This is a genomic window from Malikia sp., assembly GCF_028687635.1.
Classification (GTDB): Bacteria; Pseudomonadota; Gammaproteobacteria; order Burkholderiales; family Burkholderiaceae_C; genus Malikia.
Genome location: NZ_JAQTZS010000003.1, coordinates 1 through 56,982, shown reverse-complemented (window position 1 = coordinate 56,982; position 56,982 = coordinate 1). Strand labels below are relative to the sequence as shown.

The following is a 56,982-nucleotide window of genomic DNA, read 5'->3' as shown; positions in this document are numbered from 1 at the left end:
ACTTCTTCGCCGCCAAGGGCCATACCGTGGTGGCGTCGAGCCCGCTGGTGCCGGGCAACGACCCGACGCTGATGTTCACCAATTCGGGCATGGTCCAGTTCAAGGACGTGTTCCTCGGCAGCGACAAGCGCAGCTATGTGCGCGCGGCCTCGGTGCAGGCCTGCCTGCGCGCCGGCGGCAAGCACAACGACCTGGAAAACGTCGGCTACACGGCGCGCCACCACACCTTCTTCGAGATGCTGGGCAACTGGTCCTTCGGCGACTACTTCAAGCGCGAGTCGCTCAAGTGGGCCTGGGAGCTGCTGACCGAGGTCTACGGCCTGCCCAAGGAGCGCCTGCTCGCGACCGTCTACGCCGAGGACGACGAGGCCTACGACATCTGGACCAAGGAAATCGGCCTGCCAGCCGACCGCGTGATCCGCATCGGTGACAACAAGGGCGGTCGCTACAAGTCCGACAACTTCTGGATGATGGCCGACACCGGCCCCTGCGGCCCCTGCTCCGAGATCTTCTACGACCACGGCGACCATATCCCCGGCGGCCCCCCGGGCAGCCCGGACGAGGACGGCGACCGCTTCATCGAGATCTGGAACAACGTGTTCATGCAGTTCGAGATGGCCGAGGACGGCTCCATCACGCCGCTGCCGGCGCCCTGCGTCGACACCGGCATGGGCCTGGAGCGCCTGGCCGCCATCCTGCAGGGCGTGCACAGCAACTACGAGATCGACATTTTCGACGCGCTGATCAAGGCCGCCGCGCGCGAGACCGGCTGCGCCGACCTGCATAACCCGTCGCTGCGCGTGATCGCCGACCATGTGCGCGCGACTTCCTTCCTGGTCAGCGACGGCGTGCTGCCGTCCAACGAGGGCCGCGGCTATGTGCAGCGCCGCATCGTGCGCCGCGCGATCCGCCACGGCTACAAGTTGGGCCAGAAGACCCCGTTCTTCCACAAGCTGGTGCCGGATCTGGTCGCGCTGATGGGCGAGGCCTACCCGAGCCTGGCCGCGCAGGCGCAGCGCATCACCGAGGTGCTGAAAGCCGAGGAGGAGCGCTTCTACGAGACGCTGGAAAACGGCATGCAGATCCTCGACGCCGCGCTGGCCGATGGTGCCCAGGTGCTGCCGGGCGAGGTCGCGTTCAAGCTGCACGACACCTTCGGCTTCCCGCTCGACCTGAGCAACGATGTCTGCCGCGAGCGTGGCCTGGGCGTCGACGAGGCCGGCTTTGCCGCCGCGATGGAGCGCCAGAAGGCGCAGGCGCGCGCCGCCGGCAAGTTCAAGATGGACAAGGCGCTCGACTATTCCGGCGCCGGCAATGAGTTCGTCGGCTACGAGCAGCTGCAGCAGCAGTCCAAGGTGGTCGGGCTCTATCTGGATGGCGTGGCCGTGGCCGAGCTCAAATCCGGCCAGGCCGGCGTGGTCGTGCTCGACAGCACCCCGTTCTACGCCGAGTCGGGCGGCCAGGTCGGCGACCAGGGCACGCTGACCAGCGGCTCGGCGCGCTTCGCTGTGGCCGACACGCTCAAGATCAAGGCCGACGTGTTCGGTCATCACGGCCTGCTCGAAACCGGCACGCTGGCGGTTGGCGACCATGTCGAGGCCCAGGTCGATGCCGACCTGCGCTTCGCCACCGTGCGCAACCACAGCGCCACCCACCTGATGCACAAGGCGCTGCGCGAGGTGCTGGGCGCCCATGTGCAGCAGAAGGGTTCGCTGGTCACCCCCGAGCGCACCCGCTTCGACTTCGCGCACAACGCGCCGGTGACCGATGACGAGATCCGCCAGATCGAGGCCATCGTCAACGCCGAGATCCTGGCCAACGCCGCCGCCCAGGCGCGCGTGATGGACATCGAGAGCGCGCAGCAGACCGGCGCCATGATGCTGTTCGGCGAGAAGTACGGCGAGACCGTGCGCGTGCTCGACATCGGCTCCAGCCGTGAACTCTGCGGCGGCACCCATGTCCAGCGCACCGGCGACATCGGCCTGTTCAAGGTCGTGGCCGAGTCGGGCGTGGCCGCCGGCGTGCGCCGCATCGAGGCGGTGACCGGCGCGGGCGCGCTGGCCTACCTGCAGTCGCTCGAAAGCACCGTCAGCTCGGCCGCCGCCGCCTTCAAGGCACCGGCGGCCGAACTGACGAACCGCATCGCGCAGTCGCAGGACCAGATCAAGGCGCTCGAAAAGGAGATCGCCGCGCTCAAGGGCAAGCTGGCCTCGGCCCAGGGCGATGAGCTGGTGGGCCAGGCGGTCGAGGTCAGGGGCCTGAAAGTGCTGGCCGCGCGCCTGCCAGGCGCCGACGCCAAGACCCTGCGCGACACCATGGACAAGCTCAAGGACAAGCTCAAGACCGCCGTCATCGTGCTGGCCGCAGTCGATGGCGCCAAGGTCCAGCTGGCCGCCGGCGTGACCGCCGACAGCGTGGCCAAGGTCAAGGCCGGCGAGCTGGTCAACTTCGTCGCCCAACAGGTCGGCGGCAAGGGCGGTGGCAAGCCCGACCTGGCGATGGCCGGCGGTACCGACGCCAGCCAGCTCGACCAGGCGCTGGCCAGCGTGCAGGGCTGGGTGGCCGAGCGCGCCTGAGCGCTGACCCGCCAGTGCCGCTGATCCGACCCGTCGAGGGGCGCCGCAGGCGCCTCTCTTTACTGGTGCTTACGATTTTTCGTGCACGATGAACTTTTCCTTGCTATCCTGTTCAAATCGCTGACAAATGGTCGAGGCCCAACAAGCGTACCGAAATCCAGCCCGATCTGTCCAGGAGGAGTGACCATCATGAGTTTTCAACATTTTCTTAGCCTCGTCGAGGCCTTGCGCCAGACGCCGGAATTCCCCGTCATGGACGCCGTCGAGGAGCGCATGCTCAACACCATGGCCGCGGCCTGGCATGACGGCAAGCGCATCACCGTGATGGAGGCCATGCACATGTTCCCGAGCATCTCGCCCAGCACCGTGCATCGGCGCCTCAAGACGCTGCGCGTCAAGGGCCTGATCGAGCTCGACCCGGACCTGGTGGACAGCCGGGTCAAGTATGTCCAGGCCACGCGCCAGACCGAGGATTACTTCAGCCGCATGAGTCGCTGCATGCTGCAGGCCCAGCCTTGAGGCGGCTCAGGGCCAGGCGAGTTCGAGCCGGCTCTCGAACTGCCGGCGCTGGCCCGTGACGGGATCGTCGAACGCCATCGCCCGCGCCAGCAGGCGCAGCGGCTCGGTGTAGTCTTCCAGTTCGCCCGGACGGCGCAACACCCGCGGGTAGAACTGGTCGCCCAGCAGCGGCAGCCCGAGCGCGTTCATGTGCACGCGCAGCTGATGCCGCTTGCCGGTCACGGGTGACAGCCGGTAGCGCGCCCAGCCGTCGCGGTGTTCGATTTCCGCGATTTCGGTCTCGCTGTTGTCGGTCAGGCCCTCGTGCGGCAGCGCCTCGCGCATCTTGTAGAAAGCGTCTTCCTGCTCCAGGATATGGCTCTTGCGCGTCAGCGGCCACGCCAGCCGGTCGCAGGCGGGCGCGATCGCCTCGTAGGTCTTGTCGATCAGGCGCTCGCGGAACAGGCGCTGGTAGGCGTCGCGGTCCTGCGGCCGCGCGCTGAAGACCACCAGGCCGGCGGTCTCGCGGTCGATCCGGTGCAGCGGGCTCAGGTTGGGCAGGCCGAGTGCCTTCTTCAGTCGCACCAGCAGCGTCTGCTGCACATAGCGTCCGCCCGGCGTCACCGGCAGGAAATGCGGCTTGTCGGCCACGACCAGGTAGTCGTCCTGGAACACGACCGATTCGTAGTAGGGGATCTCGGGTTCGTCGGGCAGGCTGCGCCAGTAGTAGGCGCGCGCGCCGTTCTGGTACGGGTGGGAGGGCGCCAGCGGCTGGCCGTCCTCGCCGACCACCTCGCCGGCTTCCATGCGCTGCCGCCATTCGGCCCGGCTGACCGCCGCCAGCCGCTCGGCCAGATAGTCGAGCAGGGTTGGCCAGGGCGGCGCCTTCATGCGCGGCAGCGCGACGCAGCTCGGCGAGACGCCGTCGCGCATCGCGATCGCGGGGTTCTTCGGGACATGCGCCATGGGTGTACGTCAGAGGGAGTTGCAGGCGGTGGGCAGGCTTTCAGTCCTGCCCATCGAAGCGACCCGGCACGCGGGCGCGCAGGCGCAGGTCGCGCCCGACCGGCGTCGCCTCGACGAATTCGAGCTCGATCCCTTGCGCCAGCTCGGTCAGCGGGCCGATATGCGCCAGCCCCAGGCCGGGGCCGAGCAGCTTGGGCGCCAGATACAGCAGCAGTTCGTCGACCAGGCCCTCGCGCAGCAGGCTGCCGTTGAGCTTGTGGCCGGCCTCGACATGCAGCTCGTTGACGCCGCGTCTGGCCAGGTCCCGCAGCAGACCGGGCAGGTCGACCTTGGCATGTGATCCCGTTCGGGCGGGGCCGGGACAGTCGATGACGGTCACGCCCCGGTCGGCCAGCGCGGCGCGTTTGTCTCGGGTCGATTCCGGGTCGCAGGCGGTGTAGACCAGCAGTTCGCCGGGTGGCGCGATGATCCTGGCGTCCAGCGCGATCTCGAGCCTTGAATCGACCACCACGCGCAGCGGCTGATGCGCGGTCTCGACCAGCCGCACGTCCAGGCGCGGGTCGTCCTCCAGCACGGTGCCGATGCCGGTCAGGATCGCGCCGGCACGCTTGCGCCAGGCGTGACCATCGGTGCGCGCGGCCTCGGCGGTGATCCACTGGCTGGCGCCGTTGGCCAGCGCGGTGGTGCCGTCGAGCGAGGCCGCCATCTTCATGCGGACCCAGGGCAGGCCGCGCACCATCCGGCTCAGGAAACCGATGTTGCGCTCGCGGCTGGCGATGGCCAGCGGGTGCTCGGTCGGCAGCGGCTCGACCTCGATGCCGGCCGCGCGCAGCCGCGCCAGCCCCAAGCCGCCGACCAGCGGATTCGGGTCCGCCAGCGCGACGATCACCCGTGCCACGCCGGCCGCGATCAGCGCATCGCAGCAGGGCGGGGTGCGGCCGTGGTGGCTGCAGGGCTCCAGCGTGACGATGGCGGTCGCGCCTCGCGTGTCGGCGCCGGCCGCCTGCGCCGCGCGCAGCGCCATCACCTCGGCATGCGGGCCGCCGGCCTGCTGGGTATGGCCCTCGAAGATGCGGCCATCGGCCAGCAGCAGGCGGCAGGCGACGCGCGGGTTTGGCTCGGACAGGCCGGTGGCCTGCGCGGCCAGCGCGTCGAGCGCGAGCAGGTCACCCAGCCCGTCCAGCCCGCCCAGGGTGGGGGTGTCGTTCATCGCGCGGGCTCCGGGCGCGTCAGACGGCGACGCGACGGAACACCAGGTCCCAGACGCCGTGGCCCAGGCGCAGGCCACGGTTCTCGAACTTGGTCAGCGGGCGGTAGTCGGGCTTGGGCGCGTAGCCTTGCAGGCCGGCTTCCAGCGCGCTGTTGGCCAGTCGCGGCTCGGCGCTCAGCACCTCGAGCATCTGCTCGGCGTAGGGCTGCCAGTCGGTCGCGCAGTGCAGGTAGCCGCCGGGCTTCAGTCGTCCCACCAGCTTGGCGACCAGGGGCGACTGGATCAGGCGGCGCTTGTTGTGCTTCTTCTTGTGCCAGGGGTCGGGGAAGAAGATGTGGATGCCGTCGAGGCAGCCTTCGGTCAGCATGTGGTCGATCACCTCGACCGCGTCATGCTGCAGGATGCGGATATTGCCGATCTCCTGCTCGCCGATGCGCTTGAGCAGCGCGCCGACGCCGGGCTCGTGCACCTCGCAGCACAGGAAGTTGTCGTCCGGGCGCACGCGCGCGATATGCGCGGTCGCCTCGCCCATGCCAAAGCCGATCTCAAGGATCAGCTGGCCTGGACGGCCGAAGGCGGCCTGGGCATCGAGCGGCTGCGCGGTGTACTGCAGCAGGAACCTGGGGCCCAGGTCCTCGAAGGCCTTGGCCTGGCCGGTCGTGGTGCGGCCAGCGCGCTTGACGTAGCTCTTGATGGTCTTGGGATGGGCCACATGGGCCGGTGCCTGAGCCTGGCTCTCGGGGGCGGGAGCGTCGGAGGCCGGCAGGTCGGTGGGGGAGGCGTTGTTTTCGGTGTTCACGGAGCGGAATTGTAGAGATTTGCCCATGCACCGGTCCAGCCAGCCAGGGCATCGGCCAGGTTATTGGCCTGGGGCGGCAGGCCGAGCTGCTGCGCTGCTGCGTTCAGCGCGGCCAGCGGATCGGACAGATCGACGGCCGCCGCGCCGTTCTGCTTCGAGAGCTTTTCGCCGTTGGCGCCACGCACCAGCGGCGTGTGCAGGTAGATCGGCGTCGGGTAGCCCAGCGCGCGCTGCAGCAGGAGCTGGCGCGCGCTGTTGTCGGCCAGGTCCTCGCCGCGCACGACATGGGTGATGCCCTGCTCGGCGTCGTCGACCACCACCGCGAGCTGGTAAGCCCACAGCCCGTCGGCGCGCTTGAGCACGAAGTCGCCGACTTGCGCGCCCACATCCTGCTGCTGTGCGCCGAGCCGCCGGTCGGTCCAGTGCAGCGTGGCTGGCAGGCCTAGGTCGGTGTTGACGGCCGCGATGTCGAGCCGCCAGGCGCGCGCTGATTTGCCCTTGAGCCCGCCATTCGATGGCCGGCAGCTGCCGGGGTAGACCAGCTCGCCGTGGCGCGCTCGCTCGCTGCCACGCTCGGCCAGCGCCCGCGCGATGTCCTTGCGCGTGCAGCCGCAGGGGTAGGCACAGCCGCGCTCGATCAGTCGGTCGAGCGCGGCCTGGTAGCGGGCGCCGCGCCGCGACTGCCACAGCGGCGTCTCGTCGCTGACCAGGCCACAGGCGGCCAGCTGGCGCAGGATCTCGTCGGTCGTGCCGGGCGGGCAGCGCGGCAGGTCGACATCCTCGATCCGCACCAGCCAGGCGCCGCCCTGGGCGCGCGCGTCCAGCCAGCTCGCGAGCGCCGCCACCAGCGAGCCCGCGTGCAGCAGGCCAGTCGGCGAGGGCGCGAAGCGTCCCCGGTAGCCGCTCATGCCGCCAGATGCAGGCCCAGCTCCAGCCCGGAGACGAAACCGTCCTCGATCCGATGCCCCAGGCACCAGTCGCCGCACAGCGCCAGGCCCAGCTCGGCATCCGCCAGATAGGGCCGGCCCAGCGGCTGGCGGGTCTGGGCATAGAGCCAGCGGTGCGCCGCCACATGGCTGGGTTCGGCGTGGATGCCGGTGATCTCGGTGAAGCCTTTCAGCAGCTTGGCGCTGACGCGCTCGGCGTCATCGTTCACATGTTCGGCCGACCATTCGGGGCTGGCCTGCACGGTCCAGCGCTCGATCGGGTCGCGGCCGGGCTTGCTGCTTTCGCGCGCCAGCCAGCGCACGCGGTGGTGCTGGCTGCGGGCGGCATTCCACTTGGGGCCGAACTGGTCCAGTCCCGGCTGCATCGCCTGCGGGAAGGCCAGCATCAGCGTCCAGCAGGGCGCGACCTCGACGCCGGCAATCTCCTGCTGGAACGCGGGCGCCAGTTGCGAGGTCTGCAGCAGGTCGAGCGCCTGCGGCTGCGGCACCGCCAGCACGACCCGGTCGAACCCGCCCAGCACCTGCTGCGCGCCCTCGGCTCCAGCGCCAGTTTCGCAGCGCAGCTGCCATTGCTGCGGGTGGATGGCGTCGCGCTCGATGCGGGTCACGCGCGTGCCCAGCCGCACCTCGGCGCCCAGGCTGCCGTCGGCCAGTGGCTTGCCCAGTCCCCGCGCCAGCGCGCTCATGCCCGGGGTGGCGACCCAGTGGGTCTCCAGCGGCGCGGGCGACGGGGCCAGTGCCAGCCCCTCCTGGTCGAGCACGCGCATGGTCTCGGGCGCCCAGGGCTGGACCAGGCCGGGATGCGCCGCCAGCGCGCGCTCGAACCGGGCGTCGCGCACCGTGAAGTACTGCGCGCCATGGTCGAAGCCGCCGAACTCGGTCTTGCGCGTGGCCATGCGGCCGCCCCAGCCACGGCTCTTGTCGAGCAGCGTCACGCGCCAGCCGGCCTGGGCCAGTTGCAGCGCGCAGCTGACGCCGGCGATGCCGGCACCGATCACGGCAACTTGGCGCGGCTGCGGCGCGGCTGCTTCAGGACGGGAAACGATCTTGGCTTCGGTTGCGGTCATCGGAGGTCTCCGGCGCGTTGGCGCCTGTGGGTGGTTGGATCGGAATTTGGCTGCGGCTTCATTGTCGCGCTGTCAGCCGGTGTCAGCCGCTGTCGCCGCGCTTCAATGATGATGGTTTTCCAGTAGCGCGAGCCGGGTGCGGGGCTGGCGCAGCTGCTCCAGCCACCAGGACAGCGCGCGGCCTTCCGGCGCGCCGCTGCCGCTGCGCCAGACATAGCCGACGTTCATGGTGCGGGGCGGCTGGCTCACGGTCTTGGCCACCAGGCGCCCGGCGTCCAGATAGGGCCGCGCCAGCGGCAGCGGCAGCCAGCCGCAGCCCAGGCCGCGCAGCTGCGCTTCGAGCTTGTATTGCATGGTCGGCACGGTCAGCACGTCCTGGCCCGGCAGCAGGTTGACGGTGACGCCGCGTCCGCGCTGCGAGGAGTCGGCCGCCGCGACGGCGCGCTGACTCTGGATGGCTTCGGTGCTCAGCGGTTCATCCGCCAGCGCGAGCGGGTGATGCGGGGCCACCGCGAACACGAAATCGACCGAGCCCATGGCCTCCAGGCTCAGGCCGCCGCTGGGCGCGAGGTCGATCGGCACGCCGAGCGCCAGGTCGGCCTGGCCGTTGAGCAGGGCCTCCCAGGTGCCCGACAGGGTTTCGGCCCGCAGGCGCAGCCGCGTCGGCGCCCCCAGCGCGTAGAAGGCCTCGCAGAGCTCGAACAGGGTGGCGCGCGCGATCAGCGCGTCGGCCGCGATCGTGAGCTCGGGCTCCCAGCCAGTGGCGACCCGGCGCACCCGTTGCGCGACCGCGTCGAGCTCGCGCAGCAGGTGTTCGCCGGCGCGCAGCAGCTCGGCGCCGGCCGGCGTCAGGCGGGCGCGGCGCGAGCTGCGGTCGAACACCAGCACGTCGAGCGCGTCCTCGACCTGGCGCACCCGGTAGGTCAGCGAACTCGGCACCAGGCCGAGCTCGCGCGCCGCCGCCGCCATGCTGCCGCTGTGCGCGACGGTGGCGATCAGGTGCAGGTTCTCGGGCGAGAGGGCAGCCAGTTGTTTCTGCATATCGGGGCTGATGCGTTCAAATTTTTTGCATTGTGCCGGCAAAACGCTGCGCTGCCCAGCCTGGGGTCTGGCCCTAAAGTCATGCCATCACATCCAGACAGCAACAGGACACCCCGGAATCATGATCACGCTACGCCAGTCCCAAGAACGAGGCTATGCCGACCACGGCTGGCTGAAGAGCTTTCACTCCTTTTCCTTCGCTGGCTACTACGATCCCCAGCACATGGGCTGGGGCAATCTGCGCGTCATCAACGAGGACCGCATCGCGCCCGGCACCGGTTTCGGCACCCACGGCCACCGCGACATGGAGATCGTCAGCTACGTGATGTCGGGCCGGCTCGCGCACCAGGACAGCATGGGCAATGTCCAGACCATCTCGCCCGGCGAAGTCCAGCGCATGAGCGCCGGCACCGGGGTGCGCCACAGCGAGTTCAACCACGCGCCCGACCAGGTCACGCATTTCCTGCAGATCTGGGTCGAGCCCGATCAGGCCGGCATCGCGCCCGGCTACGAGCAAAAGGCCTTCGCCGACGCCGACAAGCGCGGCCGGCTCTGCCTGGTCGCCTCGCGCGACGGGGCGCGGGGCTCGGTCACGATCCATGCCGATGCCAGTCTCCATGCCGGCCTGTTCGACGGCGCAGAAACCGCCGAGCTCGTGCTCGACCCGGCGCGCAAGGCCTATGTCTTCCTGGTGCGCGGCAGCCTGATGGTCAACGGCCAGGTGCTCAAGGCCGGCGACGCCGCGCTGCTGGCCGACGAGGCGCTGCTGCGGCTGGCGCAGGGCGCGGACGCCGAGGTGCTGGTGTTTGACCTTGCGCCCTGAGTCGGGCAAGCTGCAAAGATTTCGCACGCCCCGATCAGCAGGGCGGTTTTTTCCCGGCGCCGCTGGCGCCTTTGTTCCAAGGAGTTCAAGAATGGCAAATGTAGTCGTGGTTTATCACTCGGGTTATGGTCACACCCAGCGCGTGGCGCAGCAGGTGGCGCGTGGCGCGGACGCCGAGCTGCTGGCGATCGATGCCGACGGCAACCTGGCCGAAGGCGGCTGGGAGGCTCTGGCCGCTGCTGACGCGATCATCTTCGGCACGCCGACCTACATGGGCGGCCCGAGCTGGCAGTTCAAGAAGTTCGCCGACGCATCGTCCAAGGCCTGGTTCGGCCGCACCTGGCAGGACAAGGTGTTTGGCGGCTTCACCTGCAGCGCCAGCCTCAACGGTGACAAGGGCGCCTGCCTGATCCAGCTCCACACCCTGGCCGCGCAGCATGGCGGCCTCTGGGTCAGCCTCGGCATGCTGCCGGCCAACAGCACGGCCTCCAGCCGTGCCGATGTCAACCACCTGGGCGGCTCGGTCGGCCTGATGGTGCAGTGCGCCTCCGATGCGGGCGCCGACCAGATCCCGTCCGGCGACCTGGAGACCGCCGAGCGCTACGGCGCCCGCGTGGCCGCGGTGGCCGCCAAGTTCAAGGACTAGGGCGATCGCGCTATGTTGTCGTTCCGGATAAATTCATCCTCACGCCAAAGTGAGGCTGTTTGACGACCTGTTGACCAGTTTGGTGACCCGAGCGACAAACTAACTCCATTTCTGGGGCATGCGCGAGGCCAGCACGGCCAGCGGATGGCGCAGGTCGATCATCTGGTCAAGCCGGCTGCGGAAGAAATCGGCCGTGTCACTCATTGCGCAAAACTCCCAGAAAACATGGCTAGGCAGGGTAAAAAATGAGAGAAATATTACCCAGGAAGGCCTACAAAAAAATGACGGATCAAGGGGTTATGGATATTTCTGGGCCGACTACTTGATCGGCTATCGAAATTCTACAGACCCCAACTCGGTCACTATTCCATCGGGGATGCATTTTTTAGACTATGACTCAGATATGAAACTATATAAAAAATCATTTATATTTAATGAGATATTTTTATAAAAAGCACCAAATTCATTTGGATTTAAGTTGTTTTTCAGTATTTTAATTATCTGCCTCCTCTCTGAATTATCAGCTCTTATGAAGCCATTTTTTATTCTAAGGACATCCTCTCTTTCGACATGATGTTGAATTGACTCTAATATTGCCCTGCCAAGATAAATGCCCTCACTCCTTTTTAAGTTTGAGTAGCATTCCATCACCAAGTTCTTTTTCAAAAAATCCTCACTAGAAAAAAATCTTATTAAGTATATTTTCAAATACTCTAATATCGCAGGATTTTTTATTATGTTTTCCATATTTTTGGAAATTAAATCCTTGTCACTCTTTTCGAGATTCCCAGAGTTCTTCTTCACACAATCCAAATAATAAGGAACAAACTGAGGAAATTTCTCCAAAACATTACTTATTTCAGAGAAATCTGTCCAAAGCTCTTTTGCAACAGCAATCCTCACATGCTTTGTAAAATCTTTAGGGTCTATCAATTCATTACTCAATATAGATTTATCAAAATAGAGCTTGCTTTCATCTTCTAATTTATTAATATCATTTTTACCAATACTTCTAAATTTTGTTGGTATTAATCCAGAATACCCACTTATTATTATTGGGGCATCATTCTTTATAGCTTGAACATCGATTTTCTCAATCTCATGATCTACCACAGTAGAATTTATCACCAAGTTCTCATCGGTAGAGGTATTTTCATTTGCATTTCTTGCTTCAATAATTGTCGTCTTGCTTGTATTTAAAAATAACCCTTCATGACTCAATCTCTCAACCAAAATAGAGAGCCATGAGTGCGCCTCGCTTGCATCTCTTGCAAAAAATCTATAATCATCAACATATCGACAAAAATCTATTTTTTTACTAAGTAAAAACTTATCAACATTTATTAAGCTTGCTTCCGCAAGAATTCTACTTGCATTAGACCCAACTGGAATTCCATAAGAATCCCTACCCGACCAATACAACAATAATTCATTAATTAATTTAACAATACTTTTGTTTATGCCTTTTATGGCGTATAACGTATTTTCTAATCTATGCAAATTTAATCTATCATAAAAATTAGAAATGTCGCAAGATGCAACCACCTTGACACTCTCAGATTTCGCCCTGGAAGATACAAAATTTCTGAATTTTGTATAATTAAAATCTGAATCAAATATATGAATCGGAATTTCTTGGTCAACCAAATCTTTTCTGAGTCGATATGAAAAAATCTTGTTCAAGGATTTGTTCAATCTTGCCTTATCTACATTATTTGATACCATTATCGCAAGACTAAGATATATTACTTCATCCAAAGGCTCAATGTAAGCACATCGACGAAAATCAAATAACGTCTTCTTGGGAACTAGGATTGAACCTGCTGGATTAACGGATAAATTCCGCAACGCATCAAACGCTCCATCGCTACTGCCTCCAGCAGAATTAATGCAATTAATTGCTGTTTCTTAATAAATCAATCTCAAAAGGCCTTTCGAAAACATCAACATCCGTCACACCTTCTTTTTGAATATTTAGTAGAGCTATTTTTACAGAAGTAGATAAATCCATAATCTTTATTCACTATGTGCTTTAAAAGTGCAAGTCTAAAATAAATTTCTATCTCGGCTTCGTCTTCCAGTCGAGATGATTCAATTAAATTTTCTTGAATTTCTTTCCAATCCTGTGCCTCATCAAGGTTGCTTGATAGTGACTGCTCAATGCGCTGCGGCTCGCGGGAACTGACTGCTTTGGCCGTCAGCGTCCAATGCGCCTAGATGCCGGTTGATTCAACGTGCTCCATGATGTCGTTGATGCCGACACGGAAGAACTCCTTGCGCGGGTTGACCTTGTTGACCTGGGCGCGCATGAAGTGGCTGTGCTGACTTCTCCAGCTTCGGGATGTCCTCGCTGTAGATCATGGCGTGGACGTCGAACTCAAACGGCACGCTGGCGTCGCCCAGTTCGCCCAGTTCGCGCACGCGGTCCAGCGGCTCCAGGCGGCGCGTCATGCCGATCTTGTATACGTTTTCGCCGAACGAACCGATGTTCGAGATCACGTAGACATGCCCGACGCGGGTCTGCTGCGCCATCGACAGGGCGCACTGCCTTCTTCGCGGCCTTCTGCCATGCGACGACCGCCCAGAGAGGTAAGACGAGAACAGCCCGATAGATACGATTAACTTCATGCTTATGGTTTTCTTTTCTGCATGGAAACATCGTAGCACGTCAGGTTTTCTGGTCTTGGCCCGGCGTCATCCCTGACAGTGTTCACATCGGGCCATGCCCCGGCTGCCAAAGCCCTTTTCTTGAAAATCCCGCTTGACGTATTACGCCAAACGGAATACAGTGAGCCCATGATCCAGTCGTTCCGATGCAAAGACACCCAGGCGCTGTTTGAAGGAGCAAGCCCCCGGCGCTTTCGGTCCATTCAGACGGTGGCCGAGCGCAAGCTGACCCAGCTTGATGCCGCGCAGACGCTGGAATTTTTGCGCTCGCCACCGGGCAACCGGTTGGAAGCCCTCAAGGATGACCGCAAGGGCCAGCACAGCATCCGCATCAACGACCAATGGCGCGTGTGTTTCGTGTGGACCGACAGTGGTCTGACCGAGGTTGAAATTGTTGACTACCACTGAGAAGGAGGCCATGCCATGTCCCGCCCTGTGAACCGTATGCGTGCCGTGCATCCCGGCGAGGTGCTGCGCGAAGATTTCCTGGTCCCGCTGGGGTTGAGCGTCAATGCCCTGGCTCTGGCACTGGGCGTGCCTGCCACGCGCATTCACGAAATCGTCAAGGAGCGCCGTTCCGTGACCGCCGATACCGCCCAGCGCCTGGCGCAGTATTTCGGCGGCGACGCGGGCTCGTGGCTCGTGCTGCAAGCCCAATACGACCTCAAAACGCTGCCTACGCGGGCCGAGATCGCACGCCAAGTACACCCGCGCGAGACGCTGGCGGCAGCCTGACCGCAGGCCAATCACACCCGCGCGATCCGCCGCGTTTCTTGGACAGGTAGGGCTGCCCTCCTCCCAGCCGCATCAGCACCCGCTTGACCAGGGCGGCAGCCGGCGGGCCGGCCACCTACAATCCCGGGATGTTCGTCCACCTGCGCCTGCATTCCGAGTTCTCCGTCGTCGACGGCACCATCCGCCTCGACGAGGTCGTCGAGGCCGCCGCCGCCGACGGCCAGCCCGCCCTGGGCCTGACCGACCTGTCCAACCTGTTCGGCGCGATCAAGTTCTACCAGGCCGCGCGCGGCGCCGGCGTCAAGCCGGTGTTGGGCGCCGAGGTCTTCGTGCAGGGCCTGGGTCCCGAGGCCGCGCCCGGCGCCTCGGTGCAGCAGCAAAGCCTGCCCAGGATGCTGCTGCTGGTGCAGAGCCACCCGGGCTACCTCAACCTGTGCGAGCTGCTGGCGCGCGCCTGGACCCGCAGCGTCTTGCGCGAGCAGGCCGCCGTCCAGTGGGAATGGCTGCGGGAGCTGTCCGAGGGCCTGATCCTGCTGTCGGGCGCGCACAGCGGCCCGGTCGGGCTGGCGCTGCTCGCCGGCGACGAGGCCCGCGCCGCCGATGTCGCGCTGCAGCTGGCCACTGCCTTTCCGCACCGCTTCTACCTGGAGCTGCAACGTGCCGGCCGACCCGACGACGAGCGCCAGGTGGTCGGCGCCGTGCAGCTGGCCGCCCGTCTCAAGCTGCCGGTGGTCGCGACCCATCCGGTGCAGTTCCTGGAGCGCGACGACTACGAGGCGCACGAGGCGCGGGTCTGCATCTCCGAGGGCGAGATCCTCGGCAACCAGCGCCGGGTGCGCAAGTTCACGCGCGAGCAGTATTTCAAGTCGAGCGCCGAGATGGCCGCGCTGTTTCCCGACTTGCCGTCGGCGCTGGCCAACAGCGTCGAGATCGCGCGTCGCTGCAACCTGACGCTGGTGCTGGGCAAGCCGCAGCTGCCCAACTTCCCGATTCCGCCGGTCAACGGCGTGGTCATGTCGGTGGAGGACTACTTCCGCCATGTCTCGCACGAAGGGCTGGAAGCGCGCCTGCGCCACCTGTTTCCCGACCAGGCCAGGCGCCAGACGGAACGTCCGCGCTATGTCGAGCGGCTGGAGTTCGAGCTCAACACCATCCTGAAGATGGGGTTTCCGGGCTACTTCCTGATCGTGGGCGACTTCATCCAGTGGGCCAAGGAGAACGGCTGCCCGGTCGGCCCGGGTCGGGGTTCCGGCGCCGGCTCGCTGGTGGCCTATGCGCTCAAGATCACCGACCTCGACCCGCTGCAGTACAACCTGCTGTTCGAGCGCTTCCTGAACCCGGAGCGGGTATCGATGCCCGACTTCGACATCGACTTCTGCCAGACCAACCGCGACCGCGTCATCGACTACGTCAAGGACAAGTACGGCAAGGACGCGGTCAGCCAGATCGCCACCTTCGGCACCATGGCCGCGCGCGCGGCGATCCGCGACGTGGGTCGGGTGCTCGACTTCGCCTATGGCTTCTGTGACGGCATCTCCAAGCTGATCCCGAACAAGCCCGGCATGTCGGTCACGCTGCAGTACCCACCCGATCCGCCCAAGCCTGGCGACAAGAACAACTACGCGATCGCGATGGAGCCGGTGCTGGCCGACCGGATCCAGCGGGAGGACGAGGTCCGCACCCTGATCGAGCTGGCGCAGAAGCTCGAAGGCATGACGCGCAACATCGGCATGCACGCCGGCGGCGTGCTGATCGCGCCGGGCAAGCTGACCGACTTCTGCCCGCTCTACCAGCAGCCCGGCAGCGAGTCGGCGGTCAGCCAGTACGACAAGGACGACGTCGAGGCGGTCGGCCTGGTCAAGTTCGACTTCCTCGGCCTGGCGACGCTGACCATCCTGGAGCTGGCGCGCGAGTTCATCGTGCGCCGCCACCCTGAGCAGCAGGGGTTCGCCTTCGAGAACATCCCGCTCGACGACCGCAAGACCTACCAGCTGTTCTCCGACGGCAAGACCGAGGCGGTGTTCCAGTTCGAAAGCCGTGGCATGCAGGGCATGCTGCGCGACGCCAAGCCCAGCCGCTTGGAGGACCTGATCGCGCTCAACGCGCTGTATCGTCCGGGCCCGATGGACCTGATCCCGAGCTTCGTCGCGCGCAAGCATGGCCGCGAGGTGGTCGAGTACCCGCACCCGCTGGTCGAGCCGGTGCTGTCCGAGACCTACGGCATCATGGTCTACCAGGAGCAGGTGATGCAGACCGCCCAGGTGCTGGGCGGCTATTCCCTCGGCGGCGCCGACATGCTGCGCCGCGCCATGGGCAAGAAGAAGCCCGAGGAGATGGCCGAGCACCGCGTCATCTTCCGCAAGGGTGCGGCCGAGAAGGGCATCAGCCAGGAGAAGGCCGACGAGGTGTTCGACCTGATGGAGAAGTTCGCGGGCTACGGCTTCAACAAGTCGCACGCCGCCGCCTACTCGCTGCTGGCGTATCACACCGGCTGGCTCAAGGTCCATTTCACGGCGGAGTTCTTCTGCGCCAACCTGACGATCGAAATGGACGACACCGACAAGCTCAAGGTGTTGTACGAGGATGCCAACCGGTTCGGCATCCAGTTCGAGGCGCCCGACGTCAACCGTGGCAGCTACCGCTTCGAGCCGGTCAGCGACAAGGTGATCCGCTACGGCCTGGGCGCGGTCAAGGGCACCGGCCAGCAGGCGATCGAGGCGATCGTGGCCGCGCGCGAGGGCCGCGGCGTCGGTCCCAAGGGCGATACCGTCGGTCCCTTCACCAGCCTGTTCGATTTCTGCGCCCGGGTCGACCGCAGCCGCATGAACAAGCGCACGGTCGAGGCGCTGATCAAGGCCGGCGCCTTCGACGCCATGCAGCTGAATCGCGCTGCGCTGCTGGCCTCGGTCGAGCGGGCCTTTGACTTTGCCAACGCCCAGATCGCCAACGCCAACCAGGGCGGCCTGTTCGACATCTTCGGCGACGACAGCCAGGGCGCCAGCACGCAGGAGCCCGAGCTGGCCGAGCTGCTGCCCTGGGGCATCAAGGAGCGCCTGACCCACGAGAAGACCGCGATCGGCTTCTACCTCTCGGGTCACCTGTTCGACGAGGTCGAGCGCGAGGTGCGCCGCTTCGCGCGCACGCCGATCGAGCGCTTGGTCGACAGCCGCGACCCGATCCTGCTCGCCGGCATCGTGGGCGACCTGCGCATCATCAACGGCCAGCGCGGCAAGGTCGCCATCTTCAAGCTCGATGACAAGACCGGCACGCTCGAAGCCACCGCCGATGAGGCACTGATCAACGCCAACAAGCATCTGCTGAAGGACGACGAGCTCGTGATCGCCCAGGTGCTGGCGCAGCCGGACCGCTTCTCGGGCGGATTGCGGCTCAAGGTGCAGGCGCTGTGGGACCTGGGCGCGGCACGCTGCCGCTTCGGCAAGTTCCTGCGCGTGCGCGTCGGCGAGCAGGCGCCCGACATCGCGGCACTGCTGCGCGAGTTTCCGCCCCAGCGCGAGATGGGCGAGCAAGGCGAGCTGGTGCGCGGCCTGCCGGTGCGGCTCGAAGTGCTGCGCCCGACCGCGCGCTGCGAGGTCCAGCTCGGCGAGCGCGCCATGTTCTTCCCGAGCGACGCTGCGCTGGCGCGCTGGATGGCGCAGGCGCAGGATCGGCGCGCCGAGATTGCCTACGATGGGGAGTCTGGATTCTGATATTATTTAAAACTATAAATGGTAAATTTTATTGTTGATTGATTGGCTGCGAGGGAGTTCAAGGTGCCTAGAATATTTGATAATATCGATAAATTATTGTTGCCCGCACTTGAAGAAACTCTCAAGGTTGCCGAGCGAGCGGACTTTTGCGTTGGGTACTTCAGTCTACGCGGTTGGCGGCACATTTCAGGGCATGTCGATCAATGGGCAGGTGGTGATGGTCAATGCTGCAGGTTGCTGGTTGGTATGCATGTCTCGCCGAGCGAAGAACTTCGGCATGCCCTGCGCACCCGTGAAGATGATGAGATTCTCGATAATCAGACAGCGTTACGTGAGAAGCGCCGCATTGCCGAGGAGTTTCGTCAGCAGCTGACCTTCGGCGCGCCAACCAATGACGACGAAGTAGGGCTACGCCAACTCTCGGCCCAGATTCGCGCCAAGAAGCTGATCGTCAAGGTCTATCTGCGCCACCCGCTGCACGCCAAGCTGTATTTGCTACATCGGCAGGACGCCAACAATCCGGTCACCGGATTTCTGGGAAGCTCAAATCTGACACTCGCGGGCCTCGCCAAACAGGGGGAACTGAACGTCGATGTGTTGGAGCATGACGCCTGCAACAAGCTCGTGGATTGGTTTGAGGATCGCTGGCGTGACCGCTGGTGCATCGACATCTCCAAGGAACTCGCCGATATCATTGATGAGAGCTGGGCCGGTGAGCGGCTGGTGCCGCCCTATCACGTCTACATCAAGATGGCCTTTCACTTGGCGCAGGAAGCACGTGCCGGCCTTTCAGAGTTCCGCATCCCCTCCGTTTTTGGCGATGCGCTGTTCGACTTCCAGGTCGCTGCCGTCAAGATCGCCGCACACCACTTGAACAAGCGTGGCGGCGTGCTGATCGGCGATGTGGTCGGTCTGGGAAAATCGATGATGGCCACTGCCTTGGCCAAGGTGTTCGAGGACGATTACCAGACCGAAACGCTAATCATCTGCCCCAAGAACCTCGTTTCGATGTGGGAAGACTATGCCCATCGGTATCGCCTGCACGCTAAAGTGCTGCCGCTGTCCAAAGTACTGTCCGAACTCCCGGAGAAAACCCGGCGTTACCGGCTGGTCCTGATCGATGAATCGCACAACTTGCGCAACAAGGAAGGCAAGCGCTGGAAAGTCATCCGCGACTACATTGAGCGCAACGACAGCCTGACCGTTCTGCTCTCGGCCACGCCTTACAACAAGACCTACCTTGACCTTTCCGCGCAACTGGCATTGTTCCTGAACGAAGATGCCGACATCGGAATGCGACCTGAAAAGCTGCTGTCCGTGTTGGGCGGCGAGCACGAATTCATCCGCCGACACCAGTGTGGAGTCCGATCGCTGGCTGCGTTCGAAAAAAGCGAGATTCCCGATGACTGGCGCGATCTCATGCGCCTGTACATGGTGCGCCGCACGCGCGGCTTCATCATGCAGCACTACACCCGCGAAGATGAGCGTGGCAAATACCTGTTGTTCTCGGATGGCCGCAAGTCCTATTTTCCAAAGCGTCTGCCCAAGAACCTCAGCTTCAAGATTGATGATGCAAACCCGACCGACCCGTACGCACGCTTCTACAGCGACCCGGTGGTCAATTCGATCAACGAGCTGATCCTGCCACGCTACGGCTTGGGCAACTACATCGAACCCAAGCCCAAGACACCACCCACGCAGCACCAGGCCAAGATCATCGAGGGGCTTTCTCGGGCTGGCACACGCCTGATGGGCTTTTGCAAAACCAATCTATTCAAGCGCTTGGAAAGTGCCGGCCCGGCATTCATCCTGTCCGTCGAGCGCCATATTCTGCGCAACTTCATTGTCTTGCACGCCATCGAGAATGGCCTTGACATTCCGCTAGGTACCCAAAGCGCCGAGCTGTTGGATACACGCCACTACGATGAAGACCCCGATGGCCTGTTGGCTGATGACAATGGTGACGATGACGTTACCGATCCGACCGCCACCAATGGCCTGCGCACCGATGCCGACTACCGTGCTCGCGCCGCCAAGGCCTATGACGCCTACAGTGGCACGCTGAAAGGCCGCTTCAAATGGCTGCCGGCTACCTTGTTCACCAAGGCGCTCGCCAAGGATCTGCTCGCGGATGCCAAATCCCTGCTCCAACTCTTGCGTCTGTGCGGTGAATGGAAGACCGATGGCGATACCAAATTGGCCGCACTAATCGAATTGATCAGTCACCGTCACCCGAAGGAAAAACTCCTGGTCTTCACCCAGTTTGCCGATACCGCCCGTTATCTCAAGGCACAGTTGGTTGCGCGTGGCATCAAACAAGTGGAGGAAGCGACCGGGCAAAGTGCCGATCCGACCGCCTTGGCCTGGCGCTTTTCGCCGGAATCGAACGACAAGCGCGACCAGATCAAAAAGGCCGAAGAACTGCGTGTATTGATTGCCACCGATGTTCTCTCGGAGGGCCAGAACCTGCAGGATGCACACATCATCGTCAACTACGATCTGCCTTGGGCCATCATCCGCCTGATTCAGCGTGCCGGCCGTGTCGACCGTATCGGCCAACAGTCTGACACCATCCTCTGCTACTCCTTTGTACCCGCCGATGGCGTGGAGCGGCTCATCAAACTTCGTGCCCGAGTCAAGCAACGCCTGATCGAAAACGCCGAGGTCGTAGGCTCTGACGAAAGCTTCTTCGACGATGACACGGATGAAGAATTGATCCGTGACCTATACACCGAGAAGAACGGGATCCTTGACGACGATGGCGACACCGAGGTCGATCTGGCTTCCTACGCTTACCAGATTTGGAAAAATGCCACGGATGCCGACCTAGCGCTGGCGGCTAAGATCGAGGCCATACCCAACGTGGTGTATGCCACTAAGGCGCATGCACACAATCCGGCATCGCCTCGGGGCGTGCTGGTCTATATGCGCACTGCGCAGGGTAACGACGCGCTGGCCTGGATGGACGAGGCCGGCAAACCGGTTACCCAGTCCCAGCTCACCATCCTGAAAGCCGCAGCCTGTGCGGCAGACACGCCGGCCCTGCCACGAACCGAGAATCACCACGCGCTCACGCAACAAGGTCTGGCTCACATCGTTGAAGAAGAAAAATCCTTCGGCGGTGCGCTGGGCCGGCCCTCGGGCGCGCGCTTCAAGACCTTCGATCGTCTCAAACGCTTCCGTGAGGGGCAGGGCAATAAGCGTGATCTCTTCATCACCGATGAATACGTCCGTCGCATCGATCGGGTGATGGAAGAAATCTACCGCTATCCCCTCTACCAGTCGGCTACCGACAGCCTCAACCGCCAGCTCAAAGCCGGCATCAGCAACCATCAGTTGCTGGACCTCGTATTCGCGCTGCGCGAAGACGGGCGTCTGTGCGTAATCGATGATCAGGAACAGCAGAAGGAGCCCAAGCTCATTTGCTCCATGGGACTGGCCTGAGCCAACAGAGAAATAACAGAACATGATGATTGACCCTGCCCGCTTCCAGAAGCTGCTCAGCGAATTCAAGCTGGAGACGCTTTTCAATGAATACGGTTGGGATCGTGCCCAGCTCAAGCCACAAACCATCAAGGTCAACGGTGAGTCTTTTACCCTGACTAATGTTGCCCACAAGCGCGGTGTCGCCGTCTTTCGTTGCTCGCCCGACAGCACTGGGAAAGTGCCTGCGCGCCCCGTGCTGCTCAAGATCGAGAAAGAAGCTGCCAAGCTCGCCCATGAGCATTTGCTGGTGTTCGCCGATGCCGACGAAACCATGCTCACCTGGCTGTGGGTGTCACGTGTCCCCGGCCAGCCCACCACGACACGCACGCATACCTGGCACAAGGGGCAGAGCGGCGAATCGCTGCGGCAGAAGCTCTCGCAGATAGTCTGGTCGCTGGAAGAAGAGGAGGCCATCACGCTCACCGACGTGATCACCGGCTTGCGCAACGCCTTCGATCGAGATCGCGTCTCCAAGAGCTTCTACGACAAGTTCAAGGCACAGCACGAAGCCTTCGCCAACTTCATTGAGGGTCTGAGCGAAGTCAGCGACAAGGCGTGGTACGCCTCGCTGATGCTCAACCGGCTCATGTTCGTGTATTTCATCCAGAAGAAGGGCTTCCTGGATGGTGACCACAACTATCTGGCCAACCGGATGCGTCAGGTTCAGGCGGCAGCCGGCAAGGGCAAGTTCCTCAGCTTCTACCGTCAGTTCTTGCGCCACCTCTTTCACGAGGGACTGGGCTTGGCCAAGGGCGAGCGCAATGCCGAAATTTTGCGCCTGATCGGTGACGTGCCGTATCTGAACGGCGGCCTCTTCTCACTGCACGAACTGGAAGAGGGTAACCCTAGCATCGATGTGCCCGACGAGGCCTTTGAACGCCTGTTCGCCTTCTTCGACGCCTGGGATTGGCATCTCGACGACCGGCCGCTTGCCAGCGGCAAGGAGATCAACCCCGACGTGCTCGGCTACATCTTCGAGAAGTATATCAACCAAAAGCAGATGGGGGCGTACTACACCAAGGAAGATATCACCGAATACATCAGCAAGAACACCGTCATCCCGCACCTGATCGAGCAGGCGCGCGAGCGCTGCAAGGTCGCGTTCGAAGGCGAGGCCTCGGTGTGGAACCTGCTCCAGGCCGACCCCGACCGCTATATCTATCCGGCGATGAAAACCGGCGTCATCGATGTGGCTGGCAATGTCGTGCTCGAATCCGCCCTGCCCGATTTCGTGCAAGCTGGCATGAAGGACGCCAAGGCGCGCATGTTCGAGCGCCGCTATAACCTCGGCGAAGCGGTATTCCACACCGCCACCGGCGAGCGCGGTACGCTGCCCACCGAAACCTGGCGCGAATACGTCGAGCGCCGCAGCCGTTGCCTGGCCTTGCGCGACAAGCTGGCCAAGGGCGAGGTGAAGAGTGCTGATGACCTTATCACGCTGAATCTGGACATTCGCCAGTTCATGCAGGATATGATTGACACAGCCACCTCCCCCGACTTGCTGCGCGCAGTGTGGCAAGCCATCGTCGGCCGTGTGCCGGAAAAGTCCAATCAGAAATTCCGCCACGGCATCACCATCCTTGACCCCACCTGCGGTTCCGGAGCCTTCCTTTTCGCTGCGCTGGGCGTGCTTGAACCGCTCTACGAAGCCTGTCTGGAACGCATGGAAGGGTTTGTCGAGGATGCGAAAAAGCTCGGCAAGGCCGGAGAGGCAGATTTCGCCAAAGTGCTGGCCGAAGTGGACAAGCATCTCTCACGCCGCTACTATATCTTCAAAAGTATCATCCTGCACAATCTCTTTGGCGTGGACATCATGGCCGAAGCGGTGGAAATCTGCAAGTTGCGCCTCTTCCTCAAGCTCGTGTCGCAGGTGGATGCTGGGCGCGAACTGGAGCCGCTGCCCGATATCGACTTCAACATCCGCACCGGCAATACCCTGGTCGGCTATGCCACCGAAGCCCAGTTTGACGCTGCCAATACGCTCGCCAGCGATCAGAACCACCGCGATGAAATCAAGGCCAGCACCGCTGATCTGGCTGACCTGTTCGACCGCTTCCGCGAACAGCAGACCGTGCACGGCGGCAAGGTCACGGCAGAAGACAAACGCAGATTGCGGGATAGACTTTCCGCACTGAGTCTGGAACTGGATCGCTACCTGGCCCGTGACTACGGCATCGACCCCGACAAGGCCCAGGCATTCAACGCCTGGCGCGAAAGTCACCAGCCCTTCCATTGGTTCGCCGAGTTCTACGGCGTGATGCGCGAGGGTGGGTTCGATGTGGTGATTGGGAATCCGCCGTATGTCGTTAACTCTGCCAAAAAAGTTTCGTATGAAATTTCGAGATCTGGCCTGAATACACTAGCTGCAGGAAATCTCTACGCCTACGTTTTTGAGAGATCTATTCATGTTGTCAAGAAGCTGGCGCCGATTAGTCTGATTGTGCAGTTGACTGCAATTTCTTCTGGGCGAATGCAGTCACTTCAAGACTTGCTGCTGGAACGTGGGATGTTGCTGGTTCTTCCTTATCCTCGTCGGCCAGAATCGATGTTCGATGGCGTAGAAATGCCAGTTGTCATCCTTTCAAGCTATTCAAACGTAGATCGCCTATTGGTTACAACTCGCGTTGGTCGCATGTACGGACAAGAGCGTGCTCATTGTTTGCAAACACACACCACTGTTTTTCACGACTCACGTCTTCATGGTCATCGAATTGGAAAGCTTCACGCTGAAATTGAGAGATCCATAGTCGGTAAGATCATTGCCGCTAAGCATTCTACTCAGAATTTAGTTGCGCGAGGTGGTGACCATGTGGTCTTCTATCAAGAGGCGTGTCGTTACTGGTTGAAAGCTCAAGCGGGGTTGCCATTCTTCGCAAGAAATGGTGAGGTGATGCAACCACCTCATGGGCGAGTATTTTCGGCTACCGATGGGGAAGCCGCCGCGTTCTTGGGGTGCCTGCTTAACTCGTCACTTTTTTACTGGTACTACTCGCTTTTTTCGGATTGCGAACACGTAAACGACGATCTAGTGAAAACGATTCCGATTCCAGTCAACTGGGATGGGCGAAATTGGCGTGATCTGTCTGACGTTCTAAGAGTGGAGCTAACTAGTCACGCCGTACGAAAAACTATTCGAACTAAGCAAGGCCATGTAATCGAATACGACGAAATGAAAGCATCTCGGGCAAAAGCATCAATTAACGAAATTGATTTAGCATTGGGTGAGCTCTTTGGGATGACCAATGAGGAAACGGACTTCATCATCAACTACGATATCAAATATCGCATGAGCGGTGTCGACGAGGAAGAATGAAGCCCGTCCCCGTCACTTTGCCTCCCATCTGCGCCCAGCGTATCAGACCTGAATGTGCGGCCCGAATCGTCGGCGTCGGTGAGACGGCGTTGCTGGCGGAACCACTGCTCGGTCTCATCGCATCGCGCGAATGCCCTGGTCAGGTTCTGCTCGAAACCCTCGACCGCGTACCAGAATGGGTCAAGGCCGGCCGTGTCATTGTCAGCGGCTTCCACTCACCGCTGGAACAGCAGGTGCTGCGCTCGGTGCTGCGGCGCAAGGGGCGCGTGGTCAAGGTGCTGGCGCGTGGCATGAGCGACTACCGCCCAACGGCGGAAGAGCATGAGCCTCTGGAAGCCGGCCGGATGCTGGTCATCACCGCCTGCCCGTCCCAAGTGCGTCGCACCACTCGCGAAACCGCCTTGGAGCGCAATCGACTGGTGTGGACGCTGGCCAGTGAGCATTATGTTCCCTATCTTTCACCTGACAGCCCCTTGCGAGCCTGGGTTGCCAGTCAAGCGTAATTGTTCACCATGCCTTCAATACTGCCGATCAATCTGGATGACCTGCTGCGTCTGCGGGGTGTCGAGTCGCCACGTGTCGAGTTCAAGGCTTCCTGGGACGAAAAATACACGGGCGCGCAAGTCATCCGTACCATCTGCGCGTTTGCCAACGATTTCCAGAATCTCAACGGGGGCTATGTCGTCATCGGCGTGGCCGAGCAAGACGGCGCTGCGGTACTGCCACCCAAGGGCTTGACCGTCGAGGAGATCGAGCAGGCACAGAACTGGATTCGGGGTCACTGCAACAAGATGGACCCGGTGTACCAGCCAGTGCTGTCTCCCGAGGTCTATGCCGATAGCCGAATCCTGGTCATTTGGGCGCCAGGCAGCCAGATCCGACCGCATCAAGCCCCGGAGTCTTCGGACAAGGGGGCTCACAGGAAGTTCTACATCCGCCTGGGTTCCAGCACGACTGATGCGGATGCTCAGCCCGAACTCAAGATCCAGCTCATGCAGATGACGGCGCGGGTGCCATTTGACGACCGGCGCGCTTTGCATGCCAATGTTCTCGACATTCGAGAAACCAAGGTCCGGGAGTTCTTACACGACATAGGCAGCGGTTTGACGGATGAGCAGGATACGAAGATGCTGTATCGTCACCTTCGTATCGCGGAGCCGGTGAATGGGCACGATGCGCCACGAAATGTGGGGTTGCTTTTTTTCAGCCAGAATCCCGAGCAGTGGTTTCCTGGTGCGCGCATAGAGCTGGTCCATTTTGCGGGGGATGCCGGTGGTGACACCTTGCCTGAAGTGATTTTCAGTAATCGCCCGGTTCACGAGCAGTTGCGCGAATGCCTGGCCTATCTAGAAAATCTGTCGGTTCGCATGATCCAGAAGTTGCCGGGTCGCACTCAGGCTGGGCACTGGGTAAGTTATCCCTCGCTGGCCTTGCGCGAGGCCTTGGTTAACGCTGTTTATCACCGATCCTACGAAGGAGTTCAGGAGCCCATCAAGGTCTATCTATATCCCGACCGTTTGGAGGTGATCAGCTACCCCGGCCCCGTTCCTGGCATTGAAGCCAAGCATCTGGATGGCGGTCTGCCCTTGCCACCCGTTCCAGCACGCAACCGGCGGATTGGTGAACTGTTGAAGGAGCTCAAACTGGCCGAGGGGCGCGGTACCGGCATACCCAAGCTCCGGCGGACGATGCAGCAGAATGGGTCACCTCCGCCACGGTTCGACTTCGACGAGGCACGCAGTTACTTCCGAGTCACGTTGCCAGTGCATCCCGAGTATCAAGCCATACTGGCTCTACAGGATGTCGCGCATCTGAGAGCGGTTGGCGACAGCCAAGGCGCTTTGCGGCGTCTGCGCGAGGCACATGCCGCCAGTCCTGGCGCGCTGGGTATCGCTCTGGAACTGGCGAGGGAACTGGTGTCCAAGGCTGACATGCACGGTGCCGAAGAGGTCTATCGACAGTTTGTCGAGCACAACCCAGTGGGTAATCCGGCGCCACTCATCACGCTCCTGGCATCGGCTTGGTTGGATGTCGGAAGACAGAACGAAGCTGTGGCATGGCTTGATCGTTTACCCATGCTTGATGCGGTTAGCGACACCTTTGATGCTGCCATCCAAGAAAAACGTGCAGGACGATTGGAAAAAGCTCATCGTTACTTTCAATTGGCTGGAGAAGCTATTTTTCAGGATGTCAAGGCTTTGCACGAATTTGCCCAAGTGAAGATGAAGCTGGCTCATAAAATTCGGCCTCATCATCGCCATGCAAGCTCGGTCGCTTATCTAAGACTGTTGTCTGAAGCTCGCGACATGCTGCGTCGTGTAGTGCAGATGGATGCGCCGCGTGCACGTCATGCTTGGGCTTGGTATGATTTGGGACGAGTCTTGCGTTGGAGCAGGGCTCCATTGCCAGATTCTCGTCATGCTTTCGAAAAAGCTATCGAGCTAGATCCAGATGAAAACCGGTTTTCCAAGGCTTTGATTGATTTGGAACGGCGAGACGTTTCCAAGTAAGGTTGCTGTTTGCGATCTACCGATTTGTTGTTTTTGATCGAGATGCGCGTTTATTGGCTGTTTTGTATCAGTCGCTGTGCTGCCTGTTCGAGTTCGGGCAGCAGCCGGCTGGCCAGATCGAGCTGGGCCTGCAGCAGGCTGACAGGCTCGGCAGCCGCTGGCCTGGCCTCGGGCGCTGGCAGCGGCTCTGCAATGGCCTGCCCCGCTTGTTGCTCGGGTGCCATTTCACCTTTCCCGTGGCCCGCTTCGAGCCGCTGGGCCAGCCGCTCCAGTCCTTGCTGCAGTCGCTCGGCCATCCGCCGGCTCGACTCATCCAGCGCGCCAGCTTCCAGCTCGCCCCGGTGCGCGCCCAGCGCCGACAGGTAGTTCTGCAGCATATGCGTCAGCACCAGGAAGCGGGCGCTGGCGGTCATGTTCAGCCGTTTGCGTTCGGGTTCCTTGCGCATCGCGGCGTAGGCGTTGCACAGCGCCGCTTCCGCGTTGTGCGCATGGCGCCGCGCCTGCCGGTAGGCCAGGTGGTCCTGCTTGCCTTGCCGGTACTGCTCCAGGATCGCGTGCAGGTAGCCGGCCTGGGCGCGCAGGGTCTGCGCCGCCAGCCGGGGCCAGTGCCGCGCCTGCCAGTTGGGCAGGATCAGCCAGGCTCCCAGGCCGGCAATCACGCTGCCGATCGCCGTGTCGAGCAGGCGGGCCGGGATCACGCCTTGCGCCATCCCCATCTGGTGAAAGCTCAGCAGCACCAGCGTGGTCATCGCGCCGGTCGCGACCCGGATATCGGTCATGCGCTTGCCGATGAAGAGCGCGCCGGCCAGCACCATGCAGACGGCTTGCAGCAGCGGCCCCGGAAAGAGCCGGATCAGTGCCCAGCCCACCACCAGGCCGAACGCCGTTCCGAGTGCGCGCTGGCCGACCCGGCTCAACGTGGCAGCGTAGTGAGGCTGGCTGGCAAAGACCACGGTCAGCACGATCCAGTAGCCATGTGGGTCATGGGTGGCCTGCATCACGCCGAACGCCACCAGCAGCACCAGGCTCAGGCGCAAGGCGTGGCGCATCAGGGCTGAATTCAGCGTGAGCTGAGCCTTGATGCGGCGCCAGGCCTCGCCCAGGCTGTGTACCTGATGATCGACCAGCGACAGATCGGGCGCCGCGCCGCCGCGCAGGGCGCTGGCGAAGACCCTGGCCAGTCCGGTCAGGTTGTCGCCCAGGGCGTGCAGCGCCTGCAGCGGACGCGGCGCGGGGCAGGGCGAGCGGCTGGCTTCCAGGTAGGCGATGGCGGCCTGCATGTCCTCGATCGCCCGCGCGGTCTGGCCTTCGTGGCGCGGGGGCGTGCGTTCGCGGATCGCCTGCGCGAACTTGAGCGCCTGCTCGCCCAGCACGCTGAGCACGCGCTGGCAGCGGTAGAGCGCATCCGAGCGCGCGAAGGCGTCGGCCAGCAGGGTGTAGCTCTCGTGCGAGCTGCTGGTGCGCTCGTGGATGTCCTGCGCCGCCAGGTACTGGTGCATGGCCTCGCTGAGCCAGGCCGGCGGCTGGCCGCGGCCCAGTCGGTTGAACAGACTGTCCTTGGCGGCGTTGAGCGCATCGACCACGCGGCCGTTGTGCAGCGCGAGTTTCAGCCGACGGCGCTGGCGGTCCGCGCCTTGCACCGGTTCGAGCAGCCGGGCCTTGAGCCGCAGGTATTCGCCCAGCAGGGCGTAGAGCAGCGACAGGCGATAGCGTACCGTGGGCTGGGGCCAGGCCGCTGCCCACAGCAGCGACACCAGGCCGTACCAGACCGCGCCACCGAGCAGATAGGGCGCCAGCTCGAACGCCTGCTCCCGGTGGTTTCCGGCCGACAGGGCCGAGTAGATGAACAGCACCAGCGAGCCGAAGGCGAGCGCGCGGTAGCGCTCGCCCAGCGCACCCAGCATCGTGAGCGTGAAGGCCGACAGCGCCAGCATGGCGGCCAGCAGCGCCGGCCACGGCAAGGTCAGCCAGACGGCGGTCATCATCAGGCTGAAGCTGCTCAGCGCAAACAGCAGGGTCTTGAGGCGCCCGCGCCAGTCGTCATCGGTCTCGGTGAAGGCGCAGGCCATCACGCCCAGCACCACCGGCATCAGCTCGTCTTCCCAGCCGTTGCGCCAGCCCAGCGCGAGCACACAGGCCAGCGCCAGCAGGGCCTGCATGCCGCGCGTGAAGCCTTCGTGGTTGCGTGCCCGCTGCCAGCCGGTTTTCCAGTTGTCGTGCACCATCTTTTTTCAGGCTCAGGGCCGGAACTTGATCACGAAGGTCGTGTCGGGCATGCGGCCGTTCTCGTCCTTGGGCAGCTTGCCAGCGCGGTCGATCGCGCGCAGCACGGTTTCGTCGAAAGTCGGGTTGCCGCTGGACTTGAGCAGGCGCTGGCTCAGGATGGTGCCGTCGGGCAGGGTCCGGATCTCGGCCTCGGCGGTCAGGTTGGCGGGGAACTGCTCGGGCGCGTTGTAGAAGGTCTTGATGCGCGCGGCCACCCTGGCCGCGTAGCCGGCCGACGCGCCGCCGCCACCCGCGCCGGAACCCGAACCGCCGCTGCCATTGCCCGAACCGCCCGCGCTGCCGCCCGACGATCCACCCGATCCGCTGCCCTTGCCGCCGGCGTCGCCGCTGCCGCCGGCCTGGCCCATCATGCGCGCCAGCTGCTTCTTGCGGTCGGCTTCGATCTGCGCGGCGGCGGCCTTGTCCTTGGCGGCTTTTTCCTTCGCCGCCTTGTCCTTGGCGGCCTTGTCCTTTGCCGCCTGCTCGGCCTTGTCCTCGGCTTCGCGCTTCTTGCGCGCCTCGTCCTGCTGGCGCTCCTGCTCCTTCCTGAGCTTGTCCTGCTGCGTCTTGTCGAGCTTGGCCTGCTCGCGCTTCCTGGCTTGCTTTTCCTCGGTCTCGCGCTGCTCGGCTGCGAGCTTCTCCTTCTTCAGCTTGTCCTGCTTGACCTGCTCGGCTTCCTTGCGCTCTGTCTCCTTGCGGGCCTCTTCCTTCTTCCTGAGCTCGTCTTTTTTCTTGAGCTCCTGCTTCTTCTTCAGTTCGAGTTCGCGCTGGCGCTCCAGCTCCTGCTGGTGGCGCTTGTCCTCGTCCTGCTTGCGCCGCAGCGCGATCTGCGCTTCGCTCGGGCCGGCGTCCACTTTCGGTGCCGGCTTGTCGATCGCCTTCGCCACCAGGGGCTTGACCATTGGCGGCGGCGGCAGGGGGAGGGGTTCCGGTTTGGGCGGCTGTGGAGCGACCGGCTCGGGCGCTGGCTCGACGGCGGGCGGCGCGGCAGCGGCCGGCAGGGCGGCCCACAGCTCGGCCGACACGGCCGCGGCCGGCGCGTCCTGCTGCCAGTTCACGCCCCAGGTCAGCGCCAGCACCAGCAGTCCGTGCACGAACAGGGCGAGCAGCAGCGGGCCGCGCCAGCGCGCGTCGCGCGGCGGGCTGAAATCGACGGGATCAGCCGAAAGCGACATGCCGGTCCCGGGCTCAGGGTTGCTGCTGGACCGACAGGCCCACGCGCTGGATGCCGGCGCGCTGCAGCTTGTCCATCACCTGCACCACCGTCTCGTACTTGACGTTCTTGTCGGCACTGATGACGACCGGCGTCGTGCCCTTGCCGGGCTCGGCCGGCCCCTGCAGCTCGCGTACCCGCTCGACCAGCTCGGCCAGCCCGACGCTGGCGGCGCTCTGGTTCGAGCTGCCGTCCTTGACCTTGAGCGCGGCGTCCTTGTCGACGATCACCTGCACGAAACGGTCGGGCTGGCGGTCGGCCTGGCCCACGCTGGGCAGATCGATCTGGCTCGGCGTGAGCATCGGCGCCGTGACCATGAAGATGATCAGCAGCACCAGCATCACGTCGATGAACGGGACCATGTTGATCTCGTTCTTGGTGCGGCGGCCCTTGCGGGCGGAAACTGCGGGCATGGGTGACTCCGGTCCTGTCAGTGCGCCGCCGCCTGGGGCGTGCTGGCCCCGACGCTGCGGTTCAGGATGTTGGAGAACTCCTCCATGAAGGTCTCGAGCTGGTTGGCGGCGCGGTCGATGTCGTGCGCGAAGCGGTTGTAGAAGATCACGGCCGGAATCGCGGCGAACAGGCCGATCGCGGTCGCCACCAGCGCCTCGGCGATGCCCGGCGCGACCGTGGCCAGCGTGACCTGGGTTAGCGCGGCCAGCCCGGTGAAGGCGTGCATGATGCCCCAGACCGTGCCGAACAGGCCGACATAGGGCGAGACCGAGCCGACCGAGCCCAGGAAGGACAGGTTGACCTCCAGCGCGTCGACCTCGCGCTGGTAGCTCGCGCGCATGGCGCGCCGTGCACCGCCCAGCAGCGCGTCGGCCTCGGTGATGCGCCGCTCGCGCAGCTTCTGGAACTCGCGCATGCCGCTGGCGAAGATGCGCTCCATCGGGCTGCCCTGGTGCGCGTTGCGGGTCGCGGCCAGGTAGAGCTCGTTGAGGCTGACGCCGGACCAGAAGTCGCGCTCGAATACCTCGGTCAGCTGCTGCACCCGCTTGAGCGCGAACACCTTGCGAAAGATCGCGGCCCAGCTGATGACCGACACCGTCAGCAGCAGCAGCACCACCGCCTGCACCACCCAACTGGCGTTGAGCAGCAGGGAAACAATCGAGAAATCGTGGGTCATGGCGTCAGGACTTGCAGGATGGAAGCGGGGATGCGCGCGGGTTTCATCTGGGCGGCATCGACCCAGCCGATGCGGATGCGGCCTTCGCACAGCAGCTGGCTGCGGCCACTGCCCTCCAGCAGCCAGGCCTGCTGCTCCAGCACCAGCGAGGCGCGACCGAGCTCGGCGATGCGGGCCGTGACCTCAAGCTGGTCGTCGAGCCGGGCCGGCCGCCGGTAGTCGAGCGACGCGCCACCCACCACGAACATGCCGCCGCTGGACTCGCGCAGCTCGCGCTGGTGGACGCCCAGGCTGCGCAGCCACTCGGTGCGCGCGCGCTCGAAGAACTTGAGGTAGTTGGCGTAAAAGACGATGCCGCCCGCGTCCGTGTCCTCCCAGTAGATTCGGACCGGCCAGCTATACGCCTGTTGCTCGGTCATGCGCTCAGGCCTTGCGGGCCGGATCGCGCGTGACTTCCTCGGGGCGCAGCCGGGCCGCGAGCTGGTTCAGCACGCCGTTGACATACTTGTGGCCGTCGGTGCCGCCGAAGGACTTGGCCAGTTCGACGCATTCGTTGATCACGACGCGCCAGGGCACGTCCACGCAGTGCTTGAACTCGTAGGCGCCGATCCAGAGGATCGCGTGCTCGACCGGCGAGATCTCGGCCAGGCCGCGGTCGAGCAGCGGCGTGATGGCGGCGTCGAGCGCCTCGGCCTCGGCGATGCAGCCGTGCAGCAGCGCATCGTAGTGCGCGCTGTCGGCCTTGCTGAAGCCGGACAGGTCACGCGTGAAGGCGTCGATCGCGGATGAGTCATTGCGGCTGACCAGATGCTGGTACAGCGCCTGCAGCGCGAACTCGCGCGCGCGGCTGCGGCCGGACTTCTCGGTGGCCTTCTTGTGCGGGCGGGGCTTGGTGTCGCTCATGCGGGGTTCAGCTCGCTGACCAGATGCGCCATCTCGACGGCGACCTGCGCCGCGTCGCGGCCTTTTTCGTCCTGGCGGGCGTGCGCTTGGGGCACGTTCTCGGTGGTGATGATCGCATTGGCGATCGGCAGGCCGTAGTCCAGCGCCACGCGCGTGATGCCGGCGGCCGACTCGTTGCAGACCAGCTCGAAGTGGTAGGTCTCGCCGCGGATCACGCAGCCCAGCGCCACCAGCGCATCGAAGCGCTCGCTCTCGGCCATCGCCTGCAGCGCGCAAGGCACCTCCAGCGCGCCCGCCACCGTCACATGCACGATGTTGTCCTCGCTCACGCCCAGCGCCTTGAGCTCGCCCACGCAGGCCTCGGCCAGCGCATTGGTGATGCCCTGGTTGAAGCGCGCCTGCACGATACCGATCCGAAGCTTGCCGCCGTCCAAGTTGACGGCCTTGCCTTTTTCTGCACCCAACATAATCAATTTTCCTCAGTCTTGCTGATAAAGCCAGTCACTTCCAGTCCGTAGCCCGTCATGCTGGGCATGCGGCGCGGCGTGCCGAGCAACTGCATCTTGTTCACGCCACATTCGCGCAGGATCTGGGCGCCGACGCCGTAGGTGCGCAGGTCCATCTGGCCGCGCTCGGGCGCCTGCGCCGAACGCGCGGTGCCTTCGAACTGCGCCAGCAACTGGTCGGCGGTCTCGCCGCAGTTGAGCAGCACCGCGACCCCCTTGCCCTGCTCGGCGATGTGGCGCAGGCTGGTTTCCAGCGTCCAGGAGTGCATCGAGCGTCCCACCTCCAGCGCGTCGAGCACCGACAGCGGCTCGTGCACGCGCACATGAATGTTGTCCTCGGCGGCCCACTCGCCCTTGACCAGCGCCAGGTGCAGCGAGCCACTCGGGCCGTCGCGGAAGGCGTGCGCCGTGAACGCGCCGAAGGCGGTGTTGAGCGGGCGGCTGCTGATCTTGCGCACCAGCGACTCGTTGGCGCTGCGGTAGTGGATCAGGTCGGCGATGGTGCCGATCTTGAGCCCGTGCTCGGCCGCGAACAGCTGCAGGTCGGGCAGGCGCGCCATGGTGCCGTCGTCGTTCATGATCTCGCAGATCACCGACGCCGGCGCGCAGCCGGCCATCGCCGCCAGGTCGCAACCGGCCTCGGTGTGGCCGGCGCGCATCAGCACGCCGCCATCGACCGCCTGCAGCGGGAAGATATGGCCGGGCTGGACCAGGTCGGTTGGCTGGCTGTTGCGATCGACGGCGACCTGCACGGTGCGGGCGCGGTCGGCGGCCGAGATGCCGGTCGTCACGCCCTCGGCGGCCTCGATCGAGACCGTGAAGGCCGTGCTGTAGACGGTGCCGTTGCGCGCGGCCATCGGCGGCAGCTTGAGGTATTCACAGCGCTCGCGCGTCAGCGTCAGGCAGATCAGGCCGCGGCCGAACTTGGCCATGAAGTTGATCGCCTCGGGCGTGACATGGTCGGCCGCCAGCACCAGGTCACCCTCGTTCTCGCGGTCCTCCTCGTCGACCAGGATCACGATCCGGCCGGCCTTCATCTCGGCGACGATTTCCTCGACCGGCGAGATCGCCACGGGCGTGAGGGTCTTGTTCATTAGCAAACTTTCTCGGCGGCACTGCCGCTCAACATGCGCTCGACATAGCGCGCGATCAGATCGATTTCCAGGTTCACCTTCGAGCCTGCCTGCAGGCTGCCCAGCGCGGTGTTCTCCACCGTGTGCGGGATCAGGTTGATGCTGACCTCGCAGCCGTCCGTCAGATCGGCGACCTGGTTGACGGTCAGGCTCACGCCGTTGACGGTGATCGAGCCCTTGTAGGCCAGGTACTTGGCCAGCGCGCGCGGCGCCAGGATGCGCAGCTCCCAGCTTTCGCCGACCTGCTCGAAGCGGGCCACGCTGCCGATGCCGTCCACATGGCCCGAGACGATGTGTCCGCCCAGCCGGTCGTGCGCGCGCAGCGCCTTCTCCAGGTTGATCGGGCCTTCGCGGTCGAGACCGGCGGTCTTGTCCAGCGACTCGGCCGAGATGTCGATCGTGAAGCGGCCCGCTGCCGGCTCGAAGCTGGTCACGGTCATGCAGGCGCCATTGAGCGCGATGCTGTCGCCTAGACCCACGTCGTCCAGATAGCCAGCGGGCGCCTCGACGCTGAGGCGCTTGCCGTGTTGTGAAGAACTGCCGAGCGGCTGGACAGCGACGATGCGCCCCACGCCTGTAATGATGCCGGTAAACATTTCGCCATTTTCGCAGAGAAAGCCGCGCCTATCCGCAACCGGGCGTTCTTGCGCCTGGATGGTGCGTCACGAATCTGTAGTTTTCATATGACAGAGTGCTAATTCTGCATCGTGAAATCTGGTCAGTCATGCAGCTAATTTTTCTTGTCATGGATCGACTTTTGATTTCATATTGTGGTTTAATTTATGCAAGTTATTGAAAATAAAACAATAAAAAAATGTCTTGTATAAGACTTGTCTTCAGTCTTTGGTCTTATAGAAGACTTAAACTGTATCCAACGGCACCGAACTTGCAGCAGCAAAACTGGTCGCCGAACCGACCTGTCACATCAACTCAAGGAGCAAATCCATGACCAACTCCCTCAACCAGCAACTGAGCCGTCAGCAGCAGATCGAAGCCCTCGAAAAGGACTGGGCCAACAACCCGCGTTGGAAGCTGGTCAAGCGCGGCTACAGCGCTGCCGACGTGGTGCGCCTGCGCGGCAGCCTGCAGCCCGAGTACACCCTGGCCCAGCGCGGCGCCAAGGTTCTGTGGGACAAGGTCAACGGCGGCGCCAAGAAGGGTTACGTCAACGCCTTCGGCGCCATCTCCGCCGGCCAGGCCATGCAGCAGGCCAAGGCTGGCCTCGAAGCCGTGTACCTGTCGGGCTGGCAGGTCGCCGCCGACGGCAACACCTCCGAGACCATGTACCCCGACCAGTCGCTCTACGCCTACGACTCGGTCCCGACCATGGTGCGCCGCATCAACAACACCTTCAAGCGCGCTGACGAAATCCAGTGGTCGCGTGGCATCAACCCGGGCGACGAAGGCTTCATCGACTACTTCCTGCCGATCGTGGCTGACGCGGAAGCCGGTTTCGGCGGCGTGCTCAACGCCTTCGAGCTGATGAAGAACATGATCACCTCCGGTGCCGCTGGCGTTCACTTCGAAGACCAGCTGGCCGCCGCCAAGAAGTGCGGTCACATGGGCGGCAAGGTGCTCGTCCCGACCCGCGAAGCCGTCGAGAAGCTGATCTCCGCTCGTTTCGCCGCCGACGTGCTGGGCGTGCCGACGCTGATCCTGGCCCGCACCGACGCCGAGGCCGCCAACCTGATCACCAGCGACTACGACGCCAACGACAAGCCGTTCCTGACTGGCGAGCGTACCCAGGAAGGCTTCTACCGCGTCAAGAATGGTCTGGAGCAGTCCATCAGCCGTGGCGTCGCCTACGCGCCCTACGCCGATCTGGTCTGGTGTGAAACCGGCGTGCCGGACATCGGCTTCGCCCGCGAATTCGCCCAAGCCGTGCAGGCCGCCTGCCCGGGCAAGCTGCTGTCCTACAACTGCTCGCCGTCCTTCAACTGGAAGAAGAACCTCAACGACTCGCAGATCGCCTCCTTCCAGGAAGAGCTGTCGGCGCTGGGCTACAAGTACCAGTTCATCACCCTGGCTGGCATCCACGTCAACTGGTACAACACCTTCAAGTTCGCCCACGCCTACGCTCGCGGCGAAGGCATGAAGCACTACGTCAACATGGTGCAGGAACCGGAATTCGCCGCCCGCGAACAAGGCTACACCTTCGTGTCGCACCAGCAGGAAGTCGGTACCGGCTACTTCGACGACGTGACCACCGTGATCCAGGGCGGTTCGTCCAGCGTCAAGGCCCTGACTGGCTCGACCGAAGAAGAGCAGTTCCACTGATCTGTCTTTCAGGCATCTGAAAAGGTGCCTTGATCAGGAAGCCATCTGATGCTGCGGTGTCGGGTGGCTTTTTTTTGGGTGCTGGGGTGCACTTCCACCTGAAAAAGATGTCTTCGGTATCGGGATCACCCCAACTGGCCGTTTTGCCGTCCCGGTGCTCGGTGCCTTGGGTCGCTGCTGGCTGGTGGCAGCAGTCGGCCAGAAGCCGTCTTTCGCCTCTCACCGTTAGTATGACATTTAGGCGTCGGCTACAGTCTACAGACCTGTCTTCGGCGTTCCAAATGTGAACGTTCTGCCATCGACCTGTGGTCGCTCGTACCCCAGCCTTATCAAACAAAAAACACTCAAGCTATGACGAACGAAAATTCAAGCAGTTGGGGATTCGAAATTCGAACTATGGAATCGCCCGAAACGCAGAGTTTCCTTCGCTCCATCCTTCGACAGGACACATGCATTCCATTCCTCGGAGCGGGCTTTACTCGTGGTGAGAAGGCCCGATCAGCCACCGTGCCGGGGGGGCAGAATGGATGGCGATAATGCGCGAGCAGATTAAGGCGGCGCCTGTCGCAGAGAAACCATCGGACGTTGAACTCGATAGGTCAGAATTCAAAAAGCTATCAGAAATTTACTTCAGAGATAATATCGTCCCACTTGAATTAATCAAGGCAAGCATAGATTCCTGCTTCACTAAAGTAGATATTGTCGACGCTGCCAAGCGTAGATTTCTCTCAATAGACTGGCCTTATATCTACACTCTCAACATCGATGACGGTATCGAGCGAGCTATCGACGGCGTCAAAGTCTTGCCCTACAAGGCCTTTTCTCGCCACTCAGGACGCCGTTATGTGTACAAACTCCACGGCGATGCTGAGGATGTTTTGACTGCCGCGAGTCTTGATGATTTGCAGGTGATTTTTGGTGAGGCGGACTATATTAAGAGCCTAAAGAAGAATGAGTATTTTCTTGGTAGTCTGACCAATGATTTCTGCGAAAAAATGTGCTGTTTATTGGTTGCAGTCTTACCGACGAACTGGATATTTCATTCGCATTTGCCAGTATACCACTTGGCGATAAGCGAACGAAAACTGCGCGAATTTTCGTAACATCAAGTTCTCCAGAGACTTATTCGGAGAAAAAGAAACTTAAGTCATATGGTATTACTGATGTAGTGGTTGCTGATTATTTTGCTTTTTACAATTTTGTTGCTTCAGTCTCAGAGCGTGAAGAGAAGGCACCACTTGCCATTGAGTCTTTCGCATACCCAGATGGCGGTAATCCTTATACTGACGAGCGATTCGTCTCGTACCTTATTCAGAGCGGTTGGAGGCACAACGACAATCCTTACTCGGTTTCGATTCCTAGGACTTCGGAAGATGTATTGAACGAACGGATCAATAAAGATCCTTTAGTCGCTGTCTGGGGAAGAAGATTTTCTGGGAAAACGACCATCCTACATCGCATTCTTTTCAATTTCAGGACGCGCAGACGATTCTTTTTGCCATCCCAATTATCTATGGATGATAAAATTTTTAATGAAATTTTTAAAATCCAAGACGCGCTGATAGCGATTGATCATGGAACACTTAACCATCATCAAATAAGGACTTTGGCTCTAAAACCAGATAGATTGGGAGATAATAACACTACGGTGCTTTTAGCCCTCCCAAGATCGGAAATAAACGCCCTCGGAAATAGCTACGCAGAAGATGCGGTGGAGCTAGATTCTCGGCTACATCACATAGAAATTATCGAATTAAACAAACTCCTGGATCCCTTGGGGTTCCATCGATGGAAGCCGGGCGATAGCATCCTCGATAATGTGTTCACATTAGGAACGTCATCCATAGCGAGTAAAATAATGAAAAGTCAGTCGAGGCTTGACGAACGCATCGAATTGATTTGTGACGAGGGGCGACGCAATGGTAAACCCCCAGAGCCTTCCAAGCTCGAATTTTCGCTACTCTTCTACCTTGCAGTACGTCAGCGAATATATTCGTTCGTGCACCGTACGCTCGCGAAAAAATATGGGTTTGATTATTTAGCGGATACGCATATTTTTGAATTCGCACGGAAATGGAGTCCATTTATTGAAATAGAGGAGACGGATTCCGTCAGCCGAAGAGCGGAGAATTCTTCGAGTGTACTGATTTGCAACTCATACGCATGGACTCAGCTCGCCATCAGGCGCTTATCCGATCGACTCGGATTAGAGCAAACGGCCACCTACATTGTTGACTTATATGTTTCGGTAAGGGATATCGATCCCGAAGCATTCCAGCTTACGCTTTTTGATAATCTAAACTCTGTTTACAGCACAAAAAAGTTAAATGAGAAAGATTGGGGTGCGGGTGTCATTATTGCGGTACATGAGAAACTTGCTCGATATTGCGCACAGGATCCCGACTACTGGCTCCAGCGAGCTAAAGGTGTGTATTACATATCAAATGATGAAAACATGATCAGGATCGCTATCGAGTATTGTGAGAAAGGGATTGTTGAGAAAACAGAAAAAACAAGTGTGAATGCAAAACTCACAAAAGCAAATTTGCTTGGCAAGCTATGTAGTGTCACTAAGTTTCGCAGCGATGAGGATATTTCAAAGGCAATCGATGCTTATGTCGAGGCAATTGGGAGGCGAAATGATAATCCGGCATATATCGACGAATTGCTGAGAAAAAGTCGGCACGGAAAAGGATATATGCACAGTATCTGCAAAGCAGCCAGCACCCGTGTGGCTTTACTTCCGAAGAGGCATGATATTCGCGCCATTGAGGAGTATGCCAATCGATAGGCAATCATGGGGGTCGAATCAGTCGTGCAGACCTTGAGTGTCAGCATTTTCTCCTGAGGTCTACGGGCTTCTGGTCAGACTCAAGCTCGTCCAGCTTCCCATATTTGTCCTGGACAAACATGCCCCAGACTTGTAGCATTAAGACCCACGCCGCCAACGGCAGGCGCCTGAACCCCTCGATCGACACCTATGGCCGGACTATTCAACAAGCTGCCGGGTTTCCAACAAACCCCAGCCGGGGCGGAGCGGGTCATCCTGCGGCGCCTGCCCCGGATCGCCTGGCTCGGCACGCTCTTGCTGGTCGTGCCGTCCCTGCTGGCCCGGGTCGCGATCTGGCTCGGGTTCAGCAGCGAAGGCCCAGGCATGCCGGGGATGGTCGATATCTATGTCCTGAGCCTCATCATCCTGCACTGGACGGTGCTGTTCACGGTCGGGATTTACGCCTTCATCGTGCTGGTGATGAAGGGACCGGCCTATGTGGCCGATCCTTATCCACTGAACGAAGCCGAGGAACCTCGACCCTGATCCTGCCGAAATGCTGGCCCGAGGCTTGATGGCAATCATCTTGTATTCCTGACCTGTATTGAACCATGACCGCTCACCCTTCAGCCGTTCCCTCCCTGGTCCCGACCGGCCGCCTGCGCGCCGTCATCAACCTCGGCAATCCCATCCTCGCCAAGCGTGACCCGCAGTCCGCTCAGCCCGTTGGCGTATCGGTCGACCTCGCGTCGGAGCTGGCGCGCCGCCTGGGCATCGAAGCCGAATTCCTGGTGGTCGAGAAGGCGGCCGACTCGGTCGCTGCCGTGAACGAGGGCAGGGCGGACGTCGGCTTCTTCGCGGTCGACCCCGCGCGTGGCGCGGAGATCGCGTTCACCGCGCCTTACCTGCTGATCGAGGGCGCGTACCTGGTGCGCGACGACTCCTCCCTGCAGGCCAACGAGCAGGTCGACCGCGCGGGCACCCGTGTCGTCGTCGGCAAGGGCAGTGCCTATGACCTGTTCCTGACACGCGAGCTCAAGGCCGCCGAGATCGTGCGCGCGCCCTCATCGCCAGACGTGGTGCCGGCCTTCCTGGAGCAGGGGCTCGACGTCGCTGCCGGCGTCAAGCAGCAGCTCGAGATGGATGCGGCGCGCCTGCCCGGCCTGCGCCTGCTGCCCGGGCGCTTCATGGTGATCCAGCAGGCCATGGGTGCCGCCAAGGCCGCCGGGCCGCAGGCGGCAGAGTTTGTCGCTGCCTTCGTCGAGGCGATGAAGGCGTCGGGCTTCGTCGCGGCGACGCTGCAGCGTCATGGCATCGAGGGCGTGACGGTGGCGCCGGTCGTTTGAGCCGATAGGTCTTGCAGGTTTTGTGGGAAAATCCGCATATTGCATTCCAAAAGAGCGAGAAAGGCACCTTGGTTATGACACCGCGAACTTGCACTGAGGTTTCCACTGCCCTGTGAAGGGCGGCAGTTCGCGCCTGCTCCGGTCTTTTCTCATACTCAAACAGCGCGGCCCCGGCCGCGTTTTCCGTTTCTGGACATTCCTATGTTGAACATCACGCTCCCCGACGGCTCGCTTCGCCAGTTTCCCGGTCCGGTCACGGTGGCCGAGGTCGCGGCCTCGATCGGCTCCGGTCTGGCCAAGGCCGCGCTCGGTGGCAAGGTCAGGCTCGCTGGTGAGCCCGAGGGCTCGGGCAAGCTGGTCGACACCAGCTATCTGCTTGAGCAGGACGCAGCACTTGCCATCGTCACCGCCAAGGACCCCGACGGGCTGGAGCTGATCCGCCACTCGAGCGCCCACCTGCTGGCCTACGCGGTCAAGCAGCTGTTTCCCGAGGCGCAGGTCACCATCGGCCCGGTGATCGACAACGGCTTCTACTACGATTTCTCGTACAAGCGCCCGTTCACTCCCGAGGACCTGGTCGCGATCGAGAAGAAGATGACCGAGCTCGCCAGCAAGGACGAGGCCGTGGTGCGCCGCGTGCTGCCGCGCGACGAGGCGGTCGATTACTTCAAGGGTCTGGGCGAGCATTACAAGGCCGAGCTGATCGCCAGCATCCCGAGCAACGAGGATGTCAGCCTCTACCGCGAGGGCGCTTTCGAGGACCTCTGCCGCGGCCCGCACGTGCCCTCGACCGGCAAGCTCAAGCATTTCAAGCTGATGAAGGTGGCGGGCGCCTACTGGCGCGGTGACCACCGCAACGAGATGCTGCAGCGCGTCTACGGCACCGCCTGGGCCAGCAAGGACGACCTGCAGGCTTATCTGACGCGCCTGGAAGAGGCCGAGAAGCGCGACCACCGCAAGCTGGGCCGCGAACTCGACCTGTTCCACATCGACGACCACGCGCCCGGCCTGGTGTTCTGGCACCCCAAGGGCTGGACCGTCTGGCAGCAGGTCGAGCAGTACATGCGCAAGGTCTACCGCGACCATGGCTACCAGGAGGTCAAGGGTCCGCAGATCCTCGATCAGGGCCTGTGGGAGAAGACCGGCCACTGGGACAAGTACCGCGACAACATGTACGTGACCGAGTCGGAAAAGCGCGACTACGCCTTGAAGCCGATGAACTGCCCGGGTCATATCCTGATCTACAAGCAGGGCATCAAGAGCTACCGCGACCTGCCGCTGCGCTACGGCGAGTTCGGCCAGTGCCACCGCAACGAGCCCTCGGGCGGCCTGCACGGCATCATGCGCGTGCGCGGCTTCACCCAGGATGACGGCCACATCTTCTGCACCGAGGACCAGATCCTGGCCGAGTGCGACACCTTCACCCAGGTGCTCAAGCAGGTCTACGCCGACTTCGGCTTCACCGACATCCTGTACAAGGTCTCGACCCGTCCGGCGGCGCGCATCGGCTCCGACTTGCTGTGGGACAAGGCCGAACAGGCGCTGATCGACAGCCTGCGCCACTCGGGTTGCGACTTCGTGATCTCGGAGGGCGACGGCGCCTTCTACGGCCCGAAGATCGAGTACACCTTGAAGGACGCGATCGGGCGCGAATGGCAGTGCGGCACGATCCAGGTCGACTTCAACCTGTCCGAGCGCCTCGACGCCGAATACGTGGCCGAGGACGGCAGCCGCCAGCGCCCGGTGATCCTGCACCGCGCCATCGTCGGCAGCCTGGAGCGCTTCATCGGCATCCTGATCGAGCAGCACGCCGGCGCCTTGCCGGTCTGGCTGGCGCCGACCCAGGTGGCGGTGCTCAACATCACCGACGCCCAGGCCGACTACTGCCGCGAGGTGGCCGCCAAGCTCGAAGCCCAGGGGGTGCGCGTCGCGTTGGACCTGCGCAACGAAAAGGTCAACTACAAGGTGCGCGAGCATGCGATGAAGAAGCTGCCCTACATCCTGGTCGTCGGCGACAAGGAGAAGGAAGCCGGCGCGGTGGCGGTGCGCGCGCGCGGCAATCAGGACCTGGGCGTGCTGTCGCTGGAAGATTTTTCCGCCCGCATCCTTGCGGAGATCGCCAACAAGGCTTAAACTTATCGCCTTGACTCAGCGCCATAATTGCGTCTGGGTATCGGCATGCGCGACATTCTTGTCGCGCTGCGGCATTACGAATCGAGGTCTTACCATCGCTACCAACCCCAACTTCCGCGACCGTCGCCAGCGCGAGGAGCGTGCGCATCGCTTGAACCGTGAGATCATGGCGCCCGAAGTGCGCCTGACGGGTCCCGAAGGCGAAGCCATCGGCGTCGTCAGCATCCATGAAGCCCTGCGCATGGCGGGCGATCTGGACGTGGATCTGGTGGAAATTGCCTCCATGGCGAATCCGCCGGTCTGTCGTCTGATCGACTACGGCAAGTTCAAGTACGCGGAGCAGAAGAAGGCGGCTGAGGCGAAGGCCAAGCAGACGGTCATCGAGATCAAGGAAATCAAGTTCCGTCCCGGTACCGACGAAGGCGACTACCAGATCAAGATGCGCAACGTGCGCCGCTTCCTGGAAGAAGGCGACAAGTGCAAGATCACGCTGCGCTACCGTGGCCGCGAGATCACGCACCAGGAAATCGGCATGGCGCTGCTGCAGCGCATCCGCGACGAGCTGGGTGACACCATCATCGTCGAGCAGTTCCCCAAGCTCGAAGGCCGCCAGATGATCATGATGATCGCCCCTGGCCGCAAGAAGGCGGGCGGCGCTGCCAAGCCGGCTGCGGAAGCCCCGGCTCCGGCCGCAAGCTGATTCGAATCGAGTTTTTCGGGTCCGGACAGGTGGGTCGCCAGTCCGGGTCCAGCGGTGCTTGCACCGCAAGCGTCGCGGGTTCGCCCGTGATGCATCGCCAAGTGGCTCGGGGCCAATACAAGACTGCGATCAGGTTCGCGGCGCCTCACGAGCACAAACCATAAGGAGCATTCCAATGCCCAAGATGAAGACCAAGAGCAGTGCGAAGAAACGTTTTCGCGTTCGTCCGGGTGGTACCGTCAAGCGCGGTCAAGCCTTCAAGCGTCACATCCTGACCAAGAAGACCACCAAGAACAAGCGCCATCTGCGCGGTGCGGTGAATGTCCATGAGACCAATATGGGTCACATGGCACAGATGCTGCCCGGCATGGGCCTGTAATTCAACGACGAACTAGGAGAATACTATGCCTCGCGTCAAACGTGGTGTCACCGCACGTGCCCGTCACAAAAAAGTCCTGGCCCTAGCCAAAGGTTTCCGCGGCCGCCGCGGCAACGTCTATCGCATCGCCAAGCAGGCGGTGATGAAGGCCGGTCAGTACGCCTACCGTGACCGCCGTAACAAGAAGCGCGTGTTCCGCCGTCTGTGGATCGCTCGTATCAACGCTGGTGCCCGTGCACTGGGCCTGACCTACAGCCAGTTCGCCAACGGCCTGAAGAAGGCTTCTATCGAAGTCGACCGCAAGATGCTGGCCGACCTGGCCGTGAACGACCCGGCCGCTTTCGCTGCCATCGTCGAGCAGGTCAAGGCCAAGCTGGCCGCCTGATGGACGCCGGGTTTTAGCGCAACCTGAAACCCGAGCATTTGAGGGCCGGCGCCGATGAGGCTCTGGCCCTTTTTTCATTTGGATTCCGTGAATCCGCTTTGGACCTTGAGATGAACGACCTCGATGCCCTGGTGAGCGCAGCGCGCGAACTGTTCGCGCAAGCCGCCACCCCCGCCGACCTGGAAAACGCCAAGGCCCAGTTCCTGGGCAAGAGTGGTCGCGTGACCGAACTCATGAAGGGCATGGCTGCCCTGAGCGTGGAAGAGAAGAAGACGCGCGGCGCCGCCGTCAACGTCGCCAAGCAGGCGATCGAGGCCGCACTCAACGAGCGCCGCGCCGCCCTGGCCGAGGCCGAACTGCAGCGTCAGCTGCAGGCCGAGGCGCTCGACGTCACGCTGCCGGGTCGCGTGCGCGGCGGCGGCGGCCTGCATCCGGTCAGCCTGACGCTGGAGCGCATCGAGGCTATCTTCGGCTCCATGGGCTTCGAGGTCGCCGATGGTCCCGAGATCGAGTGCGACTGGTACAACTTCACCGCGCTCAACACGCCCGAGGATCACCCGGCGCGTTCGATGCACGACACCTTCTATGTCGAAGGCGCCAAGGAAGGCGAGCCCAACCTGCTGCGCACCCACACCAGCCCGATGCAGGTGCGCCACGCGGTCCAGCATGTCAAGCGCCACCGCGAGGCCGCTGGCGCTGCGGCCGATGTCCCGTTTGGCGGCGCGATGCCCGAGATCCGCGTCATCGTGCCGGGTCGTACCTACCGCGTCGACAGCGACGCGACGCACTCGCCGATGTTCCACCAGTGCGAAGGCCTGTGGATCGGCGAGGCCATCAGCTTCAAGGACCTGAAGTTCGTCTTCACCGACTTCTGCCGCACCTTCTTCGAGTCGGATGACCTGGTGCTGCGCTTCCGTCCCAGCTTCTTCCCCTTCACCGAGCCGAGCGCCGAGATCGACATCGCCTTCGCGAGTGGTCCGCTGGCCGGGCGCTGGCTCGAAGTCGGCGGCTGCGGCCAGGTGCACCCGAACGTGGTGCGCAACATGGGGCTGGACCCCGAGCGCTACATCGGCTTTGCCTTTGGCATGGGCCCGGACCGCCTGACCATGCTGCGCTACGGCGTCAACGACCTGCGCCTGTTCTTCGACGGCGACATCCGCTTCCTGAGCCAGTTCCGCTGATCGCGCCCACCCCTTTTCGAGAGTGACAAGACTATGCAATTCCCCGAATCGTGGCTGCGTGAGTTCTGCAACCCGCCGCTGACCAGCCAGGAGCTGGCCGACAAGCTGACCATGGCCGGCCTGGAGGTCGAGGAGCGGGTGCCGGTGGCGCCGCCTTTCTCCAACATCGTGATCGGCGCCATCGTCGCGGCCGAGCAGCACCCCAACGCCGACCGTTTGCGCGTGTGCCAGGTCGACATCGGCCAGGGCGAGCCGCTGCAGATCGTCTGCGGCGCGCCCAATGCCCGCGTCGGCATCAAGATTCCGGCCGCGCTGGTCGGCGCCGAGCTGCCGCCCGGCGAGGACGGCAAGCCGTTCAAGATCGGCAAGGGCAAGCTGCGCGGCGTCGAGAGCTTCGGCATGCTGTGCTCGGCGCGCGAGCTGAAATTGTCGGAAGAGAACGCCGGCCTGCTCGAACTGCCGGATGACGCGCCGGTCGGTCAGTCGATCCGCGACTACCTGAAGCTCGACGACCAGCTGTTCACGCTGAAGCTGACGCCGAACCTGGCCCATTGCCTGAGCGTCCACGGCATCGCGCGCGAGCTCGCCGCGCTGACCGGCGCGCCGCTCAAGGCCCCGACCTTCCCGACCCTGGCGCCGCAGATTGCCGACACCCTGCCGGTCGAGGTGCAGGCGCCCGATCTGTGCGGTCGCTTCGCCGGTCGCGTCATCAAGGGCATCAACCCGCAGGCCCAGACCCCGGCCTGGATGGTCGAGCGGCTGGCGCGCTGTGGCCAGCGCAGCGTCTCGGCCCTGGTCGACATCTCGAACTACGTGATGTTCGAGCTCGGTCGTCCGTCGCATATCTTCGATCTGGACAAGATCCAGGGCGGCCTGCAGGTGCGCTGGGGCCGCGCGGGCGAACAGCTCAAGCTGCTCAACGGCAACACCGTCACGCTCGACGGTAACGTCGGCGTGATCGCCGACTCGCAGGCGGTCGAGTCGCTGGCCGGCATCATGGGTGGCGACGCCACCGCGGTCGGCGACGAGACGCGCAACGTCTTCGTCGAGGCCGCGTTCTGGTGGCCGAAGGCGATCGCGGGCCGCTCGCGCCGCTACAACTTCAGCACCGACGCCGGCCACCGCTTCGAGCGCGGCGTCGATCCGCAGCGGATCGTCGAGCACCTGGAGCGCATCAGCGAACTGGTGGTGCGGATCTGTGGCGGCGAGGTCGGCCCGGTGGTCGACCAGGTCATCAACGTCCCGACCCCCAAGCCGGTGACGCTGCGCGTGGCGCGCGCCTGCAAGGTGATCGGCATGGCACTGACGCAGCAGCAGTGCGCCGACGCGCTGCGCAGCCTGAGCCTGCCGGTGACCGAAGCCGAAGGTACTGTCACCGTGACGCCGCCGTCGTTCCGCTTCGACCTGCAGATCGAGGAAGACCTGATCGAGGAAGTCGCGCGCGTGATCGGCTACGAGAACCTGCCGCACACCCCGCCGCAGGCGCCCGTGACCGCGCAGATCCGTCCCGAGCGCCAGCGCGGTCCCTTCGCCGTGCGCCGCCAGCTCGCGCTGCAGGGCTACCAGGAGACGATCAACTTCAGCTTCGTCGAGGAGCGCTGGGAGAGCGACTACGCCGGCAACGCCGACCCGATCAAGCTGCTGAACCCGATCGCCAGCCAGCTCAGCGTGATGCGCAGCTCGCTGCTGGGCAGCCTGCTCAACGTGCTCAAGTTCAATACCGACCGCAAGGCCGCGCGCGTGCGCGTGTTCGAGCTCGGCCGCGTGTTCCGCAAGGACGCGAGCGTCATCGACAGCGAGACCACGGTGGCCGGTTTCGACCAGCCGATGCGCGTCGCCGCGCTGGCCTGGGGTGAGGCCGAGCAGCAGCAATGGGGCCTGCCGGCGCGCGCGGTCGATTTCTTCGATGTCAAGGGCGATGTCGAGGCGCTGCTCGCGCCGCGCGTGCTGACCTTCGAGGTCGCCGAGCACCCAGCCATGCACCCGGGCCGCTGCGCCCGCGTGCTGCTTGACGGCGTGGCGATCGGTTTCGTCGGTGAACTGCACCCGCGCTGGCGCCAGGCCGAAGGCTGGCAGCAGGCGCCGGTGCTGTTCGAGCTCGATCTGCCCGCCGTGCTCGCGCGCGATGTCGTCCAGGCGCAGCCGGTGCCGCGTCACCAGCCGGTCGAGCGCGACCTCGCGGTCGTGGTGGCCGAATCAGTCAGCCATGCCGCGCTGATGGCGGCCATCCGTGGCTCCGACGCGCAGGGTTGGCTCAAGTCGGCCGTGCTGTTCGACGTCTACCGTCCCAAGAAGGGCGCCGAACTGGCGGGCATGTCCGCCGACGAGAAGAGCCTGGCCGTGCGCCTGACGCTGGAGCGCACCGATGCGACGCTGACCGAGCAGGAAATCGACGGCGTGGTCCAGGCCGCGCTGGCCGCGCTGCAGCAGCAAGTCGGCGCGCGCCTGCGCTGATGGTGAACATGCAAGCCATGGAGCACCCCAGCGAAGAGCAGGGCGGCAACGCCCTGACCAAGGCCCAGCTGTCCGAGATCCTGTTCGAGCAGATCGGGCTCAACAAGCGCGAGTCCAAGGACATGGTCGATGCCTTCTTCGACCTGATCGCCGAAACCCTGGTCGAGGGCCAGGAGGTCAAGATCTCGGGCTTCGGCAACTTCCAGGTTCGTACCAAGGCGCCGCGTCCGGGCCGCAACCCGCGCACCGGCGAGGTGGTGGCCATCGAGTCGCGTCGCGTGGTAACCTTTCACGCGAGCCCCAAGCTCAAGGAGGCGGTGCAGTCCGGTTCTGCGACGGCCGCCTGAATCCAGCCACAAAAGCGACCACCATGATCAAGCCGATTGCCCTCGCACTATTTGCCTCCCTGATCGCATTCTCGGCTGCGGCCGAGGGTGTCAGCTGCAACGCCACCGCCACCGAGAAGAAGCTCGCCGGTGCGGCCAAGAGCAGCTTCCTCAAGAAATGCGAGAAGGATGCGCAGGCCAGTTGCGAGGCGCAGGCCAGCGAGAAGAAGCTGGCCGGCGCGGCCAAGAACAGCTCCGTCAAGAAATGCGTCAAGGACGCGGTCGGCGCCCCAGCCAGCGCTGCGGCTGGATGAACTCGGTCGACAGCGCGACGCCGAGCAGGATCACCAGTCCGTAGCCGGCCATCGCCAGCGTGACCGCCTCGTCCAGCAGCAGCGCACCATAGACCAGCGCGAACAGCGGCACCATGAAGGTCACGGTCAGCGCCTTGGCCGGGCCGGCCTCGGCGATCAGGCGGTAGAACAGCACATAGGCCCAGGCCGTGCAGAGCAGCCCGAGCACGATCAAGGCGCCCCAGGCCGCCGGGCCCGGCATCCGGTCGGGCCAGTGCCAGGCGGTCGGGAGGGCCATGACCAGCGCCGCGCCGACCAGGCTGGCCGCGGTGATGGCCAGTGCCGGCACCCCGGCCAGATACTTGCGCGTGATGCTGGCGGCAACGCCATAGCACACCGTCGCGCCCAGGCAGGCCAGCACCGCCCAGCCGGTCTGCTCGCCGCCCACGCTGACCTTGTGCCAGGACAGCAGCGTGATGCCGACAAAGCCCAGCGCCAGCCCGAGCACGCGCCAGCGGCTCGGCGCCTCGCGCAGCCAGATCCAGGCCACCAGCGCCCCGAACAGCGGCGAGCTGGCATTCAGTATCGACGTCAGCCCGGTGCTGATGTGCTGCAGCGCGTAGCAGTAGAGCGCGAACGGGATGCCGGTGTTGAGCAGGCCCACCAGCAGCAGCGGGACCCATTTGCGCCGCACCAGTCGCAGGTCACAGCGCCACAAGAGTAGCGGCAGCATGGCCAGCGCGGCGATGCCGATGCGCAGCCCCGAGGTGGCCCAGGCACCGAACTCCAGCGCGCCCATGCGCATGAACAGGAAGGAACTGCCCCAGGCAGCGGCCAGCAGCAGGAAGTCGGCCGTCAGGGATTTTGGTGTTTTCAAGGCAAGAGGGAGGGTTGAGTCTGTTCCAGCCGCAGCAGGAAGGACTTGCGTGTCAGGCCGCCGGTGTATCCCGTCAGGCTGCCGTCGGCGCCAACGACGCGATGGCAGGGCAGGATGATGGCCAGCGGGTTACGACCGACCGCCACGCCGAGCGCGCGTACCGCGCGCGGCCGACCCAGCACCAGAGCGAGCTCGCCGTAGGAAACCGTATGGCCGTAGGGAATCCGGCTCAGCGCCTGCCAGACCGACTGCTGGAAGTTGGTGCCATGGGAATAGCCCAGTGGCAGGTCGAAGTCCCGGCGGCGATGCGCGAAGTAGTCATCCAGCTGTGCGATGGTCCGCTGCAGCAGGGGGTGGTCCCGGTTGCAGGGCGCGGCCTCGGCCCAGCCCGGGATGTCGAGCTGGTCGGCGAACCAGCAGCCGCACAGCGCCTGCTGGTGGCCGACCAGCAGCAGCTCGCCGATCGGGCTGGGATAGACGGTGGAGAACAGGGGGGCGGAGGGGGTTTTCATGGGATGGGAGGGCAGGCCGTCATCATAAGCCTGCTGACAGGAGCCCAGGCCGACCAGGATTTCCTACAATGGCGAGAGTTCCCACAACCATCAATTTGTCCATGCAAGTTCCTGCCACCGCCTTCAAGGCCTACGATATCCGCGGCGTCGTCCCCGATGCGCTCAATCCCGAATTCGCGCGCGCGCTCGGCCTGGCCTTTGGCGCCCGTGCGCTGGGCTTGGGCGAGACCACCGTGGCGGTCGGCCGCGACGGCCGCCTGAGCAGCCCGGTGCTGGCCGCCGCGCTGATCGAGGGCCTGGTCGAGGCCGGGGTGCAGGTGATCGACATCGGCATGGTCACGACCCCGATGACCTACTACGCGGCCAATGTGCTGTGCCACTCCGGCATCCAGGTCACCGGCAGCCATAACCCCAAGCACCACAACGGCTTCAAGATGGTGCTGGCCGGCCGCGCGATCTACGGCGACGAGATCCAGGCGCTGCGCCAATCGATGGAGGCCGAGGACGCACCGCGTCGTGCTGGCGGCGGCGTGCGCCAGCAGGCGGTGCAGGACGACTACATCGCGCGCATCGTCTCGGACATCAGATTGGCGCGCCCGCTGAAGATCGTGGTCGACTGCGGCAACGGCGTGGCCGGTGCCTCGGCACCGCAGCTGTTCCGCGCGCTGGGCTGCGAGGTGATCGAGCTGTTCAGCGAGGTCGATGGCGAGTTCCCGAACCACCACCCCGATCCGTCCAAGCCCGAGAACCTGCGCGACCTGATCGCCAAGCTGGCGGAAACCGGCGCCGACCTCGGCCTGGCCTTCGATGGCGACGGCGACCGCCTCGGCATCGTCACCCCGAGCGGCCAGAACATCTACCCTGACCGCCAGATGATGCTGTTCGCGCAGGACGTCCTCTCAAGGGTGCCGGGCGGCCAGATCGTCTACGACGTCAAGTGCAGCCAGCGCCTGGCGCCCGCCATCCGCGAAGCCGGCGGCGTACCGCTGATGCACAAGACCGGACACTCGCTGATCAAGGCCAAGATGAAGGAAGTCGATTCGCCGCTGGGCGGCGAGATGAGCGGCCACATCTTCTTCAAGGAGCGCTGGTACGGTTTCGACGATGGCAGCTACGCCGGCGCGCGTTTGCTGGAAATCGTCAGCCGTCACGCCAACCCGGGCGCGCTGCTCGAAGGCCTGCCGACCAGCTTCTCCACCCCTGAGCTCAACGTGGCCTGCGGCGACGGCGAGCAGCATCAGCTCGTCACCCAGTTGCAGGCGATCGCGAACTTCGACGCGCCGGCCCAGGTCAACACCATCGACGGCCTGCGGGTGGACTGGCCGGACGGCTTCGGCCTGATCCGCGCCTCCAACACCACGCCGGTGCTGGTGCTGCGCTTCGAGGGCCAGACGCCCGAGGCGCTGCACCGGATCGAGGCCGAGATGCTGGCGCTGCTCAAGCGCGTCAAGCCCGACGCGGTGATCGGGGCTTCGGCGCACTGATCAAGGAGTTCAGGCCGACAGGCCTGCCAGCCGCTGCGCGCGTTCGATCAGCCGCGCGGTGCTGCCCTGGTTCTGGCGCATCCAGCCGGCGACCGCCGGGTTGGCTGCCGGGGCATGCAGGCCCAGACTGAAAGCCGCGCCCAGCGCGCGGCCGAGCGCATCGGCCGACTCCACCATCGTCACGGCGTCGAGCACCTGCAACTCGGCGTAGACCTCGCGGAAGTTGAACACCTGCGGGCCGCTGAGCACCGGCAGGCCGAGTACCAGGGGTTCGAGCGGGTTGTGGCCGCCGTTGGGTACCAGGCTGCCGCCAACATAGGCGATGTCGCTGGCCGCATAGAAGGTCATCAGCTCGCCCAGCGTGTCGACCACCAGCACGGTCCCGTTGCCGGGGGCTGATGAGCCGGGCGATGGCAGTTCGGGTGCGGGTGCCAGCGCGCTGCGTCGTACCGCTTGCAGACCGGTCGCCTGTATCGCCGCCAGCACGGCCTCGGCGCGTTCCGGGTGGCGCGGTGCCAGCACGAGAAGCGCCTGGGGCTGCTGCTCCAGCAGCAGGCGGTGCGCGGCCAATATCTGTTCTTCCTCGCCCGGGTGGGTGCTGGCGGCGATCCAGACCGGGCGCCCCTGGCCCAGCCAGTCGCGCCAGGCCTGGCCCGCCGCGACCACCTGCGGCGAGCGCTCGAGGTCGAACTTGAGGTTGCCCAGCGCCTCGACCTGATGCGCTGAAGCGCCCAGCGTGACGAAGCGCTCGGCATCCTCGCGCCCGCGCGCGCCGATCAGCGCGACACGCTGCAAGGTGGGGCCGACCAGCCAGCGCAGCCGGCGGTAGGCCTTGAAGGACTTGTCGGACAGCCGCGCATTGGCCATGATCAGCGGCAGGTCGCGACGCTGCGCGCCGGCGTAGAGATTGGGCCAGATCTCGGTCTCCATCACGACGCCCAAGCTGGGCCGGCAGCGGCGCAGGAACATCCCCACCATCCAGGGCAGGTCGAAGGGCAGGTAGCAATGCTCGACGTTGTCACCGAACATCCGCCGCACCTGCGCCGAGCCAGTCGGTGTCGTGGTCGTCACCAGCACCGCCCAGTCCGGATGGGTGCTGCGCCAGGCGCGTACCAGCGGGGCGGCGGCGACCGTCTCGCCGACCGAGACCGCGTGTACCCACAGGCGCTTGCGCTCGGGCAGAACCGGCACGAAGCCGAGCCGCTCACCCCAGCGCTTGCGGTAGTCGGGGTTGCCCTTGCCACGCAGCCACAGCCGCAGCAGGGCGAGCGGGGTCAGCAGCAGGAGCAGGGCGGTGTAGAGCAAGCGGGTCATGAGGCGACATGGCCAGGGCGGCGGATCGCCGGATGCTTCGGCGCATCCTTGAAGCGCAGCTTCCACCACAGGCCGAGCAGGGAGTCGCCACGCGAGACCGCCTTGCGCGGCAGGCTCAGCGGGTCGTCATGGGAGGTGGCAGCCGCGCGTTGGCAGGTGGTCCCGCTCAGGTAGTCGGCCTGTGCGGCGGCCTCGACGCAGCGCAGGTCATGGCTGCCATAGGGGTAGCAGAAATGGTCGACGCGGCGGCCGAGCAAGTCTTCCAGCACGTGCTTGCTGTCGCGCAGTTCGCTGTGGATGCGCTCGTCGGATTGCTGGGCCAGGCGCAGATGGGACACCGTGTGCGAACCCACCGTGAAGCCCATGGCCTGGATTTCGCGTAGCTGCGCCGCATCCATCAGAGGGGCAGGCTCAAGGCCTTCCGGTCCGACCCATGACGATGTCTTGCCGACCAGGCTGCTGACCGCGTAGACGGTCGCCGGGTAGCCATGGGCCTTGAGCACTGGCGCCGCCTGTTCCAGGAAGTCCACATAGGCGTCGTCGAAGGTCAGCACCAGCGGCTTGGCCGGCAGCATGATTTGCCCGGCCAGACCGGCCACCGCATCGTCCAGGCTGATGACCTGGTAGCCGAGCAGCTTGAACATCTGCATCTGCGCCTTGAAGCGCGGCAGATGGCAGTAGAGCGCGCCATGTGACTTGACCCGGCCCGGGAAGTCGCCGACACGGTGGTACATCAGAATTTGCATGGGCTTCATGACCGGTGTGCCTCCAGGGCTTGTTCGTAGACCTGCAGCGTCTTTTCGACCATTTGATCGGCAGAGAAGCCTGCTTCGAAGCGAGCTCTGGCGCGTGCACCGCAGCCCTGGCGCAGTTCCCGGTTGGCGAGCAGCGGACCCAGCGCCCTGGCCAGTGCGGCTGGATCGTCGGGGGGCACCAGAAAACCGTTTTGACCCTCATGGATGACCTCCCCGGTGCCGCCGACCTGGGTCGCCACGATAGGCAAGGCAAAGGCCGATGCCTCCAGCAAGGCGAGCGACAAGGCTTCGCGCCGCGACGGCGCTACCAGCAGGTCGGATGCCGCCAGCAAGGACGGAATGTCCTCGCGCTGACCGAGAAAGCGGATTCTGGCTTCGATGCCAAGTTCCCTGGTCTGGGCATGCAGCTGACGACCCAGCTCGCCACTGTCATCGCCGGCCAGCAGCAAGGTCCAGGCTTGCTGCCGCAAGGTGGACAAGGCTTGCAGCAAGGTGTCGTGGCCTTTGTCGTGGATGAAGCGTGCGGCCATCAGCATGACCGGCTCGTCCGCCAGGCCAAGGGCTGTTCGGGTGACGTCACGGTCCGCGTGCGGCAGCGCTGCGATGTCCGGGATGCCGTTGTGCACGACCTGGATGCGATTGGTATCGTAGCCCCGGTTGGCGAGAAAATCTGCCACCGCATTCGCCACGGCGATGATGCGATCGGCCCGTCCGAAATGCTTGCCGGCATTGGTCGAGTGGGCGGTCGCCACGTTGGCCATGCCCGCCAGACGCCCACCCAGTCCCGCATACCAGGCACCACGGGTCAGGTGACCATGGATCAGGTCAGCATGCTCGCGCCTGGCGAGGCGCGACAGGCGCCAGGCCGAAGGGAAGTCGGCCAAGCCGTGCAGGGGGATATGGTGCCAGCGCAATCCGGCCGCCTTGACCTGGTCGCCCAGCCAGCCGTCCATGGGGCCAGCAAATATCGGTTCATGGCCGTGCTCGCGCAGGCCTTCCATCAGCTGCAAGGCATGCCGCTCAGCACCGCCGCTGCCATGACTGTGCAGCACCATCAGGACTTTCATCGCTTGCGTGTTTCCAATAAATGGCGGTAGACGGCCAGGTTGCCCTCGCACATGGCGTCGACCGAAAAGTCGTCCAGTACCAGCTGGCGGCCGGCCTGGCCCATGCGCTCGCGCAGCTGGGCGTCGTCCAGTAGTTCGTTCATGGCCGCAGCCAGTCCGGCCACGTCGCCCGGCTCGATCAGCAGGCCGTTGATTCGATCCCGCACCGCCTCGGGCATGCCGCCGGCCCGGGTGGCGATGATCGGCACTCGGGCCGCCGAGGCCTGCAGCAGCGACACGCCCAGCCCCTCCATGTCGGCCGGGTGCACCAGCAGGTCCAGGCAGCCTAGGATGGCCGGCAGGTCATCGCGAAAACCCATCAGCCGCACATGCTCGGCCAGGCCCTGGGCGCTGATGGACTGCCTCAGCTCGGCCTCCAGTGGGCCGCGGCCGAAAATCAGCAGTTGGAGCTTCGGATGTCGGGCCAACACCTGGGGCAGGGCCGCGAGCAGATGGCGGTGGCCCTTGCGCGCGATCAGCTGGGCGACGGTGCCGACCAGCAGCGCATCGGGTGCCAGGCCAAGCGCCGCCTTGAAGCCCGCCTGGTCGTAAGCCTTCAGGTAGGGCGCTGCATCGACCGCGCTGCGCACGCAGCTGACCTGCTCGGGGGCCAGTCCCTCGGCCAGCAGCACCTGGCGGATGCCTTCCGAGATCGTGATCACCTGCTCGTACAGGCGGTACTTGAGCTTGACCACCCAGCGTCGTTCCGGGTTGTCCACACGGCGCGACAGCACGCAGGGTACGCCCGCGAGCCAGGCCGCCAGGCCGCCCCAGAGGTCGGCGCCACGCCGGCTGTGGATATGCACCAGATCGGGTTGCTCGGCGGCAATCAGCCGGCGCAGGCGTCCGACCAGGCCGAAGTCGAGATCGCCCTTCATCGGCAGCTCGAAGACGCGGGCGCTGGCACGCGCGGGCTCCGCGATATGCGCGCTAGGTGGGCAGGCCAGCAGGTTGTCCACGCCGCGCCGCGCCAGACCCTCCATGATGTAGAGCACCTGCCTGGCGCCGCCATACAGGTAGCGGCCGGACTCGACATGCAGCACCTTCATGCCTGATCCTTGGTCGCCAGCACGGTGCGCGCTTCTTCGAGCACCTGTTCGGGGCGGATGTCGCGCAGGCAGGTATAGGCGCCGTTGCAGGTCGGGCGCCGGCGGCAAGGCGAGCATTCGAGCCCGAGCCAGATCACCCGCCCATTGCGTCGCCCGGTGTCGAGGTAAGGTCGGGTCGAGCCGAACAGCGCCACCGTCGGCCTGGCAAACGCGGTGCCCATGTGCGTCAGACCGGTGTCCACGCCGATCACCAGTGCCGCGTGCTGGATCAGCGCCGCCGCTTCCGGCAGCCTGGTCGCGCCAGCCAGCGACACCACGCCGGGCGCGCCAGCGACGATGCGGTCGGCTGCCGCTCGATCGGCCGGTCCCCCCAGGATCACGGGCGTCAGCCCGAGTTCATCGCGCACCCGGGGTGCCAGCGCCTGCCAGGCATCCTCGAACCAGTGCTTTTGCGGGCGGGTCGTGAACGGGGCGAACACCGCGTAGCGCCCGGGGACCAGGCCATGTTCGGCCAGCAACGCCTGGGTCCGGACTTCGGTCTCTGCCGCGACATGCAACTGCGGCAGGAACTCGCCGACGTCGAGTCCGAGCTGCTCGGCCAGATGCAGGTATTCCGAGCTGATGCGGCGCTCATCGCCGCCCTTGGGAATGACCTCGGTCATCAGCCACTGGCTGCCCTCGCGCGAGCCCAGGCCGATGCGGCGCGGCGCACCCGTCAGCCAGGTCAGCCAGCCGCTTTTGAGCAGGCTTTGCAGGTCGATCGCCGTATCGAAGCGCTTGTCCTTGAGCAGCCTGGCGAAGGCGCGAATGCGACCGAACAGTTCGCCGAAGCGGCGCTGCTGCCAGAGCTTTTTCCATTCGCCCTTGGGCCACAGGATCAGCTCGTCGATGTTCGGGTCGGCCGCCAGCAGTTCGTAGATGCCCGGCTCGACCAGCCAGGCGATGTGTGCCTGCGGGTGGCTGCGCCTGAGCGTGGCGGCAAACGGCGAGGCGAACACCACGTCGCCGATGGCGGAGGTACGGACGATCAGGATGCGGTGGAGCGGCATGGCTTGCGAATGTAGCCTAAATTGAGATGCGAGAATCGAAGCCAGTGGCTGCTTGTCCGAGCATTTTTATTTCTGAAGATGTCAATGAAATCTGTTCCAGTTTTTCTCATCAACCTGGATCGTTCCGCTGATCGGCTGGCTCGTTGTGTGCAGTCTCTGAACGATCTCGGTCTTGAGTGGGAGAGAGTTCCTGCGGTCGACGGCAGTCAGCTTGATCGAGATGCGCGTCAAACCCCGTCCTTCAGGACGTGGAAGGATAGCGCGGACGCCGAAGGCGTCCTTGGGACGGTCAGTGCAGCGTCTGCCGGACCCAACTATACTGACCCCATGCAGCGCCTCCAGGCATTCAAGTACGAACTGCGCCCGAACGGCGAGCAGGCGCGCCGGATACGCTGCTTCGCCGGGGCGTGCCGGTTCGTCTTCAACCAGGCGCTGGCGTTGCAGAAGGCGAA

General features: G+C 63.4%; 49 protein-coding genes and 1 pseudogene (1 of these 50 only partly in view). 26 read left to right on the top strand and 24 right to left on the bottom strand.

All coding sequences use genetic code 11. The features are described 5' to 3' along the window. On the top strand, positions 1-2,576 hold the 3' portion of the coding sequence (gene alaS / locus PHR85_RS02925; RefSeq protein ID WP_300050204.1) for an alanine--tRNA ligase. It extends 61 nt beyond the left edge of the window; the window shows 2,576 of its 2,637 coding nt (coding positions 62-2,637); its start codon lies off the left edge, out of view; it ends in the stop codon at positions 2,574-2,576. A gap of 189 nt (positions 2,577-2,765) precedes the next feature. Continuing rightward, positions 2,766-3,095 (top strand): winged helix-turn-helix domain-containing protein, encoded by a 330-nt coding sequence (locus PHR85_RS02920; protein WP_300050202.1) that lies wholly within the window; start codon positions 2,766-2,768, stop codon positions 3,093-3,095. Positions 3,096-3,101: 6 nt separating this feature from the next. On the opposite strand, the gene PHR85_RS02915 is transcribed toward PHR85_RS02920, so the two are convergent. From PHR85_RS02915 to PHR85_RS02890, 6 genes are all read right to left on the bottom strand, one after another. Further along, positions 3,102-4,040, bottom strand: a complete 939-nt coding sequence (locus tag PHR85_RS02915) for a pseudouridine synthase (RefSeq protein ID WP_300050199.1) — start codon at positions 4,038-4,040, stop codon at positions 3,102-3,104. Positions 4,041-4,080: 40 nt separating this feature from the next. Further along, positions 4,081-5,250 (bottom strand): bifunctional diaminohydroxyphosphoribosylaminopyrimidine deaminase/5-amino-6-(5-phosphoribosylamino)uracil reductase RibD, encoded by a 1,170-nt coding sequence (gene ribD, locus PHR85_RS02910; protein ID WP_300050196.1) that lies wholly within the window; start codon positions 5,248-5,250, stop codon positions 4,081-4,083. 19 nt (positions 5,251-5,269) lie between these two features. Further along, the gene (gene trmB / locus PHR85_RS02905) at positions 5,270-6,076 is read right to left on the bottom strand and encodes a tRNA (guanosine(46)-N7)-methyltransferase TrmB (RefSeq protein ID WP_300050194.1); all 807 of its coding nucleotides are present in this window, start codon (positions 6,074-6,076) and stop codon (positions 5,270-5,272) included. Further along, the gene (gluQRS, locus tag PHR85_RS02900) at positions 6,046-6,957 is read right to left on the bottom strand and encodes a tRNA glutamyl-Q(34) synthetase GluQRS (protein WP_300050191.1); all 912 of its coding nucleotides are present in this window, start codon (positions 6,955-6,957) and stop codon (positions 6,046-6,048) included. The genes trmB and gluQRS overlap by 31 nt, the downstream gene beginning before the upstream one ends. Continuing rightward, positions 6,954-8,063: an NAD(P)/FAD-dependent oxidoreductase gene (locus PHR85_RS02895; protein ID WP_300050188.1), complete on the bottom strand. Its 1,110-nt coding sequence runs from the start codon at positions 8,061-8,063 to the stop codon at positions 6,954-6,956. The genes gluQRS and PHR85_RS02895 overlap by 4 nt, the downstream gene beginning before the upstream one ends. Before the next feature lie 102 nt (positions 8,064-8,165). Then, a complete protein-coding gene (locus PHR85_RS02890; protein WP_300050185.1) occupies positions 8,166-9,104 on the bottom strand; it encodes a LysR family transcriptional regulator in 939 nt (312 codons plus the stop codon). A gap of 121 nt (positions 9,105-9,225) precedes the next feature. On the opposite strand from PHR85_RS02890, the gene PHR85_RS02885 reads away from it, so the two are divergent. Both PHR85_RS02885 and PHR85_RS02880 read left to right on the top strand, forming a co-directional pair. Continuing rightward, positions 9,226-9,927, top strand: a complete 702-nt coding sequence (locus PHR85_RS02885) for a pirin family protein (RefSeq protein WP_300050183.1) — start codon at positions 9,226-9,228, stop codon at positions 9,925-9,927. 91 nt (positions 9,928-10,018) lie between these two features. Continuing rightward, positions 10,019-10,573 carry a flavodoxin family protein gene (locus PHR85_RS02880; RefSeq protein WP_300050180.1) on the top strand — a complete coding sequence of 185 codons (555 nt, stop codon included), beginning with the start codon at positions 10,019-10,021 and terminating at the stop codon, positions 10,571-10,573. Between the two features lie 390 nt (positions 10,574-10,963). Here the strand turns inward: PHR85_RS02880 and PHR85_RS02875 are convergent, their stop codons facing one another. Next, positions 10,964-12,256 carry a reverse transcriptase domain-containing protein gene (locus tag PHR85_RS02875; RefSeq protein WP_300050177.1) on the bottom strand — a complete coding sequence of 431 codons (1,293 nt, stop codon included), beginning with the start codon at positions 12,254-12,256 and terminating at the stop codon, positions 10,964-10,966. Positions 12,257-12,802: 546 nt separating this feature from the next. Further along, on the bottom strand, positions 12,803-13,105 hold the full coding sequence (locus tag PHR85_RS02870) for a GIY-YIG nuclease family protein (protein WP_300050174.1): 303 nt from the start codon (positions 13,103-13,105) through the stop codon (positions 12,803-12,805). 264 nt (positions 13,106-13,369) lie between these two features. On the opposite strand from PHR85_RS02870, the gene PHR85_RS02865 reads away from it, so the two are divergent. The 7 genes from PHR85_RS02865 (at position 13,370) to PHR85_RS02835 (ending at position 26,991) form a co-directional block, all read left to right on the top strand. Continuing rightward, positions 13,370-13,648, top strand: coding sequence for a type II toxin-antitoxin system RelE/ParE family toxin (locus PHR85_RS02865; RefSeq protein ID WP_300050172.1), 279 nt, complete (start codon positions 13,370-13,372; stop codon positions 13,646-13,648). A 15-nt stretch (positions 13,649-13,663) separates the two neighbouring features. Next, positions 13,664-13,975, top strand: a complete 312-nt coding sequence (locus tag PHR85_RS02860; protein ID WP_300050170.1) for a HigA family addiction module antitoxin — start codon at positions 13,664-13,666, stop codon at positions 13,973-13,975. A gap of 128 nt (positions 13,976-14,103) precedes the next feature. Further along, positions 14,104-17,682, top strand: coding sequence for a DNA polymerase III subunit alpha (dnaE, locus tag PHR85_RS02855; protein WP_300050168.1), 3,579 nt, complete (start codon positions 14,104-14,106; stop codon positions 17,680-17,682). A 63-nt stretch (positions 17,683-17,745) separates the two neighbouring features. Beyond that, the gene (locus tag PHR85_RS02850) at positions 17,746-21,126 is read left to right on the top strand and encodes a helicase-related protein (protein WP_300050166.1); all 3,381 of its coding nucleotides are present in this window, start codon (positions 17,746-17,748) and stop codon (positions 21,124-21,126) included. A 22-nt stretch (positions 21,127-21,148) separates the two neighbouring features. Continuing rightward, on the top strand, positions 21,149-24,481 hold the full coding sequence (locus PHR85_RS02845; protein ID WP_300050163.1) for an Eco57I restriction-modification methylase domain-containing protein: 3,333 nt from the start codon (positions 21,149-21,151) through the stop codon (positions 24,479-24,481). Next, a complete protein-coding gene (locus tag PHR85_RS02840) occupies positions 24,478-24,984 on the top strand; it encodes a DNA-processing protein DprA (RefSeq protein ID WP_300050160.1) in 507 nt (168 codons plus the stop codon). The genes PHR85_RS02845 and PHR85_RS02840 overlap by 4 nt, the downstream gene beginning before the upstream one ends. Before the next feature lie 9 nt (positions 24,985-24,993). Further along, complete coding sequence (locus tag PHR85_RS02835; protein WP_300050157.1) at positions 24,994-26,991, top strand: ATP-binding protein; 1,998 nt, start codon at positions 24,994-24,996, stop codon at positions 26,989-26,991. A gap of 50 nt (positions 26,992-27,041) precedes the next feature. On the opposite strand, the gene yccS is transcribed toward PHR85_RS02835, so the two are convergent. From yccS to PHR85_RS02790, 9 genes and pseudogenes are all read right to left on the bottom strand, one after another. Continuing rightward, on the bottom strand, positions 27,042-29,216 hold the full coding sequence (yccS, locus tag PHR85_RS02830; RefSeq protein ID WP_300050154.1) for a YccS family putative transporter: 2,175 nt from the start codon (positions 29,214-29,216) through the stop codon (positions 27,042-27,044). Between the two features lie 12 nt (positions 29,217-29,228). Next, on the bottom strand, positions 29,229-30,431 hold the full coding sequence (gene tolA, locus PHR85_RS02825; protein WP_300050152.1) for a cell envelope integrity protein TolA: 1,203 nt from the start codon (positions 30,429-30,431) through the stop codon (positions 29,229-29,231). Between the two features lie 13 nt (positions 30,432-30,444). Continuing rightward, positions 30,445-30,882 (bottom strand): biopolymer transporter ExbD, encoded by a 438-nt coding sequence (locus PHR85_RS02820; protein ID WP_300050150.1) that lies wholly within the window; start codon positions 30,880-30,882, stop codon positions 30,445-30,447. Positions 30,883-30,899: 17 nt separating this feature from the next. Beyond that, the gene (gene tolQ, locus PHR85_RS02815) at positions 30,900-31,598 is read right to left on the bottom strand and encodes a protein TolQ (RefSeq protein ID WP_300050147.1); all 699 of its coding nucleotides are present in this window, start codon (positions 31,596-31,598) and stop codon (positions 30,900-30,902) included. Continuing rightward, a complete protein-coding gene (gene ybgC / locus PHR85_RS02810; RefSeq protein ID WP_300050144.1) occupies positions 31,595-32,017 on the bottom strand; it encodes a tol-pal system-associated acyl-CoA thioesterase in 423 nt (140 codons plus the stop codon). The genes tolQ and ybgC overlap by 4 nt, the downstream gene beginning before the upstream one ends. A gap of 4 nt (positions 32,018-32,021) precedes the next feature. Next, positions 32,022-32,474 (bottom strand): annotated as a pseudogene (nusB, locus tag PHR85_RS02805) (transcription antitermination factor NusB); the annotation flags it as partial. A 23-nt stretch (positions 32,475-32,497) separates the two neighbouring features. Further along, a complete protein-coding gene (gene ribH / locus PHR85_RS02800) occupies positions 32,498-32,968 on the bottom strand; it encodes a 6,7-dimethyl-8-ribityllumazine synthase (protein WP_300050141.1) in 471 nt (156 codons plus the stop codon). A gap of 2 nt (positions 32,969-32,970) precedes the next feature. Next, entirely contained in the window at positions 32,971-34,101 is a 1,131-nt protein-coding gene (gene ribBA / locus PHR85_RS02795) for a bifunctional 3,4-dihydroxy-2-butanone-4-phosphate synthase/GTP cyclohydrolase II (RefSeq protein WP_300050139.1), read from the bottom strand. Then, positions 34,101-34,736, bottom strand: coding sequence for a riboflavin synthase (locus PHR85_RS02790; RefSeq protein WP_300050136.1), 636 nt, complete (start codon positions 34,734-34,736; stop codon positions 34,101-34,103). The genes ribBA and PHR85_RS02790 overlap by 1 nt, the downstream gene beginning before the upstream one ends. Before the next feature lie 349 nt (positions 34,737-35,085). On the opposite strand from PHR85_RS02790, the gene aceA reads away from it, so the two are divergent. The 13 genes from aceA to PHR85_RS02725 all read left to right on the top strand — a co-directional run bounded on the left by aceA (position 35,086) and on the right by PHR85_RS02725 (position 48,405). Then, entirely contained in the window at positions 35,086-36,417 is a 1,332-nt protein-coding gene (gene aceA, locus PHR85_RS02785) for an isocitrate lyase (RefSeq protein ID WP_300050134.1), read from the top strand. A gap of 536 nt (positions 36,418-36,953) precedes the next feature. Next, positions 36,954-37,520 (top strand): SIR2 family protein, encoded by a 567-nt coding sequence (locus PHR85_RS02780; RefSeq protein ID WP_300050131.1) that lies wholly within the window; start codon positions 36,954-36,956, stop codon positions 37,518-37,520. After that, positions 37,415-39,208: a hypothetical protein gene (locus tag PHR85_RS02775; protein WP_300050129.1), complete on the top strand. Its 1,794-nt coding sequence runs from the start codon at positions 37,415-37,417 to the stop codon at positions 39,206-39,208. Before PHR85_RS02780 ends, PHR85_RS02775 begins: the two co-directional genes overlap by 106 nt. A 189-nt stretch (positions 39,209-39,397) precedes the next feature. Then, positions 39,398-39,733: a hypothetical protein gene (locus PHR85_RS02770; RefSeq protein WP_300050126.1), complete on the top strand. Its 336-nt coding sequence runs from the start codon at positions 39,398-39,400 to the stop codon at positions 39,731-39,733. A gap of 65 nt (positions 39,734-39,798) precedes the next feature. Continuing rightward, positions 39,799-40,533, top strand: coding sequence for an ABC transporter substrate-binding protein (locus PHR85_RS02765; RefSeq protein ID WP_300050124.1), 735 nt, complete (start codon positions 39,799-39,801; stop codon positions 40,531-40,533). 201 nt (positions 40,534-40,734) lie between these two features. Continuing rightward, positions 40,735-42,666, top strand: coding sequence for a threonine--tRNA ligase (thrS, locus tag PHR85_RS02760; RefSeq protein ID WP_300050121.1), 1,932 nt, complete (start codon positions 40,735-40,737; stop codon positions 42,664-42,666). 94 nt (positions 42,667-42,760) lie between these two features. Continuing rightward, positions 42,761-43,366, top strand: a complete 606-nt coding sequence (gene infC / locus PHR85_RS02755; RefSeq protein WP_300050647.1) for a translation initiation factor IF-3 — start codon at positions 42,761-42,763, stop codon at positions 43,364-43,366. Between the two features lie 175 nt (positions 43,367-43,541). After that, positions 43,542-43,745, top strand: a complete 204-nt coding sequence (gene rpmI / locus PHR85_RS02750; protein ID WP_105729206.1) for a 50S ribosomal protein L35 — start codon at positions 43,542-43,544, stop codon at positions 43,743-43,745. A 25-nt stretch (positions 43,746-43,770) separates the two neighbouring features. Continuing rightward, a complete protein-coding gene (rplT, locus tag PHR85_RS02745; protein WP_105729205.1) occupies positions 43,771-44,130 on the top strand; it encodes a 50S ribosomal protein L20 in 360 nt (119 codons plus the stop codon). Between the two features lie 110 nt (positions 44,131-44,240). Further along, positions 44,241-45,311: a phenylalanine--tRNA ligase subunit alpha gene (gene pheS / locus PHR85_RS02740; RefSeq protein WP_300050109.1), complete on the top strand. Its 1,071-nt coding sequence runs from the start codon at positions 44,241-44,243 to the stop codon at positions 45,309-45,311. Positions 45,312-45,344: 33 nt separating this feature from the next. Then, positions 45,345-47,765, top strand: coding sequence for a phenylalanine--tRNA ligase subunit beta (gene pheT / locus PHR85_RS02735; RefSeq protein WP_300050105.1), 2,421 nt, complete (start codon positions 45,345-45,347; stop codon positions 47,763-47,765). Next, entirely contained in the window at positions 47,765-48,112 is a 348-nt protein-coding gene (locus PHR85_RS02730; RefSeq protein WP_300050102.1) for an integration host factor subunit alpha, read from the top strand. The genes pheT and PHR85_RS02730 overlap by 1 nt, the downstream gene beginning before the upstream one ends. 23 nt (positions 48,113-48,135) lie before the next feature. Next, positions 48,136-48,405, top strand: a complete 270-nt coding sequence (locus PHR85_RS02725; RefSeq protein ID WP_300050099.1) for a PsiF family protein — start codon at positions 48,136-48,138, stop codon at positions 48,403-48,405. On the opposite strand, the gene PHR85_RS02720 is transcribed toward PHR85_RS02725, so the two are convergent. Both PHR85_RS02720 and PHR85_RS02715 read right to left on the bottom strand, forming a co-directional pair. Next, entirely contained in the window at positions 48,362-49,261 is a 900-nt protein-coding gene (locus tag PHR85_RS02720) for a DMT family transporter (RefSeq protein ID WP_300050096.1), read from the bottom strand. The genes PHR85_RS02725 and PHR85_RS02720 overlap by 44 nt on opposite strands. Next, positions 49,258-49,773: a methylated-DNA--[protein]-cysteine S-methyltransferase gene (locus tag PHR85_RS02715; protein ID WP_300050093.1), complete on the bottom strand. Its 516-nt coding sequence runs from the start codon at positions 49,771-49,773 to the stop codon at positions 49,258-49,260. Before PHR85_RS02715 ends, PHR85_RS02720 begins: the two co-directional genes overlap by 4 nt. 101 nt (positions 49,774-49,874) lie before the next feature. Between PHR85_RS02715 and PHR85_RS02710 the strand changes: the two genes are divergently transcribed. After that, positions 49,875-51,257, top strand: coding sequence for a phosphomannomutase/phosphoglucomutase (locus PHR85_RS02710; protein WP_300050090.1), 1,383 nt, complete (start codon positions 49,875-49,877; stop codon positions 51,255-51,257). Positions 51,258-51,266: 9 nt separating this feature from the next. On the opposite strand, the gene waaA is transcribed toward PHR85_RS02710, so the two are convergent. The 5 genes from waaA to waaF are packed head-to-tail and all read right to left on the bottom strand — an operon-like array spanning position 51,267 to position 56,530. Further along, positions 51,267-52,571, bottom strand: coding sequence for a lipid IV(A) 3-deoxy-D-manno-octulosonic acid transferase (waaA, locus tag PHR85_RS02705; RefSeq protein ID WP_300050088.1), 1,305 nt, complete (start codon positions 52,569-52,571; stop codon positions 51,267-51,269). Then, on the bottom strand, positions 52,568-53,326 hold the full coding sequence (locus PHR85_RS02700) for a polysaccharide deacetylase family protein (protein ID WP_300050086.1): 759 nt from the start codon (positions 53,324-53,326) through the stop codon (positions 52,568-52,570). The genes waaA and PHR85_RS02700 overlap by 4 nt, the downstream gene beginning before the upstream one ends. Beyond that, positions 53,323-54,393, bottom strand: a complete 1,071-nt coding sequence (locus PHR85_RS02695; RefSeq protein ID WP_300050083.1) for a glycosyltransferase — start codon at positions 54,391-54,393, stop codon at positions 53,323-53,325. Before PHR85_RS02695 ends, PHR85_RS02700 begins: the two co-directional genes overlap by 4 nt. Beyond that, a complete protein-coding gene (locus PHR85_RS02690; RefSeq protein WP_300050080.1) occupies positions 54,390-55,481 on the bottom strand; it encodes a glycosyltransferase family 4 protein in 1,092 nt (363 codons plus the stop codon). Before PHR85_RS02690 ends, PHR85_RS02695 begins: the two co-directional genes overlap by 4 nt. Continuing rightward, entirely contained in the window at positions 55,478-56,530 is a 1,053-nt protein-coding gene (gene waaF / locus PHR85_RS02685) for a lipopolysaccharide heptosyltransferase II (RefSeq protein ID WP_300050078.1), read from the bottom strand. The genes PHR85_RS02690 and waaF overlap by 4 nt, the downstream gene beginning before the upstream one ends. 327 nt (positions 56,531-56,857) lie before the next feature. On the opposite strand from waaF, the gene PHR85_RS02680 reads away from it, so the two are divergent. Further along, positions 56,858-56,982 (top strand): helix-turn-helix domain-containing protein (locus tag PHR85_RS02680; protein ID WP_300050643.1); only part of this gene is annotated, 125 nt, incomplete at its 3' end.

What these genes read in the sequence shown, in the direction of transcription:
- dnaE (WP_300050168.1), top strand. Translation starts at nt 14,104, where the DNA reads ATGTTCGTCCACCTGCGCCTGCATTCCGAGTTCTCCGTCGTCGACGGC.
- tolA (WP_300050152.1), bottom strand. Translation starts at nt 30,431, where the DNA reads ATGTCGCTTTCGGCTGATCCCGTCGATTTCAGCCCGCCGCGCGACGCG.
- ribBA (WP_300050139.1), bottom strand. Translation starts at nt 34,101, where the DNA reads ATGAACAAGACCCTCACGCCCGTGGCGATCTCGCCGGTCGAGGAAATC.
- rpmI (WP_105729206.1), top strand. Translation starts at nt 43,542, where the DNA reads ATGCCCAAGATGAAGACCAAGAGCAGTGCGAAGAAACGTTTTCGCGTT.
- PHR85_RS02700 (WP_300050086.1), bottom strand. Translation starts at nt 53,326, where the DNA reads ATGAAGCCCATGCAAATTCTGATGTACCACCGTGTCGGCGACTTCCCG.
- PHR85_RS02695 (WP_300050083.1), bottom strand. Translation starts at nt 54,393, where the DNA reads ATGAAAGTCCTGATGGTGCTGCACAGTCATGGCAGCGGCGGTGCTGAG.
- gluQRS (WP_300050191.1), bottom strand. Translation starts at nt 6,957, where the DNA reads ATGAGCGGCTACCGGGGACGCTTCGCGCCCTCGCCGACTGGCCTGCTG.
- PHR85_RS02890 (WP_300050185.1), bottom strand. Translation starts at nt 9,104, where the DNA reads ATGCAGAAACAACTGGCTGCCCTCTCGCCCGAGAACCTGCACCTGATC.
- PHR85_RS02715 (WP_300050093.1), bottom strand. Translation starts at nt 49,773, where the DNA reads ATGAAAACCCCCTCCGCCCCCCTGTTCTCCACCGTCTATCCCAGCCCG.
- PHR85_RS02870 (WP_300050174.1), bottom strand. Translation starts at nt 13,105, where the DNA reads ATGGCGCAGCAGACCCGCGTCGGGCATGTCTACGTGATCTCGAACATC.
- PHR85_RS02725 (WP_300050099.1), top strand. Translation starts at nt 48,136, where the DNA reads ATGATCAAGCCGATTGCCCTCGCACTATTTGCCTCCCTGATCGCATTC.
- waaF (WP_300050078.1), bottom strand. Translation starts at nt 56,530, where the DNA reads ATGCCGCTCCACCGCATCCTGATCGTCCGTACCTCCGCCATCGGCGAC.
- yccS (WP_300050154.1), bottom strand. Translation starts at nt 29,216, where the DNA reads ATGGTGCACGACAACTGGAAAACCGGCTGGCAGCGGGCACGCAACCAC.
- ribH (WP_300050141.1), bottom strand. Translation starts at nt 32,968, where the DNA reads ATGTTGGGTGCAGAAAAAGGCAAGGCCGTCAACTTGGACGGCGGCAAG.
- PHR85_RS02895 (WP_300050188.1), bottom strand. Translation starts at nt 8,063, where the DNA reads ATGACCGCAACCGAAGCCAAGATCGTTTCCCGTCCTGAAGCAGCCGCG.
- aceA (WP_300050134.1), top strand. Translation starts at nt 35,086, where the DNA reads ATGACCAACTCCCTCAACCAGCAACTGAGCCGTCAGCAGCAGATCGAA.
- PHR85_RS02710 (WP_300050090.1), top strand. Translation starts at nt 49,875, where the DNA reads ATGCAAGTTCCTGCCACCGCCTTCAAGGCCTACGATATCCGCGGCGTC.
- PHR85_RS02820 (WP_300050150.1), bottom strand. Translation starts at nt 30,882, where the DNA reads ATGCCCGCAGTTTCCGCCCGCAAGGGCCGCCGCACCAAGAACGAGATC.
- rplT (WP_105729205.1), top strand. Translation starts at nt 43,771, where the DNA reads ATGCCTCGCGTCAAACGTGGTGTCACCGCACGTGCCCGTCACAAAAAA.
- trmB (WP_300050194.1), bottom strand. Translation starts at nt 6,076, where the DNA reads ATGGGCAAATCTCTACAATTCCGCTCCGTGAACACCGAAAACAACGCC.
- PHR85_RS02730 (WP_300050102.1), top strand. Translation starts at nt 47,765, where the DNA reads ATGGTGAACATGCAAGCCATGGAGCACCCCAGCGAAGAGCAGGGCGGC.
- PHR85_RS02865 (WP_300050172.1), top strand. Translation starts at nt 13,370, where the DNA reads ATGATCCAGTCGTTCCGATGCAAAGACACCCAGGCGCTGTTTGAAGGA.
- pheT (WP_300050105.1), top strand. Translation starts at nt 45,345, where the DNA reads ATGCAATTCCCCGAATCGTGGCTGCGTGAGTTCTGCAACCCGCCGCTG.
- PHR85_RS02690 (WP_300050080.1), bottom strand. Translation starts at nt 55,481, where the DNA reads ATGAAGGTGCTGCATGTCGAGTCCGGCCGCTACCTGTATGGCGGCGCC.
- ribD (WP_300050196.1), bottom strand. Translation starts at nt 5,250, where the DNA reads ATGAACGACACCCCCACCCTGGGCGGGCTGGACGGGCTGGGTGACCTG.
- PHR85_RS02845 (WP_300050163.1), top strand. Translation starts at nt 21,149, where the DNA reads ATGATGATTGACCCTGCCCGCTTCCAGAAGCTGCTCAGCGAATTCAAG.
- ybgC (WP_300050144.1), bottom strand. Translation starts at nt 32,017, where the DNA reads ATGACCGAGCAACAGGCGTATAGCTGGCCGGTCCGAATCTACTGGGAG.
- thrS (WP_300050121.1), top strand. Translation starts at nt 40,735, where the DNA reads ATGTTGAACATCACGCTCCCCGACGGCTCGCTTCGCCAGTTTCCCGGT.
- PHR85_RS02885 (WP_300050183.1), top strand. Translation starts at nt 9,226, where the DNA reads ATGATCACGCTACGCCAGTCCCAAGAACGAGGCTATGCCGACCACGGC.
- PHR85_RS02915 (WP_300050199.1), bottom strand. Translation starts at nt 4,040, where the DNA reads ATGGCGCATGTCCCGAAGAACCCCGCGATCGCGATGCGCGACGGCGTC.
- PHR85_RS02790 (WP_300050136.1), bottom strand. Translation starts at nt 34,736, where the DNA reads ATGTTTACCGGCATCATTACAGGCGTGGGGCGCATCGTCGCTGTCCAG.
- PHR85_RS02880 (WP_300050180.1), top strand. Translation starts at nt 10,019, where the DNA reads ATGGCAAATGTAGTCGTGGTTTATCACTCGGGTTATGGTCACACCCAG.
- PHR85_RS02920 (WP_300050202.1), top strand. Translation starts at nt 2,766, where the DNA reads ATGAGTTTTCAACATTTTCTTAGCCTCGTCGAGGCCTTGCGCCAGACG.
- PHR85_RS02780 (WP_300050131.1), top strand. Translation starts at nt 36,954, where the DNA reads ATGCGCGAGCAGATTAAGGCGGCGCCTGTCGCAGAGAAACCATCGGAC.
- PHR85_RS02835 (WP_300050157.1), top strand. Translation starts at nt 24,994, where the DNA reads ATGCCTTCAATACTGCCGATCAATCTGGATGACCTGCTGCGTCTGCGG.
- pheS (WP_300050109.1), top strand. Translation starts at nt 44,241, where the DNA reads ATGAACGACCTCGATGCCCTGGTGAGCGCAGCGCGCGAACTGTTCGCG.
- tolQ (WP_300050147.1), bottom strand. Translation starts at nt 31,598, where the DNA reads ATGACCCACGATTTCTCGATTGTTTCCCTGCTGCTCAACGCCAGTTGG.
- PHR85_RS02860 (WP_300050170.1), top strand. Translation starts at nt 13,664, where the DNA reads ATGTCCCGCCCTGTGAACCGTATGCGTGCCGTGCATCCCGGCGAGGTG.
- PHR85_RS02765 (WP_300050124.1), top strand. Translation starts at nt 39,799, where the DNA reads ATGACCGCTCACCCTTCAGCCGTTCCCTCCCTGGTCCCGACCGGCCGC.
- PHR85_RS02770 (WP_300050126.1), top strand. Translation starts at nt 39,398, where the DNA reads ATGGCCGGACTATTCAACAAGCTGCCGGGTTTCCAACAAACCCCAGCC.
- waaA (WP_300050088.1), bottom strand. Translation starts at nt 52,571, where the DNA reads ATGACCCGCTTGCTCTACACCGCCCTGCTCCTGCTGCTGACCCCGCTC.
- PHR85_RS02840 (WP_300050160.1), top strand. Translation starts at nt 24,478, where the DNA reads ATGAAGCCCGTCCCCGTCACTTTGCCTCCCATCTGCGCCCAGCGTATC.